Source organism: Bradyrhizobium lablabi (assembly GCF_900141755.1).
GTDB lineage: Bacteria > Pseudomonadota > Alphaproteobacteria > Rhizobiales > Xanthobacteraceae > Bradyrhizobium > Bradyrhizobium lablabi_A.
Map to the genome: position 1 here is coordinate 6,553,384 of NZ_LT670844.1, position 56,193 is coordinate 6,609,576.

The window sequence follows — 56,193 nt, forward strand, 5'->3', positions numbered from 1 at the left end:
GGGCAGGCGCGGCTGCAGCGGAAGCTGCGGCTTCCTCCGCGGCCCGAGGTGCTGCATCGCTGTCGTCAAATCCCGCGATCCGCCGTTCGATCAGGTCGAATGCGGCGCTCAATGCGCCTTTCGCCTCTGTCGACGAGAGTTGCCCGCAAGCGCCTTCGATGGCGTGGACCTGGGAATCGATCAGATCGCAGATCCGGGCATCGGCGCCGATCTCGCGCCAGCGCCAGGCAATTTCCTTGATGACCCGGGCGCCCTTGCGGACCGGCGCCAGATGTTCTTCCAAAGCAAGACCATCGAGCGCCGCAAGGGCCATGCCTCGCGCCTCGTCGAGCGCGCTTTTGATCGCGGCCAGCGCCTCGGTCAGTGCGCGGTCGGCGGCCGGTTGTTTCTGCGCGGCAAGGCTTTGCTCGATGCGCTCGACCGCGTCGAGCACCATCCGGGTATCGGCATTGCGGTTGCGCTTGGCATATTCGCCGAGAAACCAGCGGCCCCGCGAGGTCTCCATGAAGGCTTCGCTGATCGCCTCATAGTCCTGTTCGCTCGGCTGCGCGGCGCGCGCCGAGATCGGCGATAGGGCAAATGCTTCGTCGGCCATGGCAAACTCTTCCGCGCAAATCATCGCGCGTTGGGTTAACGATCACCACGATATCAGGCGAATCGCAATTGAATTGATGCCCTCCGAATCACAAATCCCCATCGTATCGCGCAACACCTCGGCCCGATTCGCGCGCCGGCTGGCGCTGTTTTACGGCACGCTGTTCGGATTGATCGGCACCCATCTGCCGTTCTTCCCGGTGTGGCTGAAAGCGGTCGGGATCGATGCGTCGTGGATCGGCATCATCACCGCCGTTCCCGCGGTGACACGATTCACCGTGCTGCCGTTCGTGACGGCCTTCGCCGAGCGGCATCAGTCGCTGCGCCGCGCCATGATCTTCACGGCGTTTGCCACAGCCCTCGGGTTCTTGCTGGTTGGAACCCAGCATCGGCCGCTGCTGGTGTTCCTCGCTTACGCGCTCACAGCCTGCGTGTGGACGCCGACCGTGCCGCTGACGGACGCCTATGCGCTGCGCGGCGTGGCGCGCTACGGCCTCAATTACGGGCCGCTGCGGCTGTGGGGCTCGGCGGCGTTCGTGGTCGGCGCGCTGGCCTGCGGCTTGTTGGTCGATGTGATCGCGGCAAAAGAATTGATCTGGGTGATCGCGTCGGTGGCAGGCCTCGGCGCCGTCGTCAGCCTCGCGCTCGCGCGGCTCGACCATCCGAAGACGGTGCCGGCGGCGCATCACAGTGCCAAAGCCCTGCTGCGCGAGCCTGGATTCCTCGCCATCATCGTGTCGTCTGCGCTGATCCAGGGCAGCCACGCCGCCTATTACACTTTTGCTTCCATCACCTGGCAGGGCGCTGGCCTCGGCGGGCTGACGATCGCCGGGTTGTGGGTGTTGGGGGTACTGGCCGAGATCGTGGTGTTCGCGCTGTCGCCGCGCTTTACATTAAACCCTTCGGCACTGGTGGTGATCGGCGGCCTCAGCGCGGTGGCGCGCTGGCTGATCACGGCGCAGGAGCCGTCAGTCGCCGTGCTGTCGGTGGTCCAATTGGCGCACGGGCTGACCTATGGGCTCACGCAGGTCGGTACCATGGGACTGTTGGTGCACCATGTGCCGGGACAAGTGATGGCGCGCGGGCAGGGCTATTTCGCGGCCTGCGGCGGCATCGTTGCCTCGGCCACATCGATCCTGTCCGGCGCCGTCTATGCGCGCCACGGGCAGGGCGTCTATTACGTGATGGCGGCGATGGCGCTCTCAGGCGCGGTCTTGATGTGGCTGGCAAGACATCGGGTCGCGTTTTCAAGCGAAGTGGCGACCGGTTCGCGTGAAGAAAACGCGTCAAAATAAAAAAGAGCCTCGGTTCTGATTCAATCAGAAGCGAGGGTAGCGGATCATCCCCAGAGTGCCGCGTCGGGCGGATAGACCAGGCTGCCCTCGTAGCGCAATCCGCCCTCGCGGTCGCGCGCGAGCAGCAACGGACCGTCGAGATCGACAAAGCGCGCCTGCGACGTGAGCAGCATCGCCGGCGCCATCGAAAGCGACGTCCCGACCATGCAGCCCACCATGATGTCGAAACCCAGCGCGTGCGCCGCATCCGCCATCGCCAGCGCTTCCGTTAATCCGCCTGTCTTGTCGAGTTTTATGTTGACGGCGTCGTAGCGCTCGCGGAGCCCCTGCAGCGATTTGCGATCGTGCACGCTTTCATCGGCGCAGACGTTGAGCGGCCTTTTGATACGCGCCAGCGCCTCGTCCTGACCGGCAGGAAGCGGCTGCTCGACCAGGGTGACGCCGGCCGCCGCGCAAGCCGCGAGGTTCGGCTCGAGATTATCGGCCGACCAGGCCTCGTTGGCATCGACGATCAGTTCGCAATCCGGCGCGGCCTTGCGCACCGCTGCGATCCGCGCCCCGACGCCGTCGCCCCCGAGTTTTACCTTTAGGAGCCTGCGCTGGGCGACCTTCTCGGTTGCCGCCGCCATCGCCTCCGGCGAGCCGAGCGAGATCGTATAGGCGGTGACGCAGGCCCTCGGCTCGGGGCGCCCCACTAGGTTCCAGGCGCGCTTGTCGCTGGTTTTGGCCTCAAGGTCCAGAAACGCGCAATCCAGGGCGTTGCGGGCGGCACCTGGCGGCATGGCGGCCTGCAGGGCGTTCCGGTCGAGCCCCCGCGACAGCGGTTCCTGCATCGCCTGGAGGGCGCCAAGCGTCGCTTCAGGCGTTTCGCCATAACGGGGGTAGGGGACGCATTCGCCGCGCCCGGTCAGGCCGCCAAGGCTTAATTCCGCCACGACCGTGACGGCCTCGGTCTTGGCGCCGCGGCTGATGGTGAAGGCGCCGGCGATCGGCCAGCGCTCAATTCTGGCTGATAGCAGGAAGGATTGGCTGGAAGTCATTTTAAAATCTGGCAATTTTGAACCGGCGGCTTGCCCGGCGCAACCAACTATGGCTGGCTATGGGTGTGGTCGGCAAGGCAATCACGGGTTTAAGGGATCTTTCCTTTTCTGTTGATACTGGAGAATTGGCGCAGGAGTGGGGATTGTGAACGGGGACCCGACATTGGAGCGGATTGCACAGGGCAATGGGCTGGCGCTGTGCGCCGGAGGCCCCTGGATCGCCCGTTTTGCGCCGCTGCTGGAGCGGATCGTCGCCGACGCTGAAAAGCTCAGGGGAAGCCGCCCCAATATCTTCATCGACGTATCGCGTGTTTCAAAACTCGACACGTTCGGGGCCTGGCTGATCGAGCGGCTGCGCCGCAGCCTGACCCAGGGCGAGGTGGAGGCGAAGATCGCTGGCCTGTCGGCGAATTATTCGAGCCTGGTCGATGAAGTACGCCGGGTGAAGGCCGCAGCCCCCGTCGCCGCGCCGTCGGTGACGATTTTCGGGATGCTGGATCAGGTCGGCCGCAACATGGCCGGGTTCGGCACCACCATTCTCGGGCTGATCGACATGCTCGGCGCCGTGCTGGCCGCAAGCGGACGGGTCTTGATTCACCCGCGGGGCTTTCGCCTGACCTCGACGGTGCACCACCTCGAACAGGTATGCTGGCGCGCGGTGCCGATCATCGCGCTGATCACCTTTCTGATCGGCTGCATCATCTCCCAGCAGGGCATCTTTCATTTCCGCCAGTTCGGCGCCGACATCTTCGTCGTCGACATGCTGGGCGTGCTGGTGCTGCGCGAGATCGGCGTGCTGCTGGTGGCGATCATGGTGGCGGGCCGCTCGGGCAGCGCCTACACCGCCGAGCTCGGCTCGATGAAAATGCGCGAGGAGATCGACGCGCTACGCACCATGGGGTTCGATCCGATCGAGGTTCTGATCCTGCCGCGCATGCTGGCGCTGATCCTCGCCTTGCCGATCCTCGCCTTCCTCGGCGCGATGGCGGCGCTGGTCGGCGGCGGCCTCGTGGCATGGGGCTATGGCGGCGTCGATCCCGAAGCCTTCATGCTGCGCTTGCGCGATGCGATCTCGATCAATCACTTCACCGTCGGCCTGATCAAGGCGCCTGTCATGGCGGCGGTGATCGGGATCGTCGCCTGCGTCGAGGGCCTCGCGGTCGAAGGCAGCGCGGAGTCGCTCGGGCAGCACACGACGTCGTCGGTGGTGCAGGGCATTTTCTTCGTCATCGTGATGGACGGCGTGTTCGCGATCTTCTTCGCCTCGATCGGGATGTGACGATGACACCCGAAGCACAAAACGCCATCATCCGGGTCCGCGACATCTCGGTGCAGTTCGGCAAGACGAAAATTCTCGACGGGCTCAATCTCGACGTCAAGCGCGGCGAGATTTTGGGCTTTGTCGGCCCCTCCGGCGCCGGCAAATCGGTGCTCACGCGCACCATCATCGGCCTGGTGCCAAAAGTCAGCGGCCGCATCGAGGTGTTCGGGATCGATCTCGATGCGGCGGACGCAGCCCAGCGCCGCGGCGTCGAGCGCCGCTGGGGGATTTTATTTCAGCAGGGCGCGCTGTTTTCTTCGCTCACGGTGAGCCAGAACATCCAGTTTCCGGTGCGCGAATATCTCAACGTCTCGCAGCGCCTGCTCGACGAGATCACGGTTGCCAAACTGGGCATGGTCGGATTGCGCCCCGAGGTCGCCGACCGGTTTCCCTCAGAGCTCTCCGGCGGCATGATCAAGCGCGTAGCGCTGGCGCGCGCGCTCGCGCTCGACCCGGAGCTCGTGTTCCTGGATGAGCCGACCTCGGGACTTGACCCGATCGGCGCCGGCGACTTCGACGAATTGGTGCGCACCCTGCAGCGTACTTTGGGCCTGACCGTTTTCATGGTAACCCACGATCTGGACAGCCTTTATACTGCTTGTGACCGCATCGCCGTTTTAGGGAACGGCAAGATCATTGCCGCGGGATCGATGGCCGACATGCAGGCCTCGCAGCATCCCTGGTTGAGGGCCTATTTCCACGGCAAGCGCGCCCGCGCTGTCATGGGCTAGAGCATGATCCCGAAAAGTGGATACCGGTTTTCGGACAAGATCATGCTCAGACAAAAAGAATCGACGGCGCTGATGCAGCGAAGCTGAATCAGGGCCTAGTATCGGAGTACGTTGACACATGGAAACGCGGGCGAACTTCATCCTGATCGGCACCTTCACGCTGGCCGTGATCGCGGCGGCGTTTGGCTTTGTGCTGTGGTTCCAGTCGCTCCACACCACCAAGGCGCGCAGCCCGTTGCGCATCATCTTCGAGGGCCCGGCGGCGGGCCTGCGCAACGGCGGCAGCGTCAATTTCAACGGTATCCGGGTGGGTGAGGTGATCTCGGTGAAACTCGACAACCCGCGTCGTGTCGTCGCGCTGGCGATGGTCGAGAACAACGCCCCGCTCCGCAAGGACACCCTCGTTGGTCTCGAATTCCAGGGGCTGACGGGCGTAGCCGCGATCTCGCTGAAAGGCGGCGAGGAGGCGGCACCCTCCGTCCCGCTGGACGAGGATGGCGTCCCCGTGCTGACGGCCGATCCGAACGCGCTGCAGGACGTCACCGAGGCGATCCGCGGCACGTTGCAAAACATCAACCGGCTGGTGGCGGACAATCAGGCGGCGGTGAAAAGCTCGCTGCATAATCTGGAAATCTTCACCAACTCGCTGGCGCGCAATTCCGAGAAAATCGACGACGTGATGGCAAAGGTCGACGGCGTGATGGTCAAGGCCGACAGCCTGATGCTCGGCCTCAATACGCTGGCCGGCGGCAAGGAGGGTGGCGAACTGTTCCAGACGGTGAAATCGATCCGCGAGCTCGCCGAGGATTTCGACAAGCGCTCGGGCCTGTTGATGTCCGACGGCCGCCGTACGCTCGGCGACATCAGCCGCGCCGTGAATAATCTCGACAAAAACCCGACGCGGCTTCTGTTCGGCCCGGCCAACGCCAGCGCACCGGCAGCGAACGCCGCTGCGCCAGCGCCCGCAGCGGCAGCGACAGCACCCAAGCCGACCCCCGCCGCCGCGGCGACGGAGAAGAGGCGGCCGTAGAGGAAGGATCGTAGGGTGGGTTGAGCCCTTGCGGAACCCACCGTCTTGCTGCGCGCATGGAGAGGTGATGGGTATCGCTGGGCTCCACCCATCTACGAGCTGCGCTTCACCAATCCTACGGGCTGATTTGCCCGACGGGCAAATCAGCAGTCCCATCTGACGTCAATTTGGGCTTTCGCAAGCGGAATCCGGAATGACGGTAGAGAAAAAATTCTCCTATGGGATCAAGCTGATTTCACCTGTCCAGTCCTGCCTGCAAAAAGAATTCTGTTTCCGGCGGACCCAAATCACTTCTAGAACTAGCGCCGTCTCGTTCCACAGAGGGGCGCTTCGCGGTCGTCACGAACGCGGGACGGGATGCGGTGGACGCGGCAGCGCTATTGACGAACAGCGCTAATGCGGACGGAGAAGTCGTGTGGTCCTGACGCCTCGACGCCGGCGTCAAGTTGGCGAGACATCATCTCGCCGATGACGGTGACAAAAAAGCCCGATCGCCGGGGAGAGCACGGAGGAAACCGTTAAAACCACTGCGTGCGGGAATGCCGGGTTGTTCCGGTGGACTCGTGGTGACTAACGCGCGTGTTTACTACACTACACGCGCGGCTGCGGGTGCATCGGCACCCGGCATTCCCCACGCCCTCACGGGGCGGAAAGTTCATGCACAACTCGGGCGCGTCGCGCCGCGGGAACGCGAAGGTTTGTCTTGCCGTCATTGCGAGGAGCGACAGCGGCGAAGCAATCCAGCTTTCCTTCTTCCTGGCGCCAAAGCTGGATTGCTTCGCCTCGCTTGCAATGACGGCTTCGAAATCTTGCGCCCTATGGCCCATCCAAACAAAAACGGAGGCATCGCTGCCTCCGTTTTTCATTCCGCAATCAAATCCAATGCTACCCCAACCGTCCCGCCGCATGCGCGAGCAGCGTATAGACCATCCCCGTCTCCGAGGTCAGGTGGCTGCGCAGCACAGCAGGTCCGCGGTCGTCGCGCGCGACTTCGTCGAGCAGGCGCTCGAACTCGGTGATGTAGCGGTCGACCGTCTGCTTGAAATTGCGGTCGGCGCGGTATTTGCGGGCGACTTCATCAAACGCCTTCTGGCCGGCCGGCGTATAGAGCCGCTTTGTAAACGCCTTGCTCTCGCCGCGCTGGTAGCGGTCCCACATTTCGGCGGCGAGGTTGCGGTCCATCAGGCGGCCGATGTCGAGCGACAGCGACTCCAACGGGTTGCCGCCACCTGTGGCCTGCTGCGGCGGACGGGCGCGCGGGACCTCGCGGTTGTTGGCGCCGGCGGCGTCGGTGCGGCTCAAGAGATCGGAAAGCCATCCGTCGCGTCCGCCGTCGGCGCTTGCCGGCGAGACCGGCGGCGCTTCGGTTCGGCGCGAGGGCGCCAGGCCAAGATCCGGCGGCGGCAGGTTCGAGGCGCTGTTGCCGGCGTCGCGTTCGCGCATGCGCGGTGCCGCGCCGCGGCCGCCACCGGCGGCAACCAGCATCGGCTGCTCTTCCTCGCGCTGCACGCTGGTGCGGCTGGAGGTGACCACGTCGAGGCCGCGGCCGTGATGGGCGACGATCCGGTTCAATTCGGCGAGCGCCTCGATCTGATCGACGATGACTTTGCGCATCTGCGCGGTGCTCTCGGCGGCCTCCTGGGGCATTTCCAGCACACCGCGACGCAGTTCGTTGCGGGTCGCCTCCAATTCGTGCTGCATTTCGGCGGCCATCTGCTTCATGCTCGAGACCATGGTCGAGAACTTTTCCGCCGACTGCTTGAACATCGCATCCGCTTCCTGGGTGCTCTGCTGATAGATGTCGGCCATCGCGTCGACCGTCAGCCGGCGCTCCTCTTCGGCCGTCGAGCGCACCGCCTCGAACTGGCGGGCGATCGCGGCAGAACCGGCGCCGGCGGTTTCCGCCACCACGCGCGCGATGTCGCGGGCGCGCTCTTCGGCGGCGGCGAGCGATTCATCCAGCAGGCCGGTGAAGCGCGACAGCCGCTGATCGAGATCGGCGGTGCGCAGGTCGATGGTGGTGACCAGCGACTCCAATGTCGACTTGCGTTCGGCGAGGGAAGCCGTGGTGTTGCGGTTGCTCTGCTCGACCACCGCAGCCGCCTCGACCAGGGCCTGGCCGTGAGCCTCGAACTGGCTGGAAAGCGAGCCGAGATCCTCCAGCGCCTTGCTGGTTTTGCTGTTGAAGACATTCAGCTGGTCTTCCAGCGTCTGGGTCGCGGCGCCGTTGCGCGAGGTGACGTCGTTCATGGCGGAAACGAAGTCGGCGACGCGCGTGACCAGCGCGCGCTCAAGCGAGTTGAGATTGTCGTGGGCGCCGGTCAGGACTTCCTGCAACAGGATGTTGCCCTCACGCAGGCGCTCGAACAGCGCCACCGTGTCGGTGCGAAGGATCTTGCTGGTTTCCTGCATCTCGGTGACTGCCGCGACCGAGACCTGGCGCGACTGATCGATTGCCGCCCGCGACGCCGCCTCCAGCTCTTTCATCGACTTGTTGACGGCGCTGGTGGCGAGGTCGCCGGCCGACGTGATGGTCCGCGCGACGTCGGAACCCTGGCTCAGCAAGGATTGCGAGAAGCTCTGGCCCCTGGTCTCGATCGATTTCAGGGCATCGGAGGTGACGCGGTCGATATCGACCGTGAGCTGGCCGGTCTTGGCGCCGATCGCATCGACCAGCGCGCCGCGCTTGCCGTCGATCATCTGCGACAGCCGATCGGTCTGCTGCTGCACATACGAGACGATTTCGTCGGTCTTGCCGGTCATGGTCGAGCCGAACGCGTTGCTCGCGGCCAGAACCGAGCGTTCGACTTCCGACGATGTGGTCTTGACCTTGGAACTGACCTCGTTCGATGCGGCGACGAGCGCGCTTTGCGCATTGAGCGCGCTGGTCTGGATATTGTCGGTGGTATTGGCGGTAACCGAGGACAGCGATCGCTCGATATCGGCAGAGATCGCCTTGATCTGGCTCGCCGCGTCCGCCGAGGTCGCGTGCAGCGAACTCTGCGCTTCGCGCGCGCTGCCCAGGATCGAGGCGGCGGTGTCGGCGCCGACCGCCGTCAAGGTGCGCTCGACATCGGCCGCCAGCGACTTGACGTGATTGGCGGCGTCCGACGACGCGTTGACGAGGGTGCTTTGGGCCTCGCGGGCTCCGGAGGTGATCTGTTCCGCGGTGGACGTGCCGGCGACCGACAGCGACCGCTGGACCTCGGCGGCCAACGACTTGACCTGGCTCGCCGCGTCAGCGGAGGAGGCGACCAGGGTGGATTGGGCCTCGCGGGCGCCGGCGACCATCGATTCGGCGGCGGCGGTCCCGGCGATCGACAGCGACCGCTGGATGTCGGCCGCCAGCGACTTGACGTGGTTGGCGGCATCCGACGACGCCGCGACCAGCGTGGTCTGGACTTCGCGCGCGCCGCCGAGAACCGTCGCCGCGGTCGCGCTACCTGCGGCCTGGAGTGTGCGCTCGACGTCGGCGGACACCGATTTGAGCTGGGAGGCGGTGGCGTTGCCGGAGGCCGAGAGCGAGCGTTCGACGTCACCCGCCAGCGACTTGATCTGGTTCGCCGCGTCGGCGGAAGCCGTCACCAGGGTCGACTGGGCGTCGCGGGCGCTCGACAGGATCGAGTTCGCAGCCCCGGTGCCGACGGCGGTGAGGGCGCGCTCGACTTCCGACGAGGTCAGCTTCAACTGGGCGCCGACGTCGGAGGAAACCGACAGCAGCGACTGCTGGGCGGTGCGTGCGCCGGTCTGAATGGTCTCGCTGGTGTTGACGACGAGGTTGGTGAGCGAGCGTTCCGCGTCTTCGACGTGGGACCTGATCCCAGTCGACAGTTCCTCGGCGCGGGCCATCAGGCCGTCGCTGGCCTGCCGTCCGCTGCTTTCGATGCGGCCCGCGACCGCTTCGACGCGCGAACCCAGCAAGTCTTCGAATTGGGCAATGCGCATGTCGATGTCGGCGGCAACCGCGCCGACGCGGGTTTCGATGCCCTGGTGGATTTCCTGGAAGCGCGCCGTGATGGTGTCGGCGAGATGGGTGCTGCGGCCATCGATCGTCTGTGTCACGCCGGCAATGCGCTGGTCCACGGCTTCGACCGCCTGGGCCGTGCCGGTCGACAGCGAAGTCGTCAGATGGGTCAGACGGGTATCGATCAGCTGGATCGCCTGAGTGGTGCCCTCGGTGAGCGAAGAGGTGAGTTGGGTCAGGCGCGAGTCGATCGAGTGGATGGTCTGCGCGGCACCATCGGTCAACGAGGACGCCAGCGCACCAAGACGGCTGTCGACGGTATCGGTCACCGACTTCGCCCGGATGTCGAAGGTCTGCTCCAGCGATTTGAGGCGGCCGTCGATCGTGTCGTCGAAGGATTTGATCCTGGCGTCGAGCGAGCTGTCGAGATGGGCGACGCTTGTACCCAACGTGGTCTCGAACTGCAGCAGACGCTGGTCGAGCGAAGCGGTGATCTCGCCGCCGTTGGAGGTCAGGCGGGTATCGAAGCTGTCGACATAGTCCTTCAGGGTATCGGCGATATCCTGGGTGCGCTGACCCATGCGCTCGACGATCTCGCCGCCGAAGGTTTTGACGGTGCGGTCGAATTCCGAGATGTGGCGGGTGATCAGCGCACCGAGCGTGCCGCTGTCGCGCGCGAATTTCTCGACGAGCTCGCTGCCCTGGTTCTTCACCAGTTCGTCGAACGCGCTCATCTGCAGGGAGAGGGTGTCGTGCGCGGTCTCGGTCTGGGTGACGACCTTGGCCACCAGCGAGTTCACGGTGACGTCCAGCGCTTCGGAGGCCTTGTCGCCGGAAGTGAGAATATGGGTCGCCAGCCGGTTGCCGGCGTCGTCGATCTTGTTGACGAGATCGCCGCTGCGCAATTCGAGCTCCAAGAGGAGCGAGTCGCTGGAATTCTTCAGCGAGTCATGGACCTGTTCGGTGCGGTCGGAGATGCCGTCGACGATGGTCGACGAACGCGCCTCGAATTCGTTGGTGATGCGGTCGATGCGCTCGTTCAGCATCTCATGGACGCGGTCGGCGAGGTCGACGAATTCGTCGTGCACGTGGCCGGTCTTGAAGTTGAGGGAGGTGGTGAGGCGCTCGGAGGCGTCGAGTACGGCGCGGGTGGTTTCGGAGCTCGCTTCCTCGAGCCGATCGAGCAGGTCGCCGCCGCGCTCGCCGAGCGCGAGGATCATGTTGTCGCCGGCATTGCTGAGCGCGCTCGTGATATGGGCGCCGCGTTCTTCCAGAGCGCCGGTGATGCTTTTTGCAACCTCATCGACGCGGGAAGCGATCGCATCGGAAATCAGCGCGATATCGTGGCGCAGGTCGATTTGCACGCCGGAGATGGCGCTGCGGACCTGTTCGGCCTGGCCGACCAGATTGTCGCGCTGATGGGCGATGTCCTGCAGCAATGCGCGGATTCGCACTTCGTTGTCGGAATAGGCGCGCTCGAGCGCCGCGACTTCGTTGGCGACAAGCGTTTCCAGTTCGCCGGCGCGCGCGATGGCGCGCTCGACGCCGTCGCCCATGGCGGCGACTTCGCGGCGGATCGCCTGACCGACAGTGACCATGGAGTCGCTGGCCGCGCCCTCGGGCTCGGAGAAGCGGATCGCCACCTGCGCCATCGACTGCGCGATCATGCGCAACTCCTGGCCGCGCCAGGACAGGCTCGCCAGGAAATAGAACAAGAGAACCGGCGCGAAGAACAGCGCCGCAAGACCCGCCAGCACCAGCGTGCCGCCCGAGCCCTGACCGATCGCCGCCTGCAACGAGGGAAGGAAACTGAAAGTCAAAAGCGCTGCGCCGAGAATCCAGACGCCGGCAAACAAGGTGGCCAGCGTATAGACGTTGCGCGCGGGTCGGCCCTTCTGAATGGCCTGCAGAATCTGCCCGATGGTTTCGCGGTCGTCATTGGCGGCGCGGCGGGTCGGGCGTGGCTCCTCGATCGCGTCAAAGACCGGCCGATCAACGCTCGGCCGGGTGTCGAATGCGGGCTCATCGTAAGAGGAGGTCGAAGAGGGAATGCTCGGCGGTATCACGTCGCTGTGGACCGCGCTGCGACTGTTGTCCACCGAATTGACGTCCGAGATGTTCAAGGCTTCCTGAATAGCAGAAAGCGCGACTTCGGTAGGGTCTTTGACCTTTTTGGGATTGTTCGCCATGTTCAGTCTGAGCCCTCGTGTTACTTTTTACGCGTCCCCCGGACGAGCCGTTTCGCGCGCGCTGCGCGCGAAGCTCGAAGCCGGTTTCCCCAACGCCGGTCGCGAAAGCGCCGCCGTCGCCCGGCTTGTTCGCCACCATCCGGAAACATCCTATTGGCTAGGCGATGCGAATGAAATGGCTCCGATTAATACAATCTTAATCATCGTTAATAACGCGGGACCGTAACGCCTTACGGTTCCACAAATTTCTCGGTTTGGTGCGTTAATCACGACTAATCTTCGCCGAAAACAAGGCGAACTTGCGGCAGGTACGCAAAACGTTCCGTTAACCATTTCTGTGATTGGCTGGCGAAAACCGTGCTGCCGGTACCATCGGCAGGGAGATCTGGGTTACCCCATGCCGCTTCATCTGGAACGGATTGACTGGATGCCATCGCCGCCGCTGGTTCCCGATGACGGTCCGATCGATATCGAACATCTTGGGCGCATGACGCTGGGCGATGCCAGCCTCGAGCGCGAGGTGCTGGCGATGTTTTCGGCCCAGGCGGCGAGTCTTCTAAGCATGCTCGCAACGCTACCTCCCGACGTGGGCGCGCTGGTCCATACGCTGAAGGGTTCGGCCCGCGCGATCGGCGCCTTCGCGGTCGCTGACGCCGCCCTGGATCTGGAGGCGGCCTTGCAGAACGACAGCGATCCATCGCGAGCGCTCGGCGCGCTCGAGGAAGCGATTAGCCAAGCGCGCACGGCGATCGACGCTTTCCTGCGCCGGTCCTGATCCCGGCCGCGACAGGGGTAATTGCGAAAATCCGCGCCACAGGTTTTCGCCCCGACCGCTAGCGCGGAGCGGATCGACCCGTTATAGGACAGCCCGGACCCCCTTCATCCGGCAGCACGAGCATCATGGCTAAAATACATTTTACCGACCATACCGGCGAAACCCGCACCATCGAGGTCGAAAACGGCGCGACCGTGATGGAAGCGGCGATCCGCAACGCTATTCCCGGCATCGAGGCCGAATGCGGCGGGGCCTGCGCCTGCGCGACCTGCCATGTCTATGTCGACGAAGAGTGGCGCGAGAAGGTCGGCGCGCCCTCGCCGATGGAGGAGGACATGCTGGATTTCGGCTTCGACGTGCGGCCGAATTCGCGGCTGTCGTGCCAGATCAAGGTCAGCGACGAACTCGACGGTCTCAAAGTCTCGACGCCGGAGCGGCAGGCTTAGAATTTAGGCTGCGCTATTTCGACGCCGCGGCGCAGCCAGGGCTGAAAATTCCGGACGATCTCGGAAGTCAGCGGCGTCGGCTTGCGCGTGGCCTCGTCGATCAAGACACTCACCGATTGCGCCGAGGCGACGCATTTGCCTTCGGAAAACACCACCTGATCGAAGGTGACGGAGGTCCGGCCGAATTTTGAGACGCCGAGCCCCATCTCGATCGTGCCCGGCCAGCGCAGCTCGGCGCGGAAATGGATGTCGAGGCGGACCATGATCCAGGCCAGACCCAGAGGCATCAGCCCGTAACTGCGGTCCTTCATCAAGGTCACGCGGCCGGTCTCGAAATAGGTCGCATAAACCGCGTTATTGACGTGGTGGTTGGGGTCGAGATCGGCAAAGCGGACATTATCCGTCAGGCGGTAGGGAAAATCTGCAAGAAGCGGCGTTGAATCCAGACCGGCAGGTGCGTTCACAGGGCGATCTCCGAAAGTGACAGGCTTTTACAGCCCAGTTGTCGAATGGCGGCAAGGGGTTGCCGCGCTCGCCGGTGCCATATTATGGCTTTCCTCGCTCCCTTGCGTTAGCTAGACAGGCGCAGCCCCAAAGGCGTGGTTCAACCGAAAAGAAGCGACATGAGCGAAGCGATCAAAACCGACGTGCTGATTATCGGCGCGGGCCCCTGCGGGCTGTTTGCCGTTTTCGAACTGGGCCTGCTCGATATGCAGGCACATCTGGTCGACATTCTCGACAAGATCGGCGGCCAATGCGCCGAGCTCTATCCCGAAAAGCCGATCTACGACATCCCGGGCATTCCCTTCGTCACCGGCCATGGCCTCACCGAGGCGCTGATGGAGCAAATAAAACCGTTCCACCCGACCTTCCACCTCAACGAGATGGTGGAGAAGATCGAAAAGATCGGCGATCCTGCATTTCGCGTCACCACCGATGCCGGCCAGGTCTTCGAATGCAAGGTGGTCGTGATCTCCGCCGGCGGCGGGTCGTTCCAGCCGAAACGCCCGCCGGTGCCGGGCATCGAGGCCTATGAGGGCACCTCGGTGTTTTATTCCGTGCGCAAAATGGAGCAGTTCCGCGACAAGGATCTCTTGATCGTCGGCGGCGGCGATTCGGCGCTCGATTGGACGCTCAATTTGCATCCGATCGCCAAGCGCGTGACGCTATTGCACCGGCGCGACGATTTTCGCGCGGCGCCGCACAGCGTGGAGCAAATGCGCGCGCTGGTGGTTTCCGGAAAACTGGATTTGAAGATCGGTCAGGTCACCGGACTTGAAGGCGGGGGCGGGATGCTCACGGGAGCGACCGTCAAAGGCAACGACAACGCAATTTCGAAAATCGCGTGCGATACCATGCTGCCGTTCTTCGGCCTCACCATGAAGCTCGGCCCGGTGGCGAATTGGGGCATCGAGCTTGAGCACAATCTGGTGCCGGTCGAGACCTCGGCGTTTGAGACCAGCGTGCCCGGAATTTTTGCCATCGGCGACATCAACACCTATCCCGGCAAGCTCAAGCTGATCCTGTGCGGCTTCCACGAAGGCGCACTGATGGCACAGAAGGCGCACCGTTATGTCTATCCGGACAAGCGGCTGGTGTTCCAGTACACGACGTCATCCTCGAGCCTGCAGAAAAAGCTCGGGGTCAACTGATCGGGGAAAACGCCGGACCAAAGGCTGCGGCGGATTTGTGACGTCGGGCCTTCCCAGCAATAGTTTGAAACGGGATGCGGCACTGGAACGATCCGCGAAATGGCCTTAGTCTGGGGCTATTGCTTCAATGGGATTGGTCAGGTGGTGATGATGTGGACTGCGATACCCAGACTTCGACTGGCGCTGGCGTTTATAGCGGGTGTCGTGCTGTTGCTTGCCATTGCGCCGGGGCGGGCCGCCGAGCCCTCAGCCGCGGGGCTCTGGCAGAAGACCGAGAATGGCAGGACCGCGGGCTGGTTTCTCATCATTGACCACGACGGCATTTTCGAAGGCGTAATTGCCAAGACGTTCCCACAACCTGGCGATGAGCCCAATAAGACTTGCTCCGACTGCACCGACGACCGCAAGGACGCGCCGTGGCTTGGATTGTCTTTCATCAGGGATATGAAGCGCGACGGATTGAAATACGAGAACGGTAACGTGCTCGATCCGCGCGACGGCAAGATCTATCATGCCAAGATGAGCGTCAGTCCCGACGGCCAGACGCTCACCATGCGCGGCTATCTGGGTATTTCCCTGTTCGGCAAGGATGAGACCTGGACCCGCCTGCCGGATACGTCGATCGCCCAGGTCGATCCCGCCATCGTCGCAAAATACCTGCCGACACAGGCGGCGGCGATGAAGCCACCGGTCGCCCCGGCGAAGCAGCCTCCTGTCGGCGCGAAGAAGAGCGCGCCAGTGCAAGCACCGAAATAGCCTGCCGCCTGGGTTGGCCCAAATGTGCGCTAGCGGCGTCCGCCCAATTGAGGCGGTCCCGTCAGCGCGCGGCCGGCGTCGTCACAGCAGGCGTCTCCGGCTCCTGAACGACCTCCGGCACGACGGCGTCGAGTTGAAGCGCGGAAGCGACCGCGGGCAAAGCGGCGTCCGCCATCGCGGCATGGCCCTCGGCCGAGGGATGCACCGCGCCGCCGTAGACGGCTGAGAGAATCCCCCAGGTCGCGTCATGGATATCGGCGGGTTGGTTGGAAGATGGCAGCCCCTGCGGATAGGTCATCGCCGCAAAATAACTGTCGTTGGCATCGCGGATCCAGCGCGCGCGCGGCAGATAGGCGCGGTACTCGGAGGCGCTGCGGCCGCACACCATCGGCTGGCTGGCCGCGGTGACGATATCAGGATCGAAGCTTTCACCCTTCGGTGAAAAACACTCCCGGTCGAATACCGGATCAGTCGGGGCGCGGGCGCAGAATCCGTGATCTCCGAATGCCGTCTGATGGGCATCGACGAAGGTCATGCGGTCGGCGGCGGGATCGCGGCACAGAACCCCTGACTGGCATAACGCGAGCGCCTTCAGCTGCGGCAGGAATTCCCGGTCGACATAGCTCGACACATGGGCGAGCCGCTGCGGTTCGGCGTTGAAGGAGGGGTGGATATCGAAGCCGGCGCGACCGCCGGGGCAGGGTGCGCCGCCGTCCGCGAGCGTCGGGTTGGCATAGGATACGTAGACGACGTGCGACATATCACCCACCAGCGGCTTCAGCGCCTCCCGCAGCTTGCCAAAACTTTGCGGCAGGTCGCGCGCCAATGCCGTGCGCGAATCCTCTACCGATCCCATTACGCCGGTGCGCTTGAACAGCACCCGTTCGGTTGGGGTGTCGACGATCACATCGGCGACCAGCCCGGAAAAATTGATGTCGTTGGCGCCGATCGACAGCAGGATCAGATCGAGCTTGCGGTCGGGCTGACGTTTCTTCGCCGCGCCGACGGCGGCGCGCAATTCGTCCAGTTGCGCGTTGACCGTGCCCGAGCAGTTATTCCCCGATTTCGTCGGCGGGCATTCCCGCGCGCGTTGGTAGCCGAACAACCCATCCGGGATGGTGGCGCCGGTGCAAGCGAGCGGCAGATAGGTCACCGCGATGTGCGGATAGCGAACCGCGAGCGCGAGCGCCGTGCGGGTCTGGTAGCTGTAGAGCGAGCGATGGCAGGGGGAATTGAACCACAGCGCACTCTGGCGCTGCCATACCGGCAGCGTGTCGGGCGCCTCGCAGGCCCGCCCGCCCTTATAACCGGCGCGGCTCGGACGGTAATATTGCGAGGCCGCAGTGCCCAAATAGTAGCGGAAACAAAAACCCTCATCCGACAAGGCGATCGCCCGGTCTGGATTGCCCTCGCCGGAGGCGATGCTGTCACCGAGGCCGGCGATGAAAATATCGCGCACCATGATCTCGGTCGAGAGATGCTGCGGCGCCTCGGGCCCTGAGGAGACCTCAACGGAGGCGACTGTTTGGCGGCCATAGCGCGCGCGCAAATTGACCGGCTCGGCGCAATCGAACGTGGATTGCTGCGGCCCATCGCCATCGTCGAACGACCAGGCGCAGGTGGCGCCGACCGGCACGGTGCCGGCCAGCCGCACGGTGATCGCATGGTCCACCGGTGTCAGGTAGCTTTCCTTGACGTTGTCGCGGGTGCAGGGCTCGCTGACGCGGCCGGAGAGATCGATGCAGAGGCGGTTGACCATATTGCGCGCCCAGCCGCGGCCGTCGCTCTGCAGTTCCAGCGCCTGCTCGGAGGCGAGAACGCTGCGGTCCCGCGCGCTTTCGACGTGAAGCTGGAAATCGCGCTCTTCGCGAAACAGCCGGAAGCGGTTGCGGACCTCCCATGAAATCTGCATCGGGGTGTCCGGCGCGCCCTGCGCCGGCGAGGCGGCGCTCTGCGCTGCCGCCCGTTGCGCTGGGGATAGGGCAAGCGCGCACGCGACTAGCGCGCCTGCGGCAATCGAGCGGAGGTGATTTTTGGCCATGACGCGTTTGACGTTATGGATGGGGCAGAAATAAGAGAGCGGGGGAAACTAAGAGAGCGGCGAGATACCGTTAGCCGCGCGACTGCCGGCGCTGCTTGGCCGGCTGCACTTGCCGGCCCTCGAGCGGTTGCGGCACCGCGGCGGGTGCAGCCGATGCCGGGAAATTCTCGCTCAGCCGGCGGCGTTCCTGCCAGGGTTTCACGACGTTCAGCCAAAGCTCGCGCGTTCCCATGATGCTGATCGCGATACCAAAGGGGATTACGAAATACAGGATCCGAAACACCAGCAAGGTTGCGAGTAACTGTTCCCTGCCGAATTCGGGCAGCGCCACCAGCATGGCGGCATCGAAGACGCCGAGCGAGCCCGGGGCGTGACTGGCGAAACCGAGTAGCGTCGCCAGAATGAACACCACCGCCAGCGAGACGAAATCGATGCCCGGCTGCGCTGGCATCAACAGATACATCGCCAGCGCGCAGAAGCCGAGATCGACCACGCCGATCAGGACCTGCAGCAGCGTCAGCCGCGCCGAGGGCAACACCACCTTCCAGCCGTTCTGACCGAGTTCGCGGCGGTTCTCGCCCATCACCAGCCAGAAGAAATAGGTCGCAATGCCGGCGAGGCAGCCGAGCGCGATCAGCCGGTTCATGGCGGGCGGCAAAAGGTCCATCGCGGAGGCGGCCCAGGGGTGCCAGGCCATGCCGAAGCCGAGCACGAACAGATTGCCGAGCCAGAAGGTGAGCCCCGAGAGAAAGCAGATCTTGGCGACGTCGATGGCGTTGAGGCCGAAATCCGAATAGATCCGAAATCTTATCGCGCCGCCGGTGAAGACGGTGGCGCCGATATTGTGGCCGATCGTGTAGCTGGTGAAACTCGAGAGCGCTGCAATGCGGTAAGGCACGTGTTTCTTGCCGATGGTCCGCAGCGCGAAGAAGTCATAGAAGGTCAGGGTGCAGAACGCGCCGACCACGCACAGCGCCGCGAGCGCGATGTGGTGGGGCGGTATTTCCGTCAGCGCGGTCAGGATCACCCCGGTATCGACGCCATGGAGGGTGCGGACCAGGGTCGTGATCGCAAAGCCGATGATGAGGAGGCTCGCCGCGATTCCGAGCCGTTTCCAGCCGATCCATCTCTTGAAGCCACGCCCAAGCGTGGTCAGCAGTCCGTGCATTCTTCCTCCCGGCAGGGCGGCAACAAGTTGAAGGCCCTTCCGACGCGATTGATGGGCAAGCGGCGGCCAATTGCGCCTCATGTGAAGACCCATAGGGCAAAAACGTTCCGTTGTGCAGTCCTTGACAATGCAAGCTTCGGCCCCCGAGCCACGCCGCTGTCACATGCCTTACATATGCCGCAACGCGGGAGATTCGAGCCCTGCCGCTTCACTGTTCTGGCCGTCGAGATACCGCTGTTCCGCAAGTAACGTCTGCGGCCGACAGGAACAACCTCGCGATCCCTTGGTTAGCGAACATACCAGCAAATCGAGCATATCGGCGTGCCGTGACAAAACACGCCGCGCTGTTGTGTTCCCGAAACCAAGAAGGATCAGAGCAACTGGGACTCTTTTCTAAAGACATCAAAACTATGAACGACCTGTTCCTGCATCAGTTCCAGGACATCTATTATGCCGAGGAGCAGCTCGTGAAAGCGCTTCCAAAAATGGCTGAAAAGGCAACCGACAAGCAGCTTAAACAGGGCTTTTTGACCCATCTCGATGAAACCAAAACGCACGTGCAACGCCTCGAACAAATATTCCAGATGCTCGGCGCCAAGCTGAAGGCGGTCGACTGTCCGGCAATCGACGGCAGCATCGAGGAAGCGGATGATGTTGCCGGCGAAGTCGCGGACAAATTCGTGCTTGATGCGGCGCTGATCAACGCAGCGCAAGCCGCAGAACATTATGAGATCGCGCGCTATGGCAGCCTGGTGGCGTGGGCAAGGCAGCTTCGCCGCGACGATATCGCCGCTATTTTGCAGAAGACTCTCGAGGAAGAAAAAGCCACCGATCAGAAGCTGACGAAATTGGCAGAAAGCAAGGTCAATCTTCGCGCCGCGAGCTGATCTCCCCGCAACGGTTGATTGAGACAAAACGTCGCGCCGGCGTTTTCGGCGCGACGTTTTGTTTGCAGTTCGGCCGTGATCCTCCCGGCACACTTCGATCGTGACCGAAGCGTCTGCCCAGAACCTGTCCCATTTTCCCTGCGTTGGTAGCCTGAACATGAGGTGACCCATGAGCAGTACTTCTCTTAAGTTCCAAACAACGCCCGCCTTGTCAGATAACCCAGCCGCAAGCCAGTCGGGTCGAGCAACGCTGTCGACCGCGCTGACGCTTGCAGCGATGAGCCTCGGCTATGGCGTGGTTCAGCTCGACGTCACCATCGTCAACACCGCGCTCAACAGCATCGGCACGTCGCTCCGCGGTGGCGTCGCCGAACTGCAATGGGTCGTCAGCGCCTATACGATTGGGTTTGCCGCCTTCATCCTCACCGCGGGCGCGCTCGGAGACCGGATCGGCGCGAAGCGGGTTTTCATGGCGGGTTTTGCGATCTTCACGGCCGCGTCGGTGGCCTGCGCGCTGGCGCCCAATGCGGTTGTTTTGATTGCAGCAAGAGCCGTCCAGGGACTTGGCGCCGCGATCCTGGTTCCGAACTCGCTGGCGTTGCTCAGCCACGCTTATCCGGATCAAAAGCAGCGCGGCCGGGCGGTGGGCATCTGGGCCGCCGGCGCCAGCCTTGCGCTGACCGCCGGGCCGCTATTTGGCGGCGGGTTGATCGCGCTGGTCGGCTGGCGCTCGATCTTTCTTGTCAATCTGCCGATCGGTCTAATCGGCTTGTGGTTGAGCTGGCGTTATGCCTCTGAGACCACGCGCTCGCCGCAGCGTGAAATCGACCTGCCGGGTCAGATCGCGGCGATCGCGGCGCTCGGCTGTCTTGCCGGTTCGATCATCGAAGGCGGTTCGCTCGGCTGGAGCAATCCTTTTGTGATCGCGGGCTTCGTTGCCTCGATGGTGCTGGCGAGCCTGTTCGTGGTGCAGGAGCGGCGCGCGGCGCAGCCGATGCTGCCGCTGTCGCTGTTTCGACACCGGATGTTCGCGCGGGCGGCGCTGGTCGGCCTGCTCGTCAACGTTGCCTTCTACGGACTGATCTTCGTCTTCAGCCTGTATTTCCAGCGCGTCAACGGATTGTCGCCGTTCGCAACCGGGCTTGCGTTCCTGCCGATGATGGCCGTGGTGCTGCCGGTCAACCTCATCGCCGCGCGGGTAAGTGAGCGTATCGGTGCGCCGGCGACGATCGCCGTCGGCGCTGGCCTGTCGGCATGCGGATGCCTTGCGCTGCTCGGATTGGCGCCCGACACCAGCTACTGGCAGATCGGGGCGCAGCTCGTAATTATCGGCGGCGGGCTCGGTCTATTGGTGCCGCCGCTGACCTCGACACTGCTCGCAAGCGTCGAGAAATCGCGCTCCGGCATCGCCGCCGGCGTCCTCAACGCGACCCGGCAAACCGGCAGCGTGCTGGGGGTCGCGCTATTCGGCTCGCTCGCCGGCCGGGCCAGCAGCTTCATGGCGGGCGCCCATCAATCGCTTATGATCTCGGCCTGCCTGCTGCTTGCGGCCGCAGCTGCAATTTGGCGCCGGGCCTCAGCCTGACCTACACGCGTCTATGCCCGTCGCAGCGCAAAATGGGCGCCACAAAACGCCATCGCGGCGCCCAGGCACAGCGCAGCTAACCCCGCGAGCATGCCCGAGATGGTCGGGATCGGGCTCGGCGCGGAAGCCGCCTGGCCCGCGCCGGCCAGCACCAGTACGCCGACCGCGATCAAGAACTGCCGCATCCGCTGCGGGATTTGCCCCGACACCGCGCTGTCCATCAGCGTTGCGGTGAAATAGCCGCCGCAAAATCCGACGGTCGCGATCAGCCACCACGCAATGGCGGCTCCCGCCGGCATGAATTCGCGCGTATCGGATCGCCACAGGCCACCGAGGTCGAGGCCATAACGCGCGCCCAGCATGTGCACGGCGAGCGCCAGCAATACGCCCGAAATCATGGCGCCGGCGAGGATCAGGCGGCGCGGAAAATAGGTCGTCTCGGCCATGGCCCGCTTGTAAGATAAAGCTGGCGATGAGCGCAAGCCGACGCTGCCATCCATGAACCGGATTAGTCGAATTGCCAAAGCCAGTTTTGGACCACGCAACGACCGCCGCGCCGCGCGCGCCGGATACAAGCTATGCCTACAAGGCCTCGCTGATCGGCGCCGCGCACCGGTTCGAACTGACCGACGACGGATTGTCGTGGCGGACCGGCGGCAGGTCCGGGCTCTGTCGCTACCTCGATATCGCGGCGATCCGGTTGTCGTACCGGCCGGTATCGATGCAGTCGCGCCGTTTCCGCACCGATATCGAATGCGCTGATGGCCAGCGCATCGTCGTGCTCTCGACGAGCTGGCAGACCGCCGCCTTGATGGCGCCGCAGGACCGCGACTATCGCGCCTTCCTCACGCAGTTGCACGAGCGCATGGCGAAGGGTGGCAGCAGGGCCATGCTGATCGGCGGCATCGGGCCGACAAGCTATGCCGCCGGCGTTGCGCTCTCGGCGCTGGTGGGGGTGGCGATCGCCGGTCTTCTCCTGCGTTCGATCGCCACGGGCGAGTGGGCGGGCGCCCTGTTCCTGGTCGGTTTTGCCGTGCTGTTTGCCTGGCAGATCGGCGGCTTTATCGGGCGCAACCGGCCGCGGACCTACACCTTCGATCAGTTGCCGCAGGGGTTGCTGCCGTAATCCGGCCGCCGCAATCAAGCGCAATGAAATGTGACTTCGTGAGGTCGTCCGCGCACGGCATCGTAGCGGCGCTTGTTGCGGCGCTGGCGCGAGGCGAACCCCGTGGAAAACCGAAGCGACCGATTACCGACCGACGCCGAGATCGCGGAGATCAACGCGAAGCATTTGGTCAGCACGCCGATAAGACCCGCCGATCTCTTGTTCGTATTCGGCACCCGCGAGGATGTCGACCGGAGCGTCGATGAAGCGTTTCGGCTGTGGCGCGAGGGCTTTTTTCGCTGGTCGATCGTGAGCGGCGGCGTGACGCCGGGTTCAAGACTTTCGGAATGCGAGATCATTAAGGCCGCCATGGTCGCGCGCGGCATTCCGCCCGAGCGGATCCTGGAGGAACACCGCTCCACCAACACAGGCGAGAACGTAATCTTCTCGTTGCCCGTCATCGATGCCGCGCTTGGATTGAAAAATATCCGCAGCGTGATTTGCCTGGGCAACACCTGGACGGCGCGCCGTTATCCGATGACGCTGCACCGGCACTGGCCCGAGGTCGAGAAGATGCTGGTCACGGTCGATAGTTTTGCAACGCCGCGTTGGCGCTGGCACACCGATCCTGTGTTCCGGAGGCGCATTCTCAACGAATGGGACAAGATCGAGCCCTACAAGGCCAAAGGCTTCATCGCGGAGTGGCCGGCGGAGTGAGAGAGCTCTTCTCTATTCCGTCGAATCGAAATCCTCTTCTTTCGCATTCAATATTCCCGACAGAGCGCGCAGGCCAGTATCGAGTTGCTCTAGCGTCGGTGCGGCCAGCGCCAGCCGAACGGCGTTTGGCGCATGCCCGGGAGCGGCCGCAAAGGTCGTCGAGGGCGTCAAAGCAATGTCCCGCCTGGCCGCTGCGGCAACAAATGTTTGCGACCGCCAGTGCGGCGGCAGTGTCAGCCATAGATGATATGACTTGGCGTTTGTCTGCATCGCGAAGCCGGCGAGCCGATCGGCTGCCATTTGTTGGCGCTGGCGCGCATCCAATCGCTTCAGCCTTGAAAGTTCGGAAGCGGTGCCGTCACCCATCAGCCGCTGTCCGGCTGCAAATGCATATCCCGAAGCGGTCCATCCGCCGGAGCGCACCGAAGCCATGATACTTTCGCGCAAGCGAGGCGGCGACACGATGAAGCCGAGCGCCAGCCCCGGCGCTACTTTCTTGGAAAGGCTGTCAATCACCACGCAGCAGTCCGGAGCGAGTGCGGCGAGCGGCGGTACGTCATCGAGAAAGGCATAAACTGCATCCTCGATGACGACCAGACCGAGCTTCTCGACAACGCGCAGCAGATCAGTCCGGCGCGACGGCGGCATCGTGATGCCCAAAGGATTTTGAATCGTCGGCTGCAGGTATAGCGCCGATAGATGCGCTTCGCGGTGAGCCTTTTGCACGGCATCCGGCCGGACGCCGGCTTCATCCATCGCCAATGGCACCAGGGTCACGCCGAGCCGGGCGGCGATACCCTTGATAAAGGGATACGTCAGTACCTCGACACCACAGCGGCCCCCGGTCGGCACAAGCGCGGCGAGGACGGCTGCGATGGATTGGCGGCCGTTGGCGGTGAAGACCAGTTGTTCGGGCTTTGGAGACCAATTTTGACGGGAGAGAAAACTGGTGGAGATGTTTCTCGCGTTTGCTGTTCCAACGCTCGTCGCTTGCCTCAGCGCGATATCGAGCGCGGCCGGCCGCTCCAATCCCTCCAGGCTCTTGGCGATCAGGGCCGATTGCGTCGGCAACGTCGGATAGTTGAATTCCAGATCGATGCGCGCGCCTTGCGGTTCGTTCGGAGCGGTTATGCCGCGCTTCGCTTCTCCGGAAATAAAGGTGCCGCGTCCCACCTCACCCACGACCAGGCCGCGACGCAGAAGCTCGGTGTAAACCCGGCTCGCGGTTGAGACGGCTATCTTTCGCTCATAGGCAAAGTTGCGCTGCGGCGGCAAGCGATCGCCCGGCTTGAAAGTGCCATTTGCGATCTCGGCGGCGACGGCATCGGCAAGTCTCAGATATTCGAATTTCGACATTATTGCACCGAGAGCAATGTTTTACTTGCACCGATACAAATACGAGATAACTTCGAGCCAATCAAGCCCATGATTGTACTGAGGAAAGCGCTAGCAATCCGAAGTCATCCGAGGTGCAACCGCTGCCGGGCAGCGGTTGCGCCGGCAGCGGCGTTTTGCCGGTGGGAACCAATTGGAGAAGGAAGATGACCGCGATTTCCTCGACCGCAGCACAGCCTGCCGCTCCCGGCAGGCCGGGCAGATTTGTCCGCTGGATCGGACTCTGGGCCAATGGCCTGGCCGAGTATTTGCAGCGCAGGGCCGCGATCAAAGCGCTTCATGAAATGGACGATCGTGGATTGCGCGATATCGGGCTTGCGCGCTGTCATGTCGAGGCCGCGGTCTACGGCGTGCAAATCCGGAGCGCGGGCGGTTTCGATGACGAACACGGCCGCAGGCATCATCACGCGGTCGCCAGGGCATCCCATGCAATCCCAAAACCGCGGCCATCGTCGGATTGATCGGAAGTAGGGCGCGGCTTTGTCGAACGCGGGAGCGCGCGCCGCTCGCGCAGCCGGTTGATCCGCGCAACCGGCTGGCTGATCGCTGTTCGCAAGACGCGCATCGCAAACCGGGCAAGCGATGCAGCGATGCGCAGTATTTGCTGCAAATGTTCCCTTCCGGCAGCGAGCCGGAGGATAATCACGAATTCCAGATACATCAGGGTGTCGCCCGCGAACAGAAACGCCAGCTCGATCGGTGCGGTTTGGGCAAAGGCCATTACCAGAATGGCGATCGCAATAAACTCGAGAACCCGACGGATGGTAAGCCGGCTGAGAAAATCAGCGAACTGCACCACCAATACTTCCCAAAGCGCGTCGCCGAGGACAAGCGGAACTTCGTAACTCCACTTCCGCCACCAACGCTTCACCTGGGCTCTCCGCTCAAACAATCCGGCAATTAATGCCGCACCACCAGCACCGAGCATTTGGCGTAGCGCACCACATGGCCGGCGTTGGAGCCGAGAAAATAAGTCCGCATCGCCGGCCGGTGCGATGTCATCACGATCAGGTCGGCCTTGACCGCGGCGGCTTCTTCGAGAATTTCGTGATAGATGCCGCCCTGGCGCACCACGCCGGAAATGCGCGCTTTATCGATGCCGGATTCGTCCGCCACGATGGCGAGCGCCTCCTCGGACGTCTGGCGTTGCTGGGTGTCGAAATCGGCCGGCACATATTCCGCCAGCATCACCGGCGTCATCGGCAGCACGTTCAGGAGCCGCACCAGGCCGCCCCAAGTCTGCGACAGCGTGGCGGCCGTGGCAATCGCCGGCTTTGCCAGTTCGGTATCGGCGAGATCGATCGGGACGAGAATGGATTTGTACATCTCACGCCTCCGTGTCTGACTGCACCCTAGCATAGATTGACCGCCTGGCGCGGGGAGGCCTATTCCCCTGACGTCTGCTTCAGCAGTTTTGGGGTGACGAACAACGCCAGCCGCCCGCGGCGGAATGCCACGTCGGCCCAATCGTCGCGTGCAAAGTCGAATACGGCAAGACCCGACGTCGGCAAATTGTCGGCGAGCGCCTTCCGGCCGGCGGCGTCGCCGCTGCCGGCCAGCGCCAGCGCCAGTTCATGCATTCCGGGATTGTGCCCAACCAGCAGCAGAACTTTCGGATCGGCGGCAGAGGCTTCGTGGATGGTTTGCAGAAGCTGCGACGGATCGGCGCCATAGAGTTCCGGCAGAATTTCGACCTGCGGCTTCGGGCGCAATTTCTTCATCGCCTCCCAGGCGATGTCCCAGGTCTGGTGCGCCCGGACCGCATTCGAAACCAGCACGGAATCCGGAAAAGGCGGGTGCCGGCCGATCCAGCCGCCGATCTCGGCGGCGTCGCTGCGGCCACGGTGGTCGAGCCGGCGGTCCAGATCGCGGCCGCTCGGGGCGTCGTGTTCGGTCTTGGCGTGACGCAGCAACATCAAACGGCGCATGGCGCAATCTCGATTCGGTTCAAATGTTGTCCGATTAATGTACAAGCCAACGCGAAGGACAAGGTGACAAGCACGGGATCGGTCCTTAAGAAAACCATATGAGCGAAACTTCCACAGCCAAGCCGTCCGCGGCCAAGACTTCCGCGGCCAAGACTTCCGCGGTCAAGACTTCCGCGGTCAAGGCTTCCATCGCCGGGACCAGTGAACCCCAGCCGCTGCACGAGCGCCTTTCGTTCGACCTGGACGTCGATATCGCCGTCGTCGGCGCCGGGCTTGCCGGGCTGACGGTCGCGCTGGAGGCCGCACGGCTCGGCGCCAGCGTCGCCGTTCTCGAGGGCCGCCATGTCGGCTGGAATGCGTCCGGCCATCAGCTCGGCACGGTGATGCCGGGCTACGGTGTTCCGATCGGCGATCTGATCGCCCGCATCGGTTTCGAAGACACCAGCGAACTCTGGGCGCTGTCGAAGCAAGGCGCCGAATTTGTCCGCGCGACCGCCACGGAACAACTGATTCCGGGCATTGCGCCAAGCGAGGGGGCGCTGGAAGTCTCCAATGTCGATGTCGGCGATCAATTGATCAGCCGGCTGCAAATGCTGGGCGAGGATTTCGAGACCGAGGTGGAGGGCTGGCAGGTCGATCGCGTGCGCGCCGAGCTCAAAACCGATCGTTATTTTCATGGCGTCTATTATCCCAAGGCGTTTCAGATCGATGGCCGCAAATACGTCCACGGCCTTGCCGCGCTGGCGCGGCGGGCCGGCGCTCGGATCTTCGAGGACACCCCGGTGGTCAGCATCGATCCTTCCGGCATTCGCAAGCGCATCGTGACGCCGTCGGCGCGGCTGCGCGCTTCCCACATCGTGCTCGCCGGCAATGTTCATCTGGGGGCGACGTTGCGGCGGCTGTCGGAAACGCTGCTGCCGGTCTGGCGCTATGGCGCGGTGACCGCGCCGCTCGGCGATCGCCTCGGCGAGACCATCGCGTTTCGGGGATCGGTGGCGGACAGCGACGGCATCGATCATTTCCGGGTCGTGGACGGCGACCGGCTGATGTGGGCGAGCCCTGAGACCACTTGGGCGGCGCGGCCGGATCGCTTTGCAACGGCCATTCAACGGCGGATACGCACGATTTTTCCAAGCCTCGACAAGGTGGAGATATCCGAGGTCTGGGGCGGGGCGATCGGACAGACCGTGCACGGCATGCCGCAGATCGGCCAGTTGCGCCGCGGCCTGTGGGTTGCGAGCGGCTTTGGGCGCCAGGGGTTGAACACCTCGGCGATGGCCGGGCAACTGATCGCCCGCAGCATTCTGTGGGGCGACGAACGCTGGCGGCTGTTTTCGCCGTTCGAACTGGTGTGGGCGGGGGGAATGACCGGCCGGATCGCCGGCTATGCCATCGGCCAGTGGGCGCGCGGCAGTGCCGCCGCTGCCGGCACGCTGGCGCGTTACCGCGAGCGGGCACGGACCCAGGAGCGCATCCGCGAGGCGCGTGTGGCCGAGGCCAACCGCCAGGCCGGATCCGGACCGGCACCGCTCCGCCCGCCGCCGCCCCGCCCGCGCTCCGAGCGTCCGCAGCCGACAGCGCCGGCGAACTCAGGCGAGGGCGGGTAGGGGCCCCCTCGCAAGAAAGTGAGAAATTTCGTCCGGGTTCCGTGTAACTTCTCCTCTCGCCCCCCGTATTTGACGGCGAACCGTTTCCATTTCGCTTGGCCCACGGAGACCATCATGATCGACCGCCGTATCCTGCTCGCCTCCGTCGCCAGTCTCATTGGGCTCGCCGCGTTCCGCTGGCTGCGGGCCTCGCCCGCGCAAGCCGCGGAGAAATTCGAGATCGAAAAGACCGATGCCGAGTGGCGCGCGCAGCTCAGCCCGCAGCAATATGAAATCCTGCGTCAGCAGGGCACCGAGCGGCCCGGTTCGAGCCCGCTCCTGAAAGAGCACCGCAAAGGCATCTTCGCCTGCGCCGGCTGTGACCTGCCGTTATTCTCCTCGGACACCAAATTCGAGAGCGGCACCGGCTGGCCGAGCTTTTATCAGCCGCTGGAAAATGCCGTCGGCAAGACCGAGGATCGCACCTTCGGGATGCTGCGGACCGAAATTCACTGCCGCCGCTGCGGCGGCCATCTCGGTCACGTGTTCGACGACGGGCCGAAGCCGACCGGCCTGCGCTACTGCATGGACGGTTTTGCCCTGGTGTTCCATCCGGCCGCGCCGTCGGCGACCTGAGGTACTGCAGCCGCGCGGCCCCCGAATTCCCAATTCGTCATTGCGAGCGAAGCGAAGCAATCCATTCTTTCTTTCTTCGCGTGGCGGCATGGATTGCTTCGCTTCGCTCGCAATGACGGCTCGATACAGCTTCGCGATCCCGCGGCGCGATGCGTCCGAGCTTTGACAAATCTTCCGCCCCTTGAGGGCGCAGGGAAAGCCGGGTGCGCGCTGCACCCGCGGTCTCGCGTGCAAAATGCAGATAGAAGACGCACACGAGCATACAGGTTCAGCGGAGGCAATCCGGCCTTCCCTGCACGGTGGTTTACGGCTTACTTCGTGCTCTCCCCGGCGACCGGGCTCTTTTGCCACCGTCATCGATGGAGTTACCTCCACCAACTTGACACCAGCGTCGGGGTGTCAGGACCACACGACTTCGCCGTCCGCTTAAGCGCTGTTCGTCAATAGCGCTGCTGCGTCCACCGCATCCCGCCTCACGTCCGTGACGATCGCGAAACGCCCCTCGAGAGAGGCGGGACCAAATCGCAATACTCCTGTTTCTACCCCGCCGTCAAGCAAAATTTCTGAAAATCAGAATTAAAATTCGTAAATTCAGAAATCGACTATTTCCCTGCCCGCCGGTCCGGATTTGCTGACCGGCTAGGAGCGAAACTCGAGCGACAATCCCACGGATCATCATGTTTCCGTGCATGCGTAGCAAGGTGATGGGTTTCGCAAGGGCTCAACCCATCCTACTAGCTGCGACTTGACGCTTTCGCCCGGCAATTGTTGCCCGCCCGGCAAATCCGCCCCGGTCCCGGTACCGGCGCATTTTCATTCAACCATCTGAAATAACTGCACTTTCCACTTTGGCATAGCGCTTGCGAATCTCCTTTCGAATGCGGCCTTGGTTTCCTGATCGGTTGGCCGCGGAAATCGAATTTGGAGACGGTGTGATGGGTATCTTCGATGCGCTCAATACTTCGGTGGGTGGCCTTCAGGCGCAGTCCTTTGCGCTACAGAACATCTCCGGAAATATCGCGAATGCCTCGACCACGGGCTACAAGGGTATCGGTACCACCTTCGAAGATCTCATTCCGGACGCGACGTCGCCGAGCAGGCAGGTGGCGGGCGGGGTGACCGCCTTTGCGCAACCAACCATCACCAGCCAGGGCACCGTCTCGACGACGACCGTTGCCACTAATATGGCGATCAACGGCGACGGTTTCTTTTCGGTGCAAAAATCCACTGGAACCGTCGACAACGTGCCGGTCTTTAGTGGTGTCACGGACTATACCCGCCGCGGCGATTTTCAGACCAACGCCAACGGCAATCTCGTCAACGGCGCCGGATATTACCTGATGGGTGTTGCGGTCGATCCGAAGACCGGCAATCCGCTTGGCAACATTCCGCAGGTGCTTCAGTTCCAGAACAATTTCATCCCGGCCCAGAACACCACCTCGATCAGCTATGCCGCCAACCTGCCGTCTACCCCGACGACCGTGGCCAGCCCCAATGCGGCGAGCGGCACGATCACTGCCTTGGGCGGCCTCAATCCGCTCGATTTCATCCAAAATCCGACGCTCACGGCGGCCTCGGGCTTTACCGACGCCACGACCACCGGAGCCGTCAAGACCGCCGCGGGAGGCAGCAACATCGACTCCAACACAACCTTGAACGGCGTCGGCGGCGGCGATACGTTGACATCGGGATTTACGGCTGGGCCTCCCGCCGACACGATCACGGTGGACGGTCAGACCCTTACATTCGTCGCCAGCGGCGCGAGCGGCCCCAACCAGATCAATGTAACCGACAATATCAGCACGTTACTGGCAAAAATCGACGCCTTGAGCGGAGCCGCTACGCCATCATCGGTCAGCGGCGGCGCCATCACGCTTCACACCGGTACAAAGAACGATCTTTCGGTTACCAGCAGCAATGCGGGCGCCATGGCCGCGCTCGGCTTTGCGGCGTTGCCCGTCACGAAGGCACGTACCGTCGTCAACAGTCCAGCAACGGGCGTAGTGATCGCCAACGACCAACAGACCTTTTTGAACGAGTCGATCAGCGGCGGCGCGGTCACGGCCTTCGATCAGACTGGAACCGCGGTCAACCTGCAATTGCGCTGGGCCAAGACCGACAGCGCGACGCTTGGCGGTACCCACACCAACACCTGGAACCTGTTCTACCAGACCAATCCGAGCGCGAGCGGCACCCAGACCGCCTGGGTCAATGCCGGAACCAATTACACCTTCAGCGCGGCGGGGGCGCTGACCAGTCCGGCCACTCCCGCCATCACCATCCCCAACGTCACCGTCGGCAACCAGTCGCTCGGCAACCTGTCGTTCAGCACGGGTACCGGCGGCCTGACGCAATTTGCCTCTACCGGCGGCACCGCCACCATCAATGCCGTGACCCAGAACGGCTTTGCCGCCGGCCAGCTGCAATCGGTCGCCATCAACAACAACGGCATCGTCGTCGGCACCTTCTCCAACGGACAAAATCTCGATCTCGCCTCGGTCACACTGTCGCACTTCAACGGCACCAATTACCTGAAGGCGCTGGACGGCGGCGCCTACGCCGTCACCGTGCAGTCGGGACCGGCCATTATCGGTGCCTCGGGCAATATCAGCGGGTCGTCGCTGGAAGGTTCGAACACCGACATCGCGTCGGAGTTCACCAAGCTGATCGTGACCCAGCAGGCCTATTCCGCGAATACCAAGGTGATCACCACGGCCAACACCATGGTGCAGGATCTCCTGAACGTGCTGCGTTGATTGTTCGGCAAGAGGTCGGCGTGTAATGACCTGGAGCGGCTAAGATGAGTTTGGGTTCTGCTCTCGCCACTGCGATGTCTGGTTTGCAGGCCAACCAGGCCGCGCTTTCGATCGTGTCGTCGAATATCGCGAACGCGCAGACGCCTGGCTATGTCCGCGAAAGCACCAATCAGGTCGAGGTACTCAGCGGCGACACCGGCGCGAGCGTCAGCGTCACCGGCGTCAACCGTCAGCTCAATCAGTTCATACAGACGCAATTGCGTACAGAAACATCCGGCGGCGCCTATGCCGACCAGATCGCGAGTGTTTTGACCCAATTGCAATCGGTCTATGGGACCCCCGGACAGGCCGGGTCGCTCGAAACCGCTTACTCGAATTTCACCACCGCCGTGCAGGCGCTGTCGACGACCTCCGGCAGTGCGTCGTCACAGGTCACGGCCCTGACCGCGGCACAGAACCTGGCGCAGCAGCTCAACGCCACCACGCAGGGTATTCAAACACTGCGTAGCAACGCCGAGCAGGACATCGGCATTTCGGTGGGCCAGGCCAATGCGGCAATGACCAAGATCGCGCAACTCAACACCAAGCTTCAGGGATTAACCCCAACCGATCCTACCGCCGCGACGCTGATGGATCAGCGCGACCAGGCGATCAATCAGCTGTCGCAGCTGATGGACATCCGCGTCTCCAGCACCGGCAACAATCAGACCTCGGTCTACACGTCGAATGGCGTTGAACTCGTCGGGAACCAGGCCTCGACGCTCAGCTTCAACTCGCAGGGAACGCTGAACGCCAATTCGCAATGGAACGCCAATCCCGCGAAATCCTCTGCCGGCACGCTCACGATCAAGCTGGCGAACGGCGCCACCATGGATATGATCGCGAACAACTCGATCAGCTCCGGCCAGATCGCCGCCGATCTGACGCTGCGCGACAAGACACTGGTTCAGGCGCAGACCCAGGTCGATCAGATGGCGGCTTCGATATCGAGCGCGCTGTCGGACAAGACCACCGCCGGCACCGCCGCGCCCGCCACGCTTGCGCCAAAGGCCGGCTTCGATCTCGACCTGTCGAACATGCAGCCGGGCAACAAGATCAATTTCACCTACACCGACCAGGCCACCAACACCCAGCACCAGGTCACGATCGTCCGGGTCGACGATCCGACCGCGCTGCCCTTGTCCAATCAAGGCGGAAATCCCAACAATCCGGTGATCGGCGTCAATTTCACGGGCGGAATGGCCTCGGTCGTTTCGCAACTGACCAGCGCGTTCAGCGGCACCAATCTTCAATTCTCCAATCCCTCGGGGTCGACGTTGCGCGTCGTTGACAACGGCACCAATACGGCGACCGTGAATTCGGCTTCCGTCACGGCGACCGTGACGTCGCTGACCAGCGGCAACGCGCAACTGCCCTTGTTTACCGACGGAAGCTCGCTGTACACGGGCGCGATCACCGGGACGGCCGCGCAGCAACTGGGCCTCGCGGGACGCATCACAGTCAATGCGGCGCTGGTCGCCGATCCCTCGCGGCTGACGATCTTCAATACCTCGCCTTTGACCAATGCCGGCGACACCACGCGGCCCGACTTTCTCCATACCCAACTGACGTCGGCCACCTTCAGCTATTCACCGCAGACCGGACTGGGCACGGCGGCGACACCGTTCAAGGGAACGCTGACCAGCTACATGCAGCAGTTCCTGAGCCTGCAGAGCAATGCCTCGACGTCCGCAACCCAGCTCCAGCAGGGTCAGGATGTCGTCGTCAACGCGTTGCAGCAGAAAGCCAAAACCGACTCCGGCGTCAATATCGACACCGAGATGGCCAACCTGATTTCACTGCAGAATAACTATGCAGCCAATGCCCACCTGATGTCCGTGGTTCAGAACATGATGACCAGCCTGATGCAGGTCCAGTTGTAAGGCTAGAAGCGTAAGGGATCGATATGGCAATCAACAACGTCGGTTTTGGTACCACCATCCTCAATCAGGCGGTGCTGAATATCAACAATCAGCTGACGACGCTGCAGTCGCAGCTCACGACCGGGAAAAAGTCGACCTCCTATGCGGGGATGGGCGTCAACGAGGGATTCGCCATCGCGGCCCGGTCGCAGATGTCCGACATTTCCGCGTTCACCGACACCCAAAGCAACATCAACACCAATATCGGCATCGCCAACACCCAGCTGCAGGCGATGGTCAGTATCGGAACCACGGTTCTGAACAGCGCCAACAGCTCGATGCAGACCTTGAACAGCACAGGCCAGACCATCGGACAGCAAACCGCGGCCGCGCAGCTGTCATCGATGGTCGGAATTCTCAATATCCAGGCCGGCGACCGCTATCTGTTTTCGGGCAGTGCCATCAATACGCAGCCGACCGCTTCCGTCGACGACATTCTCAACGGCACCACCAGCCAGGCCGGATTGAAGCAGGTGATCTCGGAGCGCAACCAAGCCGATCTCGGTACCGCCGGTCTCGGGCGCGTCGTGATTTCTTCGCCGACGCCGACCTCGGTGCAGGTGGCGGAAGATGTCGCCGGCTCGCCATTCGGGTTGAAGGTGAATGCGATCTCGTCGCAGCTCACAGGCTCGACCGTCACCGGTCCCGCCGGCTCGCCGGCGGCCATTTCGGTTGACCTCGGCGGCACCAATCCCAACAACGGCGACACCGTGAGCTTCAAGTTCAGCCTGCCCGACGGCACGACTGAATCAATTCAACTCACGGCCTCGAGCGCAACCCCGCTGCCCGCCAAAAGTTTTGCCATCGGCACGAACTCGACGTTGACCGCCGCCAATCTGAACGCGGCGCTGAAGACGGCGATCGGCACGCTTGCCAATACATCGCTGGTGGCCGCATCGGCGGTTCAGGCCGGCAATGATTTTTTCAATACCACGGGAACCGCGACCGGAAGCGTGGCCAACAACAAGTTGACGGTTCCTGCGCCAATCAGCGGGGCGACGCTGTTGTCCGGTCTCGCCAACACCGACTCGCTTTCCACCAATTTCGCGGCCGGCGACACCATTACCGTCAATGGCACGCCGATCACCTTCGTCGCCTCCGGCGCTACCGGCAACCAGCTCAACGTTACCGACAGCGTGCAGACGCTTCTGACAAAGATTGACTCCATCACCGGCACTTCGACGCCGTCGACGATCCACGGCGGCGTGATCACCCTGCATACCGACAACGCCGCGAGCCTGTCGGTGACGAGCTCGAATGCGGCCGCGTTCGCAGCACTCGGCCTTCCCGCTACCGTTACCGCAGCGGTGCCGCCGCTGCGGGTCGGCGGCACGCCGCTCGGCAGTGCGACGACGCTGGTCAACGGCACCGCGAACACGGTTGCCTGGTACACCGGCGAAGCGGGTTCGGGGTCGGCGCGTGCGACCGCGACGGCGCGCGTCGATCAGTCGGTGACGATACAATACGGGATGCGCGCCAACGAACAGGCGATACGCTCGCAGCTCCAATCGCTCGCGGTCTACTCCGCGGTGACGACCTCGGCCAGCAATCCGAATGCGGCCTTGCAGATCCAGGCACTCAGCCAGCGCACCGCGCAAAACCTTGCGAAGCAGCCGGGGCAGCAGACCATCGAGGATATTCAGGCCGATCTTGCGACCGCGCAGGCGACCATGAAAGATGCCGCGGCCCGCCAGACGCAGGCCCAGGGAATGCTGCAGGGCATCGTCGACCAGGCCGAAAACGTCTCTCCCGATCAGGTGGCGAGCCAAATCCTGGCGCTGCAGACCGATCTGCAGGCCTCCTTTCAGACCACCGCGATGCTTTCCACGCTGACGCTCACAAAATTCCTTCCGGTCGCCTAAGGCGCGGCAAAGTTCGGCTGGCGTGAGGTTTTAAGGATGTTAAACGCCGGCGCTCGGTTCGATGCGCGTGAAGAGTCGATCCCGGAGGCTCGATCGCGTTCGGCGTCCGCAATGCGCGAGCTGTTCCTGCCGCTGGACCGGCTGCTCTGTTGTGGCGGTGATCCCCGACTGAATATCGATCCGGCCAGTGGGGTCAACAGCTATGGCTGCCAGCCCTTGCCTTGTCCTGATACGCTGAGCTTTGCCTCGAGCACCGCGACATCGATCTCGCAGCGCGCCTACGATCGCGCCGCGAATGCACGGCAATCGCTGATGCGTTCCGCCATTGCCATCGGCGCCGACGCCGCGTTCGATGCGCGCATCGAGACGATGCGCGATGAGTTGAAGGCCTGTCTGGGGTTGACGCGGACCGGAGCCGATGTGGTCTTTTCCCCGTCAGGCACCGACGCGCAGTTGCAGGCGCTGTTGCTGGCGCGGTCGTTGCTCGGACCTGCGCTCACGACGGTCGTCGTGGCCGCCGATCAAACCGGCAGCGGAACCGTCTTTACCGCGCGCGGAGCGCATTTCGGCGCGGCCACGGCGAATGGCAGCAGCGTTCGGAAGGGAGAGCCGATTGCCGGCATCGCGCATTCCGTCACCAGCGTCGCGCTGCCCTTGCTCGACGCGGCCGGCGGTTTCCGTCCGCAAGCCGAAACCGACCAGCAAGTTCTGGATGCGATCGAACGGTCGGTCGCCGGCGGGACCCGCGTCGTTCTTCAAATCATGGATTCGTCGAAACTCGGCTGGCGCGCCCCGAGCGATAAATGCCTCGACGAAATCGCGACGCGCTGGCCCGATCAGGTTCAGGTCGTCGTCGATGCCTGCCAGATGCGGCTTGGCCGCGCGCGCTTGCGGAAATATCTCGACCGCGGATATCTGGTGATCGTCACCGGCTCGAAGTTTTTCACCGGCCCTCCCTTCAGTGGCGCGCTGCTGGTGCCGGCCAGCCTTGGGAAGGCTCTGGATCGGACCACCGAGGCTGCGCCGGGACTCTGCGAGTACAGCAGTCGCAGCGACTGGCCGATGCACTGGCAACATTTGCGGTCGCGTTTCCCGGTCCGGACCAATTTCGGCCAATGGCTTCGCTGGGAAGCGGCGATCGAGGAAATTCGCGCCTATTATGCCGTGCCCGACGCATTTCGGCTCCAGGCTCTGACGGCCTTCGGCAACGGCGTGCAGCGGATCATCGCATCTTCGCCGTCGCTTCAGCTGTTGCCGCCGCAGCAGAGGCTCGAGGCCGACAGCCTTGACGACGAAGAGCTGGCGCAGCCGACGATCTTCCCATTTGCGATCCGGCATCGTGACCGAAATTTGTCTTTCGACGATTGCAGGAAATTCTATCGCGCACTCTCCGAGCCGGGCGATGCCGGCGAGATCGCGGCCAAGGTTTGCCTCATCGGTCAACCCGTGGCACTGGGACACGGCGACCGGCACCCCGCGGCGGCGCTTCGCATCTCGGCAGGCGCGCGCCTCGTCAGCGAGGCCTGGTCACCCCGCGAAGATGTGGCGCGCGGCAATCTGCAGCGTGAACTTGGCCATGTCGGCACGATCGTCGCCAAGATCGAATGGCTGCTCGGGCAAATCGACGATCGGCCATTGGCCTAGTCTCCCGGAAGCGCCTGATCGCCCGATGTGGCCGGTAAATGGCGGAGCAGGGCCGTTAGGCTTTCATTAACCACGTCTATTTACTGTTTGGTCAGGAATGCAGAAAGCGTCCGCCCTTCGGGAGCTGTTCATGACTGACCAAATACATCTTATGGTGGCCACGCCCTGCTTCGGCGGACAGGTGTCCAGCATCTATGCCGGCTCGATCTTTCACCTGCAGCGCGCCGTCCGTTCGATGCCCAACCTCAACCTTACGGTTCTGATGCGCGATGGCGACGCGCTGATTACCCGGGCGCGAGCCAATCTGGTGACGATGTTCCTCAGCGACCCCTCCGCGACGCACCTTTTGTTCGTGGACGCCGATATCGGCTTTGTGCCCGACCAGGTATTCCGGCTGATCGAATCCGGCGCGGATGTGGTCGGCGGCGTCTATCCCATCAAGCGGATCAACTGGGACAAGGCGACGCGGATGCTGGAAGCCGGACGACCGAAGGCGCCGTCGGCCGCGCTCGATTACGTGCTCGAGATAGAAAATCCCGATCATGTCGTCGCCGTCAACGGCTTTACGCGCGTGCGCTACGCCGGCACCGGCTTCCTGATGATCAGGCGGCACGTCTTCGAACAGATGTGCCGGCATCCCTCCTACGCGCCGCTGCAATTCTTCCATGAGCATTCCCGCGATGAGCTCGCCGGCAATCCAAACCGGTTTGCCTTGTTCGAGTGCATGATCGACCCGAAGAGCGGGACTTATCTCAGTGAGGATTTTGCCTTCTGCAAGCGCTGGACCGATATCGGCGGCGAAATCTGGGCTGATCTCGAGAGCCGTCTCGATCACGTCGGGCCGTCGGTCTTTCACGGCGATGTCTCCTCGCAATTTGCCGCGCCTGCAAGGGCAGCCGCGAATGCGGCGTGAATTGATCCTCTAACGCGCCGTAGGCCGCGCGCATCGTTCGTCCTCAGCGGAGTTCTTGCATGCAATCTGACTTCCACGAAAGGATCGGAACGACCGAGCCGATTTACGCTGACCGCACCGGTATGGCGAAGCTTGCGAAGCTGGCGTTTGATGGCCTGGACCTTCGCCCGATGTGGCACGAGTTGATTGCCAAGCTGGTCGATGGCACCGCTCAAGCGGGCGAGGGGCTCGATCTGTCGCTGATCGCGCAATTGCTCGGCGACAAGCCGGCAGGTCTTGCCATCCAGCAAGAGGTACTTGCGTCGCATCAGCTATTCCGTTCGCCGTGCGCGGCGAAACAGCCCCGCTTGCGCGTTCTTGCGCTTGCCGCGGCAACCGATATGGGCAGCAATACGCCGATCGAGTTTCTGCTCGAGGAATCCCCGATCGAGCTACTGATGCTGTACGTCGTCCCCAAAGTTGAATTGCCTCGGTTGCTCCCTGAACATGACGTCGCCATCGTGATCGCATCCGATTCGGCGGACTGCCGCGACGCGCTGCGCAAGATCGATGAGGCGGCGGCGCGCTGGCCGCGGCCGCTGTTGAATCCGCCGCGCCTTATTTGCAATCTTGATCGCGACAAGCTGCATCATCTGCTTTGCGGCATCGAGGGCCTCGATATCCCGGCGACGATCGGCGTGACACGGGAGCAATTGGCTGACGTGGCCCAGTCCAAACTCGCTTTGGCCGACATTGCGGCTGAGCTTGAGTTTCCCCTCATCGCCCGTCCGCGCGGTTCGCACGCCGGCGTTGGTCTCGCCAAGCTCGACGATCGCCCGGCGCTCTCGCGCTATCTCGACGAGCGACCGGAGCAGGAATTCTTCGTATCCCGCTTCGTCGATTACGCCAACGAGGACGGCCTGTTTCGCAAGTACCGCGTGGTGTTCGTCGAAGGCCGGCCTTACGCCTGCCACATGGCGATCGCCGATCGCTGGGACATCTGGTACCTCAATGCCGGAATGTCCGACAGCGCGCCCAAGCGTCTCGAAGAAGAAACCTTCATGCGCACCTTCGACATCGGCTTCGCCCGCCGCCATCGGACCGCGCTGGCCGGCATGGCGGAGCGGGTGGGTCTCGACTATTTCACGATCGACTGCGCGGAAAACAAGCGCGGAGAATTGCTGATATTCGAGGCGGACAACACCGCCGTCGTGCACAACATGGATTCGCCGGAGCTGTTTCCCTACAAGCCGCCGCAGATGCACGCGATCTTCGAGGCATTCGCCGCGATGCTGTCGCGCCGCGCCAAAGCCGGCCGGGAGCATGCCGCGTGAGCGCGAGGCTGCGCGACACGCTGCCGGAGTCGCGATCGGGCGAGACGCTCGATCCGCAAGACTGGGACGACATCCGCGCCCAAGGTCATCGCATGCTCGATGACATGTTCGACTACGCCGCCGACATCCGCGCGCGCCCGGTCTGGCAACCGATACCGGATGACGTCCGCGCGCGTTTCCGCAGCAACCTTCCGCACCAGCCGTCCGATCTCGGCGAGGTCTATCGCGAATTCGCCGACTTCATCCTCCCGTATGCGACCGGCAATGTTCATCCGGGTTTCATGGGTTGGGTCCATGGCGGCGGCACCGCGGTCGGCATGCTGGCGGAGATGCTGGCGGCCGGGCTGAACGCCAATCTCGGCGGCCGCGATCACATTCCGATCGAGGTCGAACGTCAGATCGTCGAATGGACGCGCCAGCTGTTCAACTTCCCGGACGGCGCCAGCGGAATTTTCGTCACCGGCACGTCGATGGCGAATCTGATGGCGGTGCTGGTGGCGCGAACGGCCGCCCTCGGACGATCCGTCCGGCAGCGCGGCATCCATGACGAAGGCGCCCGGCTTATCGCCTATACCTCGACAGCGGCGCATGGCTGCATCTCGAAGGCCATGGATATCGGTGGTTTTGGCAGCAACGCGTTGCGCTCTATTGCGATCGATCGAACCCACCGCATCGACGTCGCCGCGTTGCGCGAGCGGATCGCCGAGGACCGCAACGCCGGCCTAAAACCTTTCCTGGTCGTCGGCTCGGCTGGAACGGTGGATATCGGTGCGATCGACGACCTTGCGGCGCTGAGCGCACTGTGCCGGGAAGAGGAGCTGTGGTTTCACGTCGACGGCGCCTATGGCGCGCTCGGGGTTCTATCGCCGGCGCTGGCGCCGCGGCTCGCCGGTCTGGAAAACGCCGATTCGATCGCGCTCGATTTCCACAAATGGGGGCAGGTGCCTTATGACGCCGGTTTCCTGATCGTTCGCGACGGCGAGCGCCATCGCGACACCTTTGCGGCGCCCGCGGCGTATCTGCGCCGCGAGACCAGAGGGCTCGCCGCCAACTCACCCTGGCCTTGCGACCTCGGCCCGGATCTGTCGCGCGGCTTCAGGGCGCTCAAGACGTGGTTCACCTTGAAGACCTACGGCACCGAGAAGTTAGGGGCTGTCATCACGCGCACCTGCGCGCTCGCGGCCTATCTGGAGGCGCGGATTCTGGCCGAGCCGCGGCTCGAGCTGCTGGCGCCGGTCCAGCTTAATATCGTCTGCTTCCGCTATCGCGCTGATGACGCCGACAGGGTGAACGGCGATATTGTCATCGACATTCAGGAATCCGGGATTGCCGCGCCGTCGACCACGATCCTCGACGGCGAGCTCGCGATCCGCGCCGCGATCGTCAATCACCGCACCGACACCTGCGATATCGACGCGCTGATCGCGGCCGTGCTGGATTTCGGCGCGCAGCGGTCGCCGGCTGACGACGGCGTGGTTCCGAAAATCGAGGGTGCCCCGCCGCTGGCGATGTAGGCGGCGCGCCGGATCAGCTTTGGGCCGACCGTTTTGCTTCGGCGTTGGCCTCGGCCTGGACAGCTTCACCGTAGTCCAGGAGCTGCCGCTCGTAGGCGACGAGCTTTTTGGCTTCCTTCAGCGCCTGATAAAGGTCGCCGTTCAAGATATGGTTGTTGATGCCCTCGATGATGGGCCAGGCGCTCGGTACCGCGGTGACGATGTCGCGCAACAGGTTGAAGTAGGTGCCGTGATTGACCTGCGGGTCCGGCGAAATATACATCAACTGCACCGCCAGATAGACGAGCTTGGCCGGCGTATCGGCGGTCTCCGGCGTCAGGATATCCTTCTCGCGCAGGATCGGAATGTTGTCGCCGTCGATCAGTAGCCGGGCGCGCTGATCGGTATTGGTGACGACGCAGGCGCCGATGATGATCCGCTCGTGCGGCTTGAGCTCGACTTTCAACGCCATGCCAGGTCTCCGTTGCCGTATTTTACACGAGCCAACATTGCGGCGGATTGCGAGATTGTGCCGGCTTTGGTCGCGCCGAACGCGCGGCCCGCGGCTTTCTGCCGATTGTCGCCGCAATCCTTTCTGATTGAGGTTAACGCCCGGTAAACGGCGCCGGACGCTGCGTAATTGTCCAATGTTATCAACGTTATTTTCGAATCGCGCGCAGACGAAAACGCCGCTCAGCGCCTCGCCGCCGCGCTGGGAACGGGAGTGGTGCGGTATCGATTCATGTTTTGTTAGACGCTTGGTTCCACGTTCCGCCACCTCACCCGATCAGAAAAGATTGGGATGTGTGCGTACTCCAATTTCACACCAGAAAGGTATGAAACATGTCAGGTATCGTTCTTTCGGCAGCCGTTCGCCAGAACCTGCTCTCGCTGCAATCCACCGCCGCCCTCTTGGCGACCACCCAGAACGCCCTCGCCACCGGTAACAAGGTCAACTCGGCCCTCGACAATCCCACCAACTTCTTCACCGCGTCGGGCCTTAACAACCGCGCCAGCGACATCAACAACCTGCTCGACAGCATCGGCAACGGCGTGCAGGTGCTGCAGGCGGCCAACACCGGCATCACCTCGCTGCAGAAGCTGGTCGATACCGCGAAGTCGATCGCCAACCAGGTGCTGCAGGCGCCCACCGGCTATACGACCAAGTCGGCGACTACTTCGTCAGTCCTCCCTGCCGGCTCCACTTCGGCCAATCTGGTCGATGGCGTCGCTATTAAGAGCGGTGAGATTATCTCAATCGCCGCGACCACGGGCATCCCGGCGTTCACCATCACCCTCACCGCCAGCGAGTCGCTTGCTCAGCTGAACACCTCTTTGGCAGCCAGCAATCTGACAGCCAGCCTGAACAGCACCAACCAGCTCGTCATCACCACGACCAACGACGCGGCTTCGTCCACGATCGGTGCGGTCGCCCTGACTGGTACCGCCGGTACTGCGACGTTCTCAGTTGCCGCCGCGCCGGTTGCCGATCCAGTCTCGCAGGCCACGCGTGCCAGCCTGGTGGGCCAGTACAACAACATCATCACGCAGATCACCACAACCGCTCAGGATTCGTCCTTCAACGGCATCAACTTGCTCAATGGTGACAACCTCAAGCTGACCTTCGACGAAACCGCAAAGTCCACGCTCAACATCACCGGCGTCACCTACAACGCGGGCGGCCTCGGCCTCTCGTCGCTGACAGTGGGCACGGACTTCCTGGACAACAACTCAGCCAACGCGGCGCTCGCCGTACTCGGCACGGCCAGCACCACGCTCCGTACCGAGGCCTCGGCGCTCGGTTCGAACCTGTCCGTCGTGCAGCTCCGTCAGGACTTCAACAAGAACCTGATCAACGTGCTGCAGACCGGCGCGTCCAACCTGACGCTGGCCGATGCCAACGAGGAAGCGGCCAACAGCCAGGCGCTGTCGACCCGCCAGTCGATCGCGGTGTCCGCGCTGTCGCTCGCCAACCAGTCGCAGCAGAGCGTGCTGCAACTGCTGCGCTGATTTTTCGAAAAACTACCAAACAAGGCGGCGGGGAAGAAACCCCGCCGCTTCAGCCGGCCGCCCCAGCATAACGATTGGGACGCCATCACTCCAATTTCACACCAGAAAGGTATGAAAAATGTCAGGTATCGTTCTCTCGGCAGCCGTTCGCCAGAACCTGCTCTCGCTGCAATCGACCGCCGCGCTGTTGGCAACCACCCAGAACGCCCTCGCCACCGGCAACAAGGTCAACTCCGCGCTCGACAATCCGACCAACTTCTTCACCGCGTCGGGCCTTAACAACCGTGCGAGCGACATCAACAACCTGCTCGACAGCATCGGTAACGGCGTGCAGGTGCTGCAGGCGGCCAACACCGGCATCACCTCGCTGCAGAAGCTGGTCGATACCGCCAAGTCGATCGCCAACCAGGTGCTGCAAGCGCCCACCGGCTATACGACGAAGTCGACGTCTACCTCGACAACCCTTGTTGGCACCGCCTCGGCGGCCAATCTGGTGGACGGCGTCGGTTTCAAGGCCGGTCAGACTCTCATCGTCGCCGCGAACGGGTCCCTTCCGGCAGTCACCGTCACCTTCGGCGCCACCGAGTCCCTCACCCAGTTGAACACCTCTTTGGCGGCCGGCAATCTGACAGCCAGCATTAACAGCTCCAACCAGCTCGTCATCACCACAACCAACGACGCGGCTTCGTCCACGATCGGTGCGATTACCACCGGTGCAACTCCCGGTACTACGACGTTCGGAGCTGCTACCCCGCCGGTCGCCGATCCAGTCTCGCAGGCCACGCGTGCCAGCCTGGTGGGCCAGTACAACAACATCATCACGCAGATCACCACAACCGCTCAGGATTCGTCCTTCAACGGCATCAACCTGCTGAATGGTGACAACCTCAAGCTGACCTTCGACGAAACCGCAAAGTCCACGCTCAACATCACCGGCGTCACCTACAACGCGGGCGGCCTCGGCCTCTCGTCGCTGACAGTGGGCACGGACTTCCTGGACAACAACTCAGCCAACGCGGCGCTCACCGTACTCGGCACGGCCAGCACCACGCTCCGTACCGAGGCCTCGGCGCTCGGTTCGAACCTGTCCGTCGTGCAGCTCCGTCAGGACTTCAACAAGAACCTGATCAACGTGCTGCAGACCGGCGCCTCCAACCTGACGCTGGCCGATGCCAACGAGGAAGCGGCCAACAGCCAGGCGCTGTCGACCCGCCAGTCGATCGCGGTGTCCGCGCTGTCGCTCGCCAACCAGTCGCAGCAGAGCGTGCTGCAACTGCTGCGCTGATTTTTCGAAAAAGACGATCGAACGGAGCGGCGGGGGAAACCCCGCCGCTTTTTCGTTGTGGAGCCGTAAGCAGGCGAAACCGCTGGCAATTTTGCGGGCCCGCCTCCGGTAACGAAGCGTTAAGCAAACAAATTAGGCGGGCATTAACCTTAATTTAAAGGAAAGCTCAGTAGAACTAAGGAGGTAAAACTACGGAAGGCTTGTCACATGTCCGGTATTGTTCTTTCGGCAGCGGTTCGCCAGAACCTGCTCTCGCTGCAAAACACCGCGGAGCTTCTCTCCACCACCCAGAACCGTCTGGCCAGCGGCAAGAAGGTCAACACCGCGCTCGATAATCCGACCAACTTTTTCACCGCGCAGGGCCTCGATAACCGCGCCAGCGACATCAACAATTTGCTCGACGCCATCGGCAACGGCGTACAGGTGCTGCAGGCCGCCAATACCGGCCTCACTTCACTGCAGAAGCTGGTCGATACCGCCAAGTCGATCGCCAACCAGGTGCTGCAGACGACCACCGGCTATACGCAGAAGGCTTCTGCGACGAGCCTGGCGCCGACCGGCTCGGGCGCGGGAACGGCCACCGATCTGGTCAACATCGGCAGCGGCACCGCCAACTCGCTCAGCGGCAAGACCTTCATCTTTACGCCTGCCACCGGTGCCGCGACCACGATCACGCTCGGTACCGGTGCCGGTCAAGTCAACTCAATCACCGCTTTCAATACCGCGCTGACATCCGCCGGCCTTGGATTGACGGCGTCATTGGCCACCAATGGCTCCATCACGCTGACCTCCACCAACGACAATGCGAGCCAGACGCTGACGACCACAGCAACTGCAGCTCCGAACAACATTGGGATCACCGGCACCGATACAGCGACCCTTGTCACTCCGACCGGCGGCACCGCCGGCGCGCCACTCGCCGATCCGAACTCGCAGACCACGCGTGCCAGCCTGGTTGCCCAGTACAACAACATCATCGCGCAGATCACGACGACATCGCAGGACTCTTCGTTCAACGGCATCAACCTGCTGTTCGGTGATGACCTGAAACTGACCTTCAACGAAACCGGCAAGTCCACGCTCAACATCAAAGGCGTCACCTATGACGCGACCGGCCTCGGTCTTGGTCCGTTGGTCGCGGGTACCGATTTCCTCGACAACAGCTCAGCCAATGCGGTGATTGCCAAGGTAAGCGCCGCTTCAGACCAGTTGCGGTCGGAAGCCTCGTCGCTCGGTTCTAACCTGTCAATCGTGCAGATCCGCCAGAACTTTGCCAAAAACCTGATCAACGTGCTGCAGACCGGCTCGGCCAATTTGACGCTGGCCGACTCCAACGAGGAAGCGGCCAATAGCCAGGCGCTGTCGACGCGCCAATCGATCGCGGTGTCCGCGCTGGCCCTGTCCAACCAGTCCCAGCAGAGCGTGCTGCAACTGTTGCGCTGATCCCGGCAGCAATCGATCCGGATTCGATACCGAAACGGCGGGGGAAACCCCGCCGTTTTCCTGCTGTGAGCCGCCCCAGTGCGGCCGGCAGACGGCCCGTCGCCCGCCCGGTTTCAGACAAATACGGAAACGGTTGCTAACCATATTTTAAAGGCATCCCCGTACAAAAGTTGAGCAGCTTTTGAAGCCAGTGTTCCCTGCGCAAACCCTACCAAAGGTGATGGATGTCTCATGCCGCTCAAGCCTATGCCCGCACGTCGCAAACGACGGCGCCTGCACGTGAAATCGAGGCGCAGGCCCTCTTGAAAGCGGCAAAGCAGTTACAGGACGTCCAGGCCAACTGGACCGGTCCCGACAAGAACATGCACAACGCGCTGCTCTTCAATCGCCGGCTGTGGTCGATCTTCATGAGCGCGGCGGAGACCAATGACAATCCGCAGCCGCTGGAGATTCGTCAGAACATCGCCAATATCGGCGTGTTCGTGATGAAGCAGACCATCGAGATGCAGATGAATCCGGATCCGGCGAAGCTGAAATCGCTGATCGACATCAACTGCAATCTCGCGGCAGGCCTGTCGGGCAAGGTCTGATGGCCTTTTCGGACTAACGGAGTGCGATCATGACCGATATCGCGAGCATCCTGTCAGCGAACTACAAGGCGATCGGAGCATCGGCCGCTGTTCCGTCCAAGACCAAATATGTGGCCGTCGATCCCAAGCTCTATCAGGGCACCTGGAGCGGAACCTACGCCAACAAGAAGACGTTCAAGATCACGGTCACGAACGTCAGCGGGTTCCGCGCGCAGGTGAGGTACCAAAGCAGCGACGGCACCTCCAAATACCAGAGCGTCCTGATCAAGGACCACTCGTTCCGGGTTGGTGATACCAAGTTGACGCTCACCAAGCTTGCAACGGCCACCACGGCTGCGACGGCGCAAGTCAAGAACGTCGTCACCGATCCCGCGACCGGCTCGACTTTTCTCGATACCGCCGTCGCCACCCTGAGCAACTGATCCGGACTTGAAAACTTCAAGCCTTGCGATCGGTGGCGAGAAGCCGAGTCGGCTGGCCTTTTGTCAAATCGAGCGTGTGGAAATAGGCGCGTCGTCGCAGCACCGCCTCTTCAGGAAACTGCGTCACCACCGTGTTGGTCCGGTCATCGACCACCTGATAGACGATCGAGGCCGCGGCCTGGTCGATATACGCCTGGCGAGATATGAAATCGCTGTCGCTCGAAGCTCCCGGATCGTTGCGCACGGCCACGCTCGGGTCCGTTGCGGTGACGCTTTGGCTCGCAGGCAGATCGGTCGCCACTGCGTTGCTAGCCGCCTGGCTTACGGGCTGAACAACAGGTGTTGGAGCCGGCGCCCCCACCGGCCTGATGCTGAAATCCGTACTCATGGCAGCCTCCTGGCCTCCCTCGAGTCAAATCCCAACCCCTCTCCATAGGCAACTATGCGCCGCTAGCCCTCAATGTTTTGTTAGAGAACGCGCTGAATGCCGCGTTACGACCGGCGCGCGAGTTTGACGAAAAATGTTCGTAATTCGAATCGTGCGCTGCACCCGTCAGAGCGAGCGGCTGACCGCGAGCGGCGTCATGTTGCGCGGCGCCGGCGCCGCGCGACGCCCGGCGGCGGTATAGGTGTTCGGAATATTCTTGCGCTGAATCTCGGTATTGACGCCGCGGATGACGCTTTCGGACACCGCATGCGCGGTTGCGAGCACCGTCAGGTTGATCTGCAGCATGGCGCGAAACACGTCGTGATGACGATGCAGCGTATCCAATAGCTCCGGTGCTGCCTGCGCAAGGTATTTCTGGCTGGCTTTCAGTTGTCCGACCGCATTGACATAGCGGCGCGACAGCTCGGTCTTGTTCGGCTCGAATGCCATCGCCTCGCGCAGTCTGCCGGCGCGGACCAGCTCGGTTTCGCGCTCGATGACGCCGAGCAGCGCGCTCATCACATCCATCAAGTTCTCGGCGAGCTTGCGCGCATCGGTGGCGGTTGCGGCCGCAGCTGTTGGCGCTTGCGCCTGTCGCCGTAGAGGATGCTGGTTCATGTGCGGTCTCCCTTAATCCATCTAGCTCGTGTGGCCGGCCTGCTGCATGATCAGCGAACGAAACACCTCGTTGGAGATTCCGACGCCGCCGGCTTTTGCAAAAGATTTCGAATATTGCTCGGTCAGCATCGAGCGCCACACGCCGGTGCCGGGGGTGTCGCCGAACGGGCCTTCGCCCTTGATGCCGCTAGTCATCTGGGAAAACATCGAGTTGAGGAACATCGCCTCGAAATCGGTCGAGGTTGCCTTGGCCTTGGCTTGCGCCTGCGGCGAGACTTTTTTCAGGGCGTCGGCGAAGGCCGGATCCGGCCGTCCCTTGAACAGCGGCATCGCTGCGTTGGCGGGCATGCTGCCGGTGGTCGAATTGATCAGGCTCGATGACATCACATCACCTCGATGTCGGCCTGGATCGCGCCGGCGGCCTTGATCGCCTGCAGGATGCCGATCAGGTCGCGCGGCCCGATGCCGAGCCCGTTGAGGCCGTCGACCAGTTGCTGCAGCGATACACCGTCTTTCACCACCGCGAGCTTCTTGCCGTCTTCGGTGACGCCGACGCTTGAGCGCGGTGTCACCACCGTCCGCCCGCGCGACAGCGGATTGGGCTGGCTCACTTGCGGGCTTTCCGAAATCGTCACGGTGAGATTGCCCTGCGCCACCGCGACGGTTGCGACACGGACGTCGCGGCCCATCACGATGATGCCGGAGCGCTCGTCGATGATGATCTTGGCCGCCAGATCAGGCTCGACCTGCAACTGTTCGATCTCGGTCAGGAAGGCGACGACATTGCCCTTGAATTCGGCGGGGACCGAAAGCTGCACGGTCGAGGGATCGAGCGGCTCGGCGGTCTTGACGCCGAGAAAATCGTTGACCGCCGCCGCGATGCGCTTTGCGGTGGTGAAATCGGCGTTGCGCAGCGCCAGCCGCACGTTGGGCAAACGATTGAGCGCGAACTCGATCTCGCGCTCGATGATGGCGCCGTTGGCGATGCGGCCCACGGTCGGCACGCCGCGGGTGACACTGGCAGCGGCGCCCTCGGCCTGGAAGCCGCCGATCGCGAGCGAGCCCTGCGCCACCGCGTAGACGTTGCCGTCGGCGCCGAGCAGGGGGGTGACGAGCAGGGTCCCGCCCATCAGATTCTTGGCGTCGCCGAGCGCGGACACCGTGACATCCATCCTTGTGCCCTGGGTGCCGAACGCCGGCAGATTGCCGGTGACCATGACGGCGGCGACATTGCCGGTGCGGATGGTGGCGCCGCGGATGTTGACGCCCATCCGCTCCAGCATCGCCTGCAGCGATTGCTTGGTGAAGGGGATGTTGTTGAGCGTATCGCCGGTGCCGTTGAGGCCGACCACGAGGCCGTAGCCGATCAACTGGTTCTGCCGCACGCCTTCGATATTGGCGAGGTCCTTGATCCGCGACGTCGCGGCGGCCGGAATGGCCGACAGCGCCAGCGCTAAAAGCGCGGCGCAGACCGTCCCGATTACGCGTGCCGAAATGGCGCCTGGCATCCTCTGCTCCCCGCGAGGTCTTGAACACTCGGACCCGCGCCACTCCCATGGCAGCGATCCGCCGTTCACTATGCGAGCGCCGTGCCACGCCTGTTCGTTCGTGTAAGATACTGACATAACGATATAAATTGTTCGGCCGCCGGTTGCCCGCTGGTCACGCCGAAGTGGCAAATCTGCCGCTTGGCGGCAGTTTTTGCCGGGCTGTTTACGACCCATTAACCATAAGGGGGCGAAGCTTGCGCCCACACGAGCTTCGAGAACAGCGATGCGCATCTACGGACCGAACGGCACCACTCTCGGGAGCCCCGCGGGCACCACGCGGAAAACCTCATCGAGCAGCTTTTCGCTGCCCGATGCGGCATCGACGCCGGAAGCCCGCCCGGTGAACGCGCCGAAGGCTGCCGCCAACATCGACGCGCTGCTTGCGATGCAGGGCATCGAGGAGGATCCGGTCGAGCGCCGCAAGCGTTCGGTGGCGCGCGGCAAGGGTGCGCTCGACGTGCTCGACGATCTCAAGATCGGGCTATTGTCCGGCAGTTTCGATGCCTCCACCGTGAGCCGGCTGCGCGACGCCGCCGCCAACCTAAAATCCTCCTCCGGCGATCCCGGTCTCGACGCGGTGCTGTCCGAGATCGAGCTGCGGGTCGAGGTCGAACTCGCCAAAGCCGGGCAGTGCTAGAGCATTCCGGGCCTCGTGGTTCGAGACGCGCGGCGTTGCCGCGCTCCTCACCATGAGGGTCTAAGACCTCATCCTGAGGAGCGCGCACTTGCGCGCGTCTCGAAGGATGAAGCCACGGAACTCTCACGCCGCCATCGCCTTGCGCTGGGCGTCGTAGCGGCGTTGCGCGGTGAGCACTTCCTTCAGATTGCGTTCCGCCCAATCGCGCAAGGGATCGACGGCGGCAGCGAGCGTCGCGCCGAGCGGCGTGATCGAATATTCCACCGTTACCGGCACGGTCGGAGTAGCGCGGCGGCGGATCAGCCCGTCGCGCTCGAGGCTTTTCAGCACCTGCGACAGCATCTTCTGCGAGATGCCCTCGATCGCGCGGCGCAATACATTGAAGCGCAGGGGCTCGCCCCTCAAGAGCAGCAGGATCAGCACCGCCCATTTGTCGCCGACCCGATCGAGGATCTGGCGGGTCGGGCAATCGGCCGAATAGGCATTGGCGGCTTTCATCGCGGTTACTCCGGCGTAATCAGGTGACCCCAAAGTGCTCTCTTAACACTTACATCCTTTCGGTTATCTAGTCACCATTGGATACCATCCTCATCCGCATAAGGAGACACCATGAAGATCGCCGTCGTCGGCGCGTCCGGAAATGCCGGCTCGCGCATCACAAGTGAGCTCGCCCGCCGCGGCCACAGCGTCACCGCCATCGCGCGCAACCCGGAAAAAATCGCAAAAGAGCACAATGTCACCGCGAAAAAGGGCGACGCCCATGATCGCCCCGGCCTGGCGCAGCTTCTTGCCGGCCACGACGCGGCGATCTCCTCGATCCATTTCCTCGCCAGCGATCCCGAAAAACTGATCGGGGCCGCCAAGGACTCTCACGTCGGCCGCTATCTTGTGGTCGGCGGCGCCGGCAGCCTCGAAGTCGCCCCCGGCGTCCGGCTGGTCACGACCCCCGGTTTTCCCGCGATCTACAGGGCCGAGGCCGAGAAGGGCGCGGCCTTCCTGGACCGGCTGGCCGAGGAGAAGGACCTCAACTGGACCTTCATTTCGCCCTCGGCCCTGTTCATCGCTGGCGAGCGTACCGGTAAGTTCCGGCTCGGGACCGACCAGCTTCTGACCGTGGCCGACGGCAAAAGCTCGATCTCCTTTGAGGACTTCGCGGTCGCTTTGGCTGACGAAATCGAGCGTCCGGCCCATATCTGCAAGCGCTTTACCGTCGGCTATTAAAGAGGCAAGGCCGTCCCCGGGGCAGGCGCGGATAGTTTTGCCTGTGCAAGGCCTTGGGGGCGGCCCGGCCTCGGCAAGCGAGATATTGTCTGTCACATGGCGCCGCTATATAAGGCGCGCGCGGACGGACCGTTTCCGTTCGCCTTGCACGTGAAGATGGGCTGGCCTTGGAAAAGTTGAAGAACTATCGACCCTCCGAAAAAGAGCCTTTCATGAACGAGCGCCAGCGCGATTATTTCCGCGCCAAGCTCCTGGCGTGGAAGGACGAGATTCTCCGCGAATCGCGAATCACGCTGCAGACCCTGCAGGAAGAGAACGTCAATCATCCTGACCTCGCCGACCGCGCCTCGTCGGAAACCGACCGCGCGATCGAACTGCGCGCCCGCGACCGCCAGCGCAAGCTGATCTCCAAGATCGATGCCGCACTGCAGCGCATCGAGGACAACACCTACGGCTATTGCGAGGAGACCGGCGAGCCGATCTCGCTGAAACGGCTGGAGGCGCGCCCGATCGCGACGCTTTCGGTGGAAGCCCAGGAGCGCCACGAGAAACGCGAGAAGGTCTACCGGGACGAATAGGGTTTTGGCCGCAGTTGCGGTCTTTTTGTTGTCCACCGCGTTTTCGTGTAAAGAAAGGGTGTCACAACAAGAATCGGCGCGAGTTGAGTACGGAGGTCGCCGATGAATAAGACCCTCGCGGCCGCAAAGACCATCGCCGCCGCTCGGCGCGACCGGACGCCGCTGCCGCCGCTCGCCGGCGACGCCGCGCCGAAGACCGAAGCTGACGGCTACCGGATTCAGGATGCGTTGCACGGCCTGCTTTCGGTCGATTTCGGCGCGATGGTCGGTTACAAGATCGGCTGCACCAGCCCGGTGATGCAGCAATATCTCAATATCCCGCATCCCTGCGGCGGCGGTGTGTTTGCAAAAGGCGTTTACGAGAGCGGCGCCTCGCTGAGCACGAAGGATTTCGTCCGCGTCGGCGTCGAATGCGAGATCGCGGTAAAACTCGCGCGCGATCTGGTGTCGACAGAGGCGCCGTTCACGGCGGAGTGGGTCGGCGAGGCGATCGAGGCCTATCTGCCGGCGATCGAGATCGTCGACGACCGTTACGTCGACTGGCAGACCATCGGCGCGCCGATGCTCGTTGCCGACGATTTCTTCGCCGCCGGCTGCGTGCTCGGCGAACCCGTGGCGCGATCTTCCGCGCCCGATCTCGCTGCCGTGGTCGGCCGCGCGATCATCAACGGCGCTGAAGTCGGGCGGGGCACCGGCGCCGATGTGCTCGGCCATCCCCACAATGCGCTCGCCTGGCTCGCCAATCATCTCGCCGCGAAGGATAAGGGTTTGCGCGCGGGCGAGATCGTGCTGACGGGAAGTCTCATCAAGACGGTGTGGCTGAAGGCGGGCGATCATGTGGTGATGGAGTTGGCGGGGCTCGGGACGGTAGACGCAACGTTTGGCTGAGCGAAGTTGCTGTGCGCCGCCGCCGCAAAAAGATCCGTCATACCCCGCGCATGCGGGGTATCCAGTACGCCGCGCCCTTTCGATTCATCGCTGACGTCTCTGGAATACTGGATCATCCGCCGGAGCCTGTCATCGGGCGGCGCTTTGCGCCGACCCGGTGGCGGGTGACGACAGCTGCGCATCTTCAAACAGAAAATGTCCAATCTCAGATACAACTCCGCGATCTAGCGGCGCAATGCGTCCGAGTTGTGCAAGAAACTTCCGCCCAACAGAGGGCGTGGGGAATGCCGGGTGCCGATGCACCCGCAGCCGCGCGTGTAGTGTAGTAAACACGCGCGTTAGTCACCACGAGTCCACCGGAACAACCCGGCATTCCCGCACGCAATGGTTTTAACGGCTTCCTTCGTGCTCTCCCCGGTGACCGGGCTCTTTTGCCACCGTCATCCGCGGAACTATTGTCCCACGAACTTGACACCAGCGTCGGGGTGTCAGGACCACAAATCAGCATCGGTGGTTATGGGTCCCTGCTTTCGCAAGGACGACACCAAACCGTTGCCGTCAGTTCACCTGCGCAAGCGAACCCGCAGCGGTGGCGGCGGCGGTCCGAGATCGCGCTGCCAGACCGTACCGTTGTCGAACTGGATGATCATGCCGTCAGGGGAATAGACCGCGCCCTCGTTCCAGGCATCGGCCCAGATCCGGGATGCCGGCGCGAACGCGTCGGGCCAGGCGCGGGAAGGCTGGCCGGCTTCGTTGACGAGGTTTAGATCGGGCCCGTTCTGCGTGATGAAGGCGGGGCTGCCGACCGGACCCGCCCGACAGGCCTGGATGCATCGATAGGTGCCGGTCAGGTTGACGATTTGCGCTGATGCGCCAGTTGCCGCGAGCGTGGCGAGCGCCGCAATGGCGCATGATGTCATTCTCATGAGGATCACTCCATACGATGACGCCAATCCAGCCTTTGGCGCTCCCTGGGAATCCCTATTCCGATCGGGCGCGTTTGGTTCCATGAGCACGCCGATAATTCGTGACGATCGACGGCTGCGGCCGCGTTTACACGACGGTCCGGTTCATGCGAACCTTGGGCGGCAGGCAGGGCTGTTCACGGAAGGGAAGACCACGACCGACGACGGCGACACGCCGGAAACGACAAGCCTTGAAACCGACACGAGGGGTTCATGCGACGCTTCGTTGTTTTATTGCCGATCGCTTTGCTGACCGCCTCATGCAATCCCGACAGCGAAGTGACGGGGTCGACCAACAAGTGCGCGACCAGCCTCTACCCCTCATACGATCCAAAACTGCGCGACCAGTGCGTGGCTGTCTGCATCAAGTGCGACCACGGCAACACCGTCACCTGCTCGACGTCATGCTTCTTGAAAGGCGCGCACTGAATATCCCCTCCGAACCGCGTCGCCCAAAGCAGGGGACGCGGAGTGCTCGTTTATTCAATAAGCGTCCAACGCCTTGACGGCGATCAACGCCCGATTTTCTGCGCTGGATCACCATAGCGAACGCGCCGTGGCCATGAATGGAGACCTGCCATGTTCTTCGACAACAAGCCGTATGCGATCCTGACCATCGCGGCCTTTGTTTTTTTCGCAATCATCCTGATGTTCTGGGCGTTGTACGGAACCAATGGGCCGAGCAGCCTGGACGCGACCAAGCGGGCGTCGCAGACCCAGACCGTCGGCAGCGCGGCCGTTCCGATAAGTGATAACCGCGAGAGGCGTTAGCCCGTGGCCCCTAGAGCGGGATGATTTTGAGTTGAATCGTCGCCTGCGCAAGTTCGATCACCTCGCCCCGCTTGCGGGGAGAGGCATAGGCCGCCTTCGGCGGCCGTCCTTAGATAAGAAGGACGCCGAAGCGAAGCTTCGGCTATGTCGCGCAGCGATCCGGGTGAGGGGGATTCTCCGCATAATTTGTGCTTCAGCATTCGCGGAAACAGCCCCTCACCCCAACCCTCTCCCCGCAAGGGCGGGGCGAGGGAGAAATCACCGCTGCGCCTCAACCTAAAGTCATCATGCTCTAAGACGGCCATTCGATCGGCGCGTGCTTCAACCGTCGCCTGATCATCTCGTCCCGCAGCCTGTCGGCATACTCCCGAACGGTGGGGCCAACGGTAAATTGGCACTTGTTGGCTCGATCGGCTTCTACCTGCTGTCGGACGTTTTCGTAGAAATGAGCAAGCCGTTCGTCAGGCATGTTTTCGACGCTCATGATCAACTCCTACTCAACCCAACCTACTCTCCCATTCACCTTGCCCCGGCCGGTCGGAAACGCATTAGCTCGGCGGCTTCAGCTCACCGGCCGCCCAGCCCAAGGCATCTGTTTTCAAGGGGTCGACGGCAAAGGAAATTTTCTCGATGCGCTGGCACGTGCTGCACTCGAAGGTCCGCTCCTCGAAACCTCGCTTGCCCGGAGAAATCCGCGCCAATCCCATCCTGTGCTTGCAGACAGGACACATCGGTCGCTCAGCCGTAAAAGATGAACTACGCATCACTTTACCCCGCCGAAATGATATGGCCGGCGCGGAGTTCCGGTCTGTTCGCTCGCCGACTCTACGACAAAGTTTTGCTGCAGGGGAAGACAGAAACCGCGCCGGAGGCGATCGATCACTTTAGCAGGCCACGGATGGATGCGTGGCCGGCGCGGCCTTGCCCCGAAAGCCCCCCAACCCTCGAGGGCGAGGTCGTGCTCCATGCCAGCGCGCGAGCGGGCCCGCCCGTCATGAGCACGATGGCTGCAAAGGCTGCGGCTCCAATGATCTGACGCATTTCAACTCTCCTCTTGATGATGCCCCAATTCCTCTCGCCACTTGGAAAATGCCACAAATAGCCTTCATATCGGGCAGCGCATTGATAGCGAGCAATTTCCGGCAGCCAGCTTGCAACGCGGGTTAGCCGACCCGTGAAAGGGACCAAGACGTGACCGATAAAATCGCCGTCAAGCGTGGCAGCGGGATTAAACGGGCGCGTTCATAAGTTCTCCCTGGAGCGCCTGCTTCGTTGTGTCCGTCGTCTCGACCAGGACGTGGCCATCGTGGTGCGGCCGAAGAAAAGCCGAGGACCGGCGCCACCGCGTCGGCCGCGTGTTGCCGCCTGATCTCCGCTGCCACCGTCGCATCCATCACGCTAGCCAATCCATCACCATCAGTCCCGGCACGCGCGCAAACTCGCGGCCGTTCGCCGTCACCAGCGTGGCGCCCCGGCGGCGCGCCTGGGCCGCGATGAGACAGTCATAGGGGCCGATCGGCGTGCCCTTGCTCTCCAGGTGCGCGCGGATATCGCCTGCATGCGCGGCATCCTCCGCATCGAATGGAAGCACCGCGATTCCCGGTGCGAGAAACTCGGCCAACAGACGATCGGATTCGGCCCGCCTGTCGCTGCGCGCGTGGCCATAGCGCAATTCGAACAGGGCGATGGCGGGAAGACCGATTTCCGTTCCGAGCCGCAACTGTTCCGCCAGTCGGCGCCGCACTACGGGAACGCGCCGGTTGATGACGTAAATCGCGACGTTGGTGTCGAGGCAGATCATTCGTCGAAGAAGACGCGCGGATCGGGCTTGAGCGGCGGGTCTTCGGGCAGGCCGTCCGGCAGGAAATCGCGCCCGCCGAGTTCGTCAAGGCGCGCGAACCATGCCTCGGCATCGAAAGGCGGTTTCTCCATCGGTTCCAGCACCACCTTGTCGCCGACCTTGCTGACGCGCACCTCCTTGCCCTCGAAGCGGAACTCCTTGGGC

The 56,193-nt window shown here is 63.0% G+C and carries 54 protein-coding genes (2 of these 54 cut by a window edge); 33 read left to right on the top strand and 21 right to left on the bottom strand.

The genetic code is table 11. The features are described from left to right. Positions 1-595 carry the 5' portion of a hypothetical protein gene (locus B5526_RS30215; RefSeq protein WP_079543420.1) on the bottom strand. The gene continues 575 nt to the left of window position 1, outside the view, so only the first 595 of its 1,170 coding nucleotides appear in the window; the start codon lies at positions 593-595; its stop codon lies beyond the left edge, outside the window. A gap of 76 nt (positions 596-671) precedes the next feature. Here B5526_RS30215 and B5526_RS30220 point away from each other — a divergent pair, with 76 nt between their 5' ends. Then, positions 672-1,889 carry an MFS transporter gene (locus tag B5526_RS30220; RefSeq protein WP_079545582.1) on the top strand — a complete coding sequence of 406 codons (1,218 nt, stop codon included), beginning with the start codon at positions 672-674 and terminating at the stop codon, positions 1,887-1,889. Positions 1,890-1,933: 44 nt separating this feature from the next. Here B5526_RS30220 and dgcA read toward each other — a convergent pair whose 3' ends face one another. Then, complete coding sequence (gene dgcA / locus B5526_RS30225) at positions 1,934-2,929, bottom strand: N-acetyl-D-Glu racemase DgcA (protein WP_079543421.1); 996 nt, start codon at positions 2,927-2,929, stop codon at positions 1,934-1,936. A gap of 145 nt (positions 2,930-3,074) precedes the next feature. Between dgcA and B5526_RS30230 the strand changes: the two genes are divergently transcribed. From B5526_RS30230 to B5526_RS30240, 3 genes are all read left to right on the top strand, one after another. Next, entirely contained in the window at positions 3,075-4,208 is a 1,134-nt protein-coding gene (locus B5526_RS30230) for an MlaE family ABC transporter permease (RefSeq protein WP_079543422.1), read from the top strand. 2 nt (positions 4,209-4,210) lie between these two features. Next, entirely contained in the window at positions 4,211-4,981 is a 771-nt protein-coding gene (locus tag B5526_RS30235; protein ID WP_079543423.1) for an ABC transporter ATP-binding protein, read from the top strand. Between the two features lie 118 nt (positions 4,982-5,099). Continuing rightward, positions 5,100-6,011, top strand: coding sequence for an MlaD family protein (locus B5526_RS30240; protein WP_079543424.1), 912 nt, complete (start codon positions 5,100-5,102; stop codon positions 6,009-6,011). Positions 6,012-6,896: 885 nt separating this feature from the next. Here B5526_RS30240 and B5526_RS30250 read toward each other — a convergent pair. Beyond that, positions 6,897-12,164, bottom strand: a complete 5,268-nt coding sequence (locus B5526_RS30250; RefSeq protein WP_079543426.1) for a hypothetical protein — start codon at positions 12,162-12,164, stop codon at positions 6,897-6,899. Between the two features lie 397 nt (positions 12,165-12,561). On the opposite strand from B5526_RS30250, the gene B5526_RS30255 reads away from it, so the two are divergent. Together B5526_RS30255 and B5526_RS30260 are read left to right on the top strand one after the other, a co-directional pair. Next, positions 12,562-12,939 (top strand): Hpt domain-containing protein, encoded by a 378-nt coding sequence (locus B5526_RS30255; protein ID WP_079543427.1) that lies wholly within the window; start codon positions 12,562-12,564, stop codon positions 12,937-12,939. A 125-nt stretch (positions 12,940-13,064) separates the two neighbouring features. Continuing rightward, positions 13,065-13,385, top strand: coding sequence for a 2Fe-2S iron-sulfur cluster-binding protein (locus B5526_RS30260; protein ID WP_079543428.1), 321 nt, complete (start codon positions 13,065-13,067; stop codon positions 13,383-13,385). Here B5526_RS30260 and B5526_RS30265 read toward each other — a convergent pair. Further along, entirely contained in the window at positions 13,382-13,849 is a 468-nt protein-coding gene (locus tag B5526_RS30265; RefSeq protein WP_079543429.1) for an acyl-CoA thioesterase, read from the bottom strand. The two genes, B5526_RS30260 and B5526_RS30265, sit on opposite strands and share 4 nt — an antisense overlap. 159 nt (positions 13,850-14,008) lie before the next feature. Between B5526_RS30265 and B5526_RS30270 the strand changes: the two genes are divergently transcribed. Further along, positions 14,009-15,037, top strand: coding sequence for an NAD(P)/FAD-dependent oxidoreductase (locus B5526_RS30270; RefSeq protein WP_079543430.1), 1,029 nt, complete (start codon positions 14,009-14,011; stop codon positions 15,035-15,037). Between the two features lie 150 nt (positions 15,038-15,187). After that, the gene (locus B5526_RS30275; RefSeq protein WP_079545584.1) at positions 15,188-15,793 is read left to right on the top strand and encodes a DUF2147 domain-containing protein; all 606 of its coding nucleotides are present in this window, start codon (positions 15,188-15,190) and stop codon (positions 15,791-15,793) included. Between the two features lie 61 nt (positions 15,794-15,854). Here B5526_RS30275 and B5526_RS30280 read toward each other — a convergent pair whose 3' ends face one another. Both B5526_RS30280 and B5526_RS30285 read right to left on the bottom strand, forming a co-directional pair. After that, entirely contained in the window at positions 15,855-17,834 is a 1,980-nt protein-coding gene (locus B5526_RS30280; protein ID WP_079543431.1) for a hypothetical protein, read from the bottom strand. A 70-nt stretch (positions 17,835-17,904) separates the two neighbouring features. Further along, positions 17,905-19,002 (bottom strand): lysylphosphatidylglycerol synthase transmembrane domain-containing protein, encoded by a 1,098-nt coding sequence (locus B5526_RS30285; protein WP_079543432.1) that lies wholly within the window; start codon positions 19,000-19,002, stop codon positions 17,905-17,907. Between the two features lie 380 nt (positions 19,003-19,382). On the opposite strand from B5526_RS30285, the gene B5526_RS30290 reads away from it, so the two are divergent. Together B5526_RS30290 and B5526_RS30295 are read left to right on the top strand one after the other, a co-directional pair. Continuing rightward, entirely contained in the window at positions 19,383-19,889 is a 507-nt protein-coding gene (locus B5526_RS30290; RefSeq protein ID WP_079545587.1) for a ferritin-like domain-containing protein, read from the top strand. A 169-nt stretch (positions 19,890-20,058) separates the two neighbouring features. Further along, complete coding sequence (locus B5526_RS30295) at positions 20,059-21,474, top strand: MFS transporter (protein WP_079543433.1); 1,416 nt, start codon at positions 20,059-20,061, stop codon at positions 21,472-21,474. Between the two features lie 11 nt (positions 21,475-21,485). On the opposite strand, the gene B5526_RS30300 is transcribed toward B5526_RS30295, so the two are convergent. After that, complete coding sequence (locus B5526_RS30300; protein ID WP_079545589.1) at positions 21,486-21,920, bottom strand: hypothetical protein; 435 nt, start codon at positions 21,918-21,920, stop codon at positions 21,486-21,488. Between the two features lie 71 nt (positions 21,921-21,991). Between B5526_RS30300 and B5526_RS30305 the strand changes: the two genes are divergently transcribed. Together B5526_RS30305 and B5526_RS30310 are read left to right on the top strand one after the other, a co-directional pair. Then, positions 21,992-22,600, top strand: coding sequence for a hypothetical protein (locus B5526_RS30305; protein WP_244562099.1), 609 nt, complete (start codon positions 21,992-21,994; stop codon positions 22,598-22,600). Between the two features lie 102 nt (positions 22,601-22,702). Then, complete coding sequence (locus B5526_RS30310) at positions 22,703-23,296, top strand: YdcF family protein (RefSeq protein WP_079545591.1); 594 nt, start codon at positions 22,703-22,705, stop codon at positions 23,294-23,296. 12 nt (positions 23,297-23,308) lie between these two features. On the opposite strand, the gene B5526_RS30315 is transcribed toward B5526_RS30310, so the two are convergent. Then, on the bottom strand, positions 23,309-24,652 hold the full coding sequence (locus B5526_RS30315) for a PLP-dependent aminotransferase family protein (RefSeq protein ID WP_079543435.1): 1,344 nt from the start codon (positions 24,650-24,652) through the stop codon (positions 23,309-23,311). 185 nt (positions 24,653-24,837) lie between these two features. Between B5526_RS30315 and B5526_RS30320 the strand changes: the two genes are divergently transcribed. Beyond that, positions 24,838-25,152, top strand: a complete 315-nt coding sequence (locus B5526_RS30320; RefSeq protein WP_079543436.1) for a DUF1127 domain-containing protein — start codon at positions 24,838-24,840, stop codon at positions 25,150-25,152. Here B5526_RS30320 and B5526_RS30325 read toward each other — a convergent pair. The 3 genes from B5526_RS30325 to B5526_RS30335 are packed head-to-tail and all read right to left on the bottom strand — an operon-like array spanning position 25,095 to position 26,619. After that, positions 25,095-25,562, bottom strand: a complete 468-nt coding sequence (locus B5526_RS30325) for a hypothetical protein (RefSeq protein ID WP_079543437.1) — start codon at positions 25,560-25,562, stop codon at positions 25,095-25,097. The two genes, B5526_RS30320 and B5526_RS30325, sit on opposite strands and share 58 nt — an antisense overlap. Positions 25,563-25,591: 29 nt before the next feature. Continuing rightward, positions 25,592-26,017 (bottom strand): universal stress protein, encoded by a 426-nt coding sequence (locus B5526_RS30330; RefSeq protein WP_079543438.1) that lies wholly within the window; start codon positions 26,015-26,017, stop codon positions 25,592-25,594. A gap of 59 nt (positions 26,018-26,076) precedes the next feature. After that, positions 26,077-26,619 (bottom strand): SixA phosphatase family protein, encoded by a 543-nt coding sequence (locus B5526_RS30335; protein WP_079543439.1) that lies wholly within the window; start codon positions 26,617-26,619, stop codon positions 26,077-26,079. 98 nt (positions 26,620-26,717) lie between these two features. Here B5526_RS30335 and B5526_RS30340 point away from each other — a divergent pair, with 98 nt between their 5' ends. The 9 genes from B5526_RS30340 (at position 26,718) to B5526_RS30385 (ending at position 40,804) form a co-directional block, all read left to right on the top strand. Beyond that, positions 26,718-28,226 carry an NAD(P)/FAD-dependent oxidoreductase gene (locus B5526_RS30340; protein ID WP_079543440.1) on the top strand — a complete coding sequence of 503 codons (1,509 nt, stop codon included), beginning with the start codon at positions 26,718-26,720 and terminating at the stop codon, positions 28,224-28,226. Positions 28,227-28,340: 114 nt separating this feature from the next. Next, a complete protein-coding gene (msrB, locus tag B5526_RS30345; RefSeq protein ID WP_079543441.1) occupies positions 28,341-28,841 on the top strand; it encodes a peptide-methionine (R)-S-oxide reductase MsrB in 501 nt (166 codons plus the stop codon). A 935-nt stretch (positions 28,842-29,776) separates the two neighbouring features. Then, complete coding sequence (locus B5526_RS30355; protein WP_079545593.1) at positions 29,777-31,597, top strand: flagellar hook-basal body complex protein; 1,821 nt, start codon at positions 29,777-29,779, stop codon at positions 31,595-31,597. 44 nt (positions 31,598-31,641) lie between these two features. Beyond that, on the top strand, positions 31,642-33,519 hold the full coding sequence (gene flgK, locus B5526_RS30360) for a flagellar hook-associated protein FlgK (RefSeq protein ID WP_079543443.1): 1,878 nt from the start codon (positions 31,642-31,644) through the stop codon (positions 33,517-33,519). Positions 33,520-33,542: 23 nt separating this feature from the next. Beyond that, positions 33,543-35,420: a flagellar protein gene (locus B5526_RS30365; RefSeq protein ID WP_079543444.1), complete on the top strand. Its 1,878-nt coding sequence runs from the start codon at positions 33,543-33,545 to the stop codon at positions 35,418-35,420. A 111-nt stretch (positions 35,421-35,531) separates the two neighbouring features. Beyond that, complete coding sequence (locus tag B5526_RS30370) at positions 35,532-37,064, top strand: hypothetical protein (RefSeq protein WP_244562100.1); 1,533 nt, start codon at positions 35,532-35,534, stop codon at positions 37,062-37,064. 130 nt (positions 37,065-37,194) lie between these two features. Next, positions 37,195-37,977 (top strand): hypothetical protein, encoded by a 783-nt coding sequence (locus B5526_RS30375; RefSeq protein WP_079545595.1) that lies wholly within the window; start codon positions 37,195-37,197, stop codon positions 37,975-37,977. 122 nt (positions 37,978-38,099) lie between these two features. Next, on the top strand, positions 38,100-39,290 hold the full coding sequence (locus B5526_RS30380; protein ID WP_079543446.1) for an ATP-grasp domain-containing protein: 1,191 nt from the start codon (positions 38,100-38,102) through the stop codon (positions 39,288-39,290). Further along, the gene (locus B5526_RS30385; RefSeq protein WP_079543447.1) at positions 39,287-40,804 is read left to right on the top strand and encodes a pyridoxal phosphate-dependent decarboxylase family protein; all 1,518 of its coding nucleotides are present in this window, start codon (positions 39,287-39,289) and stop codon (positions 40,802-40,804) included. The genes B5526_RS30380 and B5526_RS30385 overlap by 4 nt, the downstream gene beginning before the upstream one ends. Positions 40,805-40,817: 13 nt before the next feature. Here the strand turns inward: B5526_RS30385 and flbT are convergent, their stop codons facing one another. Beyond that, positions 40,818-41,255: a flagellar biosynthesis repressor FlbT gene (flbT, locus tag B5526_RS30390; protein ID WP_079543448.1), complete on the bottom strand. Its 438-nt coding sequence runs from the start codon at positions 41,253-41,255 to the stop codon at positions 40,818-40,820. Between the two features lie 371 nt (positions 41,256-41,626). Between flbT and B5526_RS30400 the strand changes: the two genes are divergently transcribed. The 5 genes from B5526_RS30400 (at position 41,627) to B5526_RS30420 (ending at position 46,533) form a co-directional block, all read left to right on the top strand. After that, positions 41,627-42,793, top strand: a complete 1,167-nt coding sequence (locus tag B5526_RS30400) for a flagellin (protein ID WP_079543450.1) — start codon at positions 41,627-41,629, stop codon at positions 42,791-42,793. 118 nt (positions 42,794-42,911) lie between these two features. Then, complete coding sequence (locus B5526_RS30405; protein WP_079543451.1) at positions 42,912-44,078, top strand: flagellin; 1,167 nt, start codon at positions 42,912-42,914, stop codon at positions 44,076-44,078. Positions 44,079-44,285: 207 nt separating this feature from the next. Further along, positions 44,286-45,521 carry a flagellin gene (locus tag B5526_RS30410; protein WP_079543452.1) on the top strand — a complete coding sequence of 412 codons (1,236 nt, stop codon included), beginning with the start codon at positions 44,286-44,288 and terminating at the stop codon, positions 45,519-45,521. Between the two features lie 224 nt (positions 45,522-45,745). Then, positions 45,746-46,111, top strand: coding sequence for a flagellar biosynthesis regulator FlaF (flaF, locus tag B5526_RS30415; RefSeq protein ID WP_079543453.1), 366 nt, complete (start codon positions 45,746-45,748; stop codon positions 46,109-46,111). Between the two features lie 29 nt (positions 46,112-46,140). After that, positions 46,141-46,533 carry a hypothetical protein gene (locus tag B5526_RS30420; RefSeq protein WP_079543454.1) on the top strand — a complete coding sequence of 131 codons (393 nt, stop codon included), beginning with the start codon at positions 46,141-46,143 and terminating at the stop codon, positions 46,531-46,533. Between the two features lie 16 nt (positions 46,534-46,549). On the opposite strand, the gene B5526_RS30425 is transcribed toward B5526_RS30420, so the two are convergent. From B5526_RS30425 to B5526_RS30440, 4 genes are all read right to left on the bottom strand, one after another. Further along, positions 46,550-46,921 (bottom strand): hypothetical protein, encoded by a 372-nt coding sequence (locus tag B5526_RS30425; protein WP_079543455.1) that lies wholly within the window; start codon positions 46,919-46,921, stop codon positions 46,550-46,552. A gap of 165 nt (positions 46,922-47,086) precedes the next feature. After that, positions 47,087-47,578, bottom strand: a complete 492-nt coding sequence (locus tag B5526_RS30430; RefSeq protein ID WP_079543456.1) for a hypothetical protein — start codon at positions 47,576-47,578, stop codon at positions 47,087-47,089. 21 nt (positions 47,579-47,599) lie between these two features. Next, positions 47,600-47,962: a flagellar assembly peptidoglycan hydrolase FlgJ gene (flgJ, locus tag B5526_RS30435; RefSeq protein ID WP_079543457.1), complete on the bottom strand. Its 363-nt coding sequence runs from the start codon at positions 47,960-47,962 to the stop codon at positions 47,600-47,602. After that, positions 47,962-49,086: a flagellar basal body P-ring protein FlgI gene (locus B5526_RS30440; protein ID WP_079543458.1), complete on the bottom strand. Its 1,125-nt coding sequence runs from the start codon at positions 49,084-49,086 to the stop codon at positions 47,962-47,964. The genes flgJ and B5526_RS30440 overlap by 1 nt, the downstream gene beginning before the upstream one ends. Before the next feature lie 265 nt (positions 49,087-49,351). On the opposite strand from B5526_RS30440, the gene B5526_RS30445 reads away from it, so the two are divergent. Then, positions 49,352-49,765 (top strand): flagellar assembly protein FliX, encoded by a 414-nt coding sequence (locus B5526_RS30445; RefSeq protein ID WP_079543459.1) that lies wholly within the window; start codon positions 49,352-49,354, stop codon positions 49,763-49,765. Positions 49,766-49,888: 123 nt separating this feature from the next. Here B5526_RS30445 and B5526_RS30450 read toward each other — a convergent pair whose 3' ends face one another. Then, positions 49,889-50,263, bottom strand: a complete 375-nt coding sequence (locus B5526_RS30450; protein ID WP_079543460.1) for a winged helix-turn-helix transcriptional regulator — start codon at positions 50,261-50,263, stop codon at positions 49,889-49,891. A gap of 111 nt (positions 50,264-50,374) precedes the next feature. Between B5526_RS30450 and B5526_RS30455 the strand changes: the two genes are divergently transcribed. From B5526_RS30455 to B5526_RS30465, 3 genes are all read left to right on the top strand, one after another. Beyond that, the gene (locus B5526_RS30455; protein WP_079543461.1) at positions 50,375-50,986 is read left to right on the top strand and encodes an NAD(P)-dependent oxidoreductase; all 612 of its coding nucleotides are present in this window, start codon (positions 50,375-50,377) and stop codon (positions 50,984-50,986) included. 212 nt (positions 50,987-51,198) lie between these two features. Then, positions 51,199-51,564 carry an RNA polymerase-binding protein DksA gene (dksA, locus tag B5526_RS30460; protein WP_172842148.1) on the top strand — a complete coding sequence of 122 codons (366 nt, stop codon included), beginning with the start codon at positions 51,199-51,201 and terminating at the stop codon, positions 51,562-51,564. A 102-nt stretch (positions 51,565-51,666) separates the two neighbouring features. Next, a complete protein-coding gene (locus B5526_RS30465) occupies positions 51,667-52,452 on the top strand; it encodes a 2-keto-4-pentenoate hydratase (protein WP_079543463.1) in 786 nt (261 codons plus the stop codon). 563 nt (positions 52,453-53,015) lie between these two features. Here B5526_RS30465 and B5526_RS30470 read toward each other — a convergent pair. Further along, positions 53,016-53,387 (bottom strand): hypothetical protein, encoded by a 372-nt coding sequence (locus tag B5526_RS30470; protein ID WP_433994603.1) that lies wholly within the window; start codon positions 53,385-53,387, stop codon positions 53,016-53,018. 243 nt (positions 53,388-53,630) lie between these two features. Here B5526_RS30470 and B5526_RS30475 point away from each other — a divergent pair, with 243 nt between their 5' ends. Then, a complete protein-coding gene (locus B5526_RS30475) occupies positions 53,631-53,846 on the top strand; it encodes a hypothetical protein (RefSeq protein WP_079543465.1) in 216 nt (71 codons plus the stop codon). A gap of 150 nt (positions 53,847-53,996) precedes the next feature. Further along, positions 53,997-54,188, top strand: a complete 192-nt coding sequence (locus tag B5526_RS30480; protein WP_079543466.1) for a hypothetical protein — start codon at positions 53,997-53,999, stop codon at positions 54,186-54,188. A 292-nt stretch (positions 54,189-54,480) separates the two neighbouring features. On the opposite strand, the gene B5526_RS30485 is transcribed toward B5526_RS30480, so the two are convergent. The 3 genes from B5526_RS30485 to B5526_RS30505 form a co-directional block, all read right to left on the bottom strand. Then, entirely contained in the window at positions 54,481-54,672 is a 192-nt protein-coding gene (locus tag B5526_RS30485) for a hypothetical protein (RefSeq protein WP_079543467.1), read from the bottom strand. Between the two features lie 909 nt (positions 54,673-55,581). Then, the gene (locus B5526_RS30500; RefSeq protein WP_079543470.1) at positions 55,582-55,989 is read right to left on the bottom strand and encodes a type II toxin-antitoxin system VapC family toxin; all 408 of its coding nucleotides are present in this window, start codon (positions 55,987-55,989) and stop codon (positions 55,582-55,584) included. Then, on the bottom strand, positions 55,986-56,193 hold the 3' portion of the coding sequence (locus B5526_RS30505; protein WP_079543471.1) for an antitoxin. Its footprint extends 53 nt past the window's final position; only the last 208 of its 261 coding nucleotides appear in the window; the start codon falls outside the window, past its right edge; the stop codon is at positions 55,986-55,988. The genes B5526_RS30500 and B5526_RS30505 overlap by 4 nt, the downstream gene beginning before the upstream one ends.

What these genes read in the sequence shown, in the direction of transcription:
- B5526_RS30220 (WP_079545582.1), top strand. Translation starts at nt 672, where the DNA reads ATGCCCTCCGAATCACAAATCCCCATCGTATCGCGCAACACCTCGGCC.
- dgcA (WP_079543421.1), bottom strand. Translation starts at nt 2,929, where the DNA reads ATGACTTCCAGCCAATCCTTCCTGCTATCAGCCAGAATTGAGCGCTGG.
- B5526_RS30235 (WP_079543423.1), top strand. Translation starts at nt 4,211, where the DNA reads ATGACACCCGAAGCACAAAACGCCATCATCCGGGTCCGCGACATCTCG.
- B5526_RS30240 (WP_079543424.1), top strand. Translation starts at nt 5,100, where the DNA reads ATGGAAACGCGGGCGAACTTCATCCTGATCGGCACCTTCACGCTGGCC.
- B5526_RS30250 (WP_079543426.1), bottom strand. Translation starts at nt 12,164, where the DNA reads ATGGCGAACAATCCCAAAAAGGTCAAAGACCCTACCGAAGTCGCGCTT.
- B5526_RS30255 (WP_079543427.1), top strand. Translation starts at nt 12,562, where the DNA reads ATGCCGCTTCATCTGGAACGGATTGACTGGATGCCATCGCCGCCGCTG.
- B5526_RS30260 (WP_079543428.1), top strand. Translation starts at nt 13,065, where the DNA reads ATGGCTAAAATACATTTTACCGACCATACCGGCGAAACCCGCACCATC.
- B5526_RS30270 (WP_079543430.1), top strand. Translation starts at nt 14,009, where the DNA reads ATGAGCGAAGCGATCAAAACCGACGTGCTGATTATCGGCGCGGGCCCC.
- B5526_RS30275 (WP_079545584.1), top strand. Translation starts at nt 15,188, where the DNA reads ATGTGGACTGCGATACCCAGACTTCGACTGGCGCTGGCGTTTATAGCG.
- B5526_RS30280 (WP_079543431.1), bottom strand. Translation starts at nt 17,834, where the DNA reads ATGGCCAAAAATCACCTCCGCTCGATTGCCGCAGGCGCGCTAGTCGCG.
- B5526_RS30285 (WP_079543432.1), bottom strand. Translation starts at nt 19,002, where the DNA reads ATGCACGGACTGCTGACCACGCTTGGGCGTGGCTTCAAGAGATGGATC.
- B5526_RS30295 (WP_079543433.1), top strand. Translation starts at nt 20,059, where the DNA reads ATGAGCAGTACTTCTCTTAAGTTCCAAACAACGCCCGCCTTGTCAGAT.
- B5526_RS30300 (WP_079545589.1), bottom strand. Translation starts at nt 21,920, where the DNA reads ATGGCCGAGACGACCTATTTTCCGCGCCGCCTGATCCTCGCCGGCGCC.
- B5526_RS30315 (WP_079543435.1), bottom strand. Translation starts at nt 24,652, where the DNA reads ATGTCGAAATTCGAATATCTGAGACTTGCCGATGCCGTCGCCGCCGAG.
- B5526_RS30320 (WP_079543436.1), top strand. Translation starts at nt 24,838, where the DNA reads ATGACCGCGATTTCCTCGACCGCAGCACAGCCTGCCGCTCCCGGCAGG.
- B5526_RS30330 (WP_079543438.1), bottom strand. Translation starts at nt 26,017, where the DNA reads ATGTACAAATCCATTCTCGTCCCGATCGATCTCGCCGATACCGAACTG.
- B5526_RS30335 (WP_079543439.1), bottom strand. Translation starts at nt 26,619, where the DNA reads ATGCGCCGTTTGATGTTGCTGCGTCACGCCAAGACCGAACACGACGCC.
- B5526_RS30340 (WP_079543440.1), top strand. Translation starts at nt 26,718, where the DNA reads ATGAGCGAAACTTCCACAGCCAAGCCGTCCGCGGCCAAGACTTCCGCG.
- msrB (WP_079543441.1), top strand. Translation starts at nt 28,341, where the DNA reads ATGATCGACCGCCGTATCCTGCTCGCCTCCGTCGCCAGTCTCATTGGG.
- B5526_RS30355 (WP_079545593.1), top strand. Translation starts at nt 29,777, where the DNA reads ATGGGTATCTTCGATGCGCTCAATACTTCGGTGGGTGGCCTTCAGGCG.
- flgK (WP_079543443.1), top strand. Translation starts at nt 31,642, where the DNA reads ATGAGTTTGGGTTCTGCTCTCGCCACTGCGATGTCTGGTTTGCAGGCC.
- B5526_RS30365 (WP_079543444.1), top strand. Translation starts at nt 33,543, where the DNA reads ATGGCAATCAACAACGTCGGTTTTGGTACCACCATCCTCAATCAGGCG.
- B5526_RS30370 (WP_244562100.1), top strand. Translation starts at nt 35,532, where the DNA reads ATGCGCGAGCTGTTCCTGCCGCTGGACCGGCTGCTCTGTTGTGGCGGT.
- B5526_RS30375 (WP_079545595.1), top strand. Translation starts at nt 37,195, where the DNA reads ATGACTGACCAAATACATCTTATGGTGGCCACGCCCTGCTTCGGCGGA.
- B5526_RS30380 (WP_079543446.1), top strand. Translation starts at nt 38,100, where the DNA reads ATGGCGAAGCTTGCGAAGCTGGCGTTTGATGGCCTGGACCTTCGCCCG.
- flbT (WP_079543448.1), bottom strand. Translation starts at nt 41,255, where the DNA reads ATGGCGTTGAAAGTCGAGCTCAAGCCGCACGAGCGGATCATCATCGGC.
- B5526_RS30400 (WP_079543450.1), top strand. Translation starts at nt 41,627, where the DNA reads ATGTCAGGTATCGTTCTTTCGGCAGCCGTTCGCCAGAACCTGCTCTCG.
- B5526_RS30405 (WP_079543451.1), top strand. Translation starts at nt 42,912, where the DNA reads ATGTCAGGTATCGTTCTCTCGGCAGCCGTTCGCCAGAACCTGCTCTCG.
- B5526_RS30410 (WP_079543452.1), top strand. Translation starts at nt 44,286, where the DNA reads ATGTCCGGTATTGTTCTTTCGGCAGCGGTTCGCCAGAACCTGCTCTCG.
- flaF (WP_079543453.1), top strand. Translation starts at nt 45,746, where the DNA reads ATGTCTCATGCCGCTCAAGCCTATGCCCGCACGTCGCAAACGACGGCG.
- B5526_RS30420 (WP_079543454.1), top strand. Translation starts at nt 46,141, where the DNA reads ATGACCGATATCGCGAGCATCCTGTCAGCGAACTACAAGGCGATCGGA.
- B5526_RS30425 (WP_079543455.1), bottom strand. Translation starts at nt 46,921, where the DNA reads ATGAGTACGGATTTCAGCATCAGGCCGGTGGGGGCGCCGGCTCCAACA.
- B5526_RS30430 (WP_079543456.1), bottom strand. Translation starts at nt 47,578, where the DNA reads ATGAACCAGCATCCTCTACGGCGACAGGCGCAAGCGCCAACAGCTGCG.
- flgJ (WP_079543457.1), bottom strand. Translation starts at nt 47,962, where the DNA reads ATGTCATCGAGCCTGATCAATTCGACCACCGGCAGCATGCCCGCCAAC.
- B5526_RS30440 (WP_079543458.1), bottom strand. Translation starts at nt 49,086, where the DNA reads ATGCCAGGCGCCATTTCGGCACGCGTAATCGGGACGGTCTGCGCCGCG.
- B5526_RS30445 (WP_079543459.1), top strand. Translation starts at nt 49,352, where the DNA reads ATGCGCATCTACGGACCGAACGGCACCACTCTCGGGAGCCCCGCGGGC.
- B5526_RS30450 (WP_079543460.1), bottom strand. Translation starts at nt 50,263, where the DNA reads ATGAAAGCCGCCAATGCCTATTCGGCCGATTGCCCGACCCGCCAGATC.
- B5526_RS30455 (WP_079543461.1), top strand. Translation starts at nt 50,375, where the DNA reads ATGAAGATCGCCGTCGTCGGCGCGTCCGGAAATGCCGGCTCGCGCATC.
- dksA (WP_172842148.1), top strand. Translation starts at nt 51,199, where the DNA reads ATGAACGAGCGCCAGCGCGATTATTTCCGCGCCAAGCTCCTGGCGTGG.
- B5526_RS30465 (WP_079543463.1), top strand. Translation starts at nt 51,667, where the DNA reads ATGAATAAGACCCTCGCGGCCGCAAAGACCATCGCCGCCGCTCGGCGC.
- B5526_RS30475 (WP_079543465.1), top strand. Translation starts at nt 53,631, where the DNA reads ATGCGACGCTTCGTTGTTTTATTGCCGATCGCTTTGCTGACCGCCTCA.
- B5526_RS30480 (WP_079543466.1), top strand. Translation starts at nt 53,997, where the DNA reads ATGTTCTTCGACAACAAGCCGTATGCGATCCTGACCATCGCGGCCTTT.
- B5526_RS30485 (WP_079543467.1), bottom strand. Translation starts at nt 54,672, where the DNA reads ATGAGCGTCGAAAACATGCCTGACGAACGGCTTGCTCATTTCTACGAA.
- B5526_RS30500 (WP_079543470.1), bottom strand. Translation starts at nt 55,989, where the DNA reads ATGATCTGCCTCGACACCAACGTCGCGATTTACGTCATCAACCGGCGC.